Annotated in this window: 49 protein-coding genes (1 of these 49 only partly in view); 21 read left to right on the top strand and 28 right to left on the bottom strand. The window is 42.6% G+C overall.

All coding sequences use genetic code 11. The annotated features are described in order from the left end of the window. The 7 genes from AACS98_RS11650 to AACS98_RS11680 all read right to left on the bottom strand — a co-directional run. Positions 1-244 carry the 5' portion of a phosphate-starvation-inducible PsiE family protein gene (locus AACS98_RS11650; protein WP_066379917.1) on the bottom strand. It extends 212 nt beyond the left edge of the window, so the window shows 244 of its 456 coding nt (coding positions 1-244); its start codon is at positions 242-244; its stop codon lies beyond the left edge, outside the window. 200 nt (positions 245-444) lie between these two features. Continuing rightward, complete coding sequence (locus AACS98_RS11655; protein WP_066379918.1) at positions 445-2,634, bottom strand: molybdopterin oxidoreductase family protein; 2,190 nt, start codon at positions 2,632-2,634, stop codon at positions 445-447. 111 nt (positions 2,635-2,745) lie between these two features. Further along, on the bottom strand, positions 2,746-3,582 hold the full coding sequence (locus tag AACS98_RS11660; RefSeq protein WP_066379923.1) for a nitrate ABC transporter ATP-binding protein: 837 nt from the start codon (positions 3,580-3,582) through the stop codon (positions 2,746-2,748). Positions 3,583-3,802: 220 nt separating this feature from the next. Continuing rightward, a complete protein-coding gene (locus AACS98_RS11665) occupies positions 3,803-5,779 on the bottom strand; it encodes an ABC transporter ATP-binding/substrate-binding protein (RefSeq protein WP_066379927.1) in 1,977 nt (658 codons plus the stop codon). 104 nt (positions 5,780-5,883) lie between these two features. Then, complete coding sequence (gene ntrB, locus AACS98_RS11670; protein WP_066379928.1) at positions 5,884-6,723, bottom strand: nitrate ABC transporter permease; 840 nt, start codon at positions 6,721-6,723, stop codon at positions 5,884-5,886. A gap of 77 nt (positions 6,724-6,800) precedes the next feature. Then, a complete protein-coding gene (locus tag AACS98_RS11675) occupies positions 6,801-8,126 on the bottom strand; it encodes a CmpA/NrtA family ABC transporter substrate-binding protein (RefSeq protein ID WP_066379932.1) in 1,326 nt (441 codons plus the stop codon). 98 nt (positions 8,127-8,224) lie between these two features. Further along, on the bottom strand, positions 8,225-9,829 hold the full coding sequence (locus AACS98_RS11680; RefSeq protein WP_066380087.1) for a ferredoxin--nitrite reductase: 1,605 nt from the start codon (positions 9,827-9,829) through the stop codon (positions 8,225-8,227). A gap of 516 nt (positions 9,830-10,345) precedes the next feature. Here AACS98_RS11680 and AACS98_RS11685 point away from each other — a divergent pair. From AACS98_RS11685 to AACS98_RS11700, 4 genes are all read left to right on the top strand, one after another. After that, complete coding sequence (locus AACS98_RS11685) at positions 10,346-10,771, top strand: QcrA and Rieske domain-containing protein (protein ID WP_066379935.1); 426 nt, start codon at positions 10,346-10,348, stop codon at positions 10,769-10,771. 104 nt (positions 10,772-10,875) lie between these two features. Continuing rightward, the gene (locus tag AACS98_RS11690; RefSeq protein ID WP_066379938.1) at positions 10,876-12,087 is read left to right on the top strand and encodes a HEAT repeat domain-containing protein; all 1,212 of its coding nucleotides are present in this window, start codon (positions 10,876-10,878) and stop codon (positions 12,085-12,087) included. 321 nt (positions 12,088-12,408) lie between these two features. Next, on the top strand, positions 12,409-12,627 hold the full coding sequence (locus AACS98_RS11695) for a hypothetical protein (protein WP_066379940.1): 219 nt from the start codon (positions 12,409-12,411) through the stop codon (positions 12,625-12,627). Between the two features lie 685 nt (positions 12,628-13,312). Further along, entirely contained in the window at positions 13,313-14,254 is a 942-nt protein-coding gene (locus tag AACS98_RS11700; protein WP_066379942.1) for a LysR family transcriptional regulator, read from the top strand. A gap of 147 nt (positions 14,255-14,401) precedes the next feature. On the opposite strand, the gene AACS98_RS11705 is transcribed toward AACS98_RS11700, so the two are convergent. Continuing rightward, positions 14,402-15,694: an RNA-guided endonuclease InsQ/TnpB family protein gene (locus AACS98_RS11705; protein ID WP_066379945.1), complete on the bottom strand. Its 1,293-nt coding sequence runs from the start codon at positions 15,692-15,694 to the stop codon at positions 14,402-14,404. Positions 15,695-15,835: 141 nt separating this feature from the next. Here AACS98_RS11705 and AACS98_RS11710 point away from each other — a divergent pair, with 141 nt between their 5' ends. Beyond that, positions 15,836-16,906, top strand: a complete 1,071-nt coding sequence (locus AACS98_RS11710) for an anthranilate phosphoribosyltransferase family protein (protein ID WP_066379948.1) — start codon at positions 15,836-15,838, stop codon at positions 16,904-16,906. A gap of 348 nt (positions 16,907-17,254) precedes the next feature. Here AACS98_RS11710 and AACS98_RS11715 read toward each other — a convergent pair whose 3' ends face one another. Further along, positions 17,255-18,190, bottom strand: coding sequence for an alpha/beta fold hydrolase (locus tag AACS98_RS11715; RefSeq protein WP_066379951.1), 936 nt, complete (start codon positions 18,188-18,190; stop codon positions 17,255-17,257). Between the two features lie 312 nt (positions 18,191-18,502). On the opposite strand from AACS98_RS11715, the gene AACS98_RS11720 reads away from it, so the two are divergent. Then, the gene (locus tag AACS98_RS11720; RefSeq protein ID WP_066379954.1) at positions 18,503-19,267 is read left to right on the top strand and encodes an armadillo-type fold-containing protein; all 765 of its coding nucleotides are present in this window, start codon (positions 18,503-18,505) and stop codon (positions 19,265-19,267) included. Between the two features lie 65 nt (positions 19,268-19,332). Here AACS98_RS11720 and ftsE read toward each other — a convergent pair whose 3' ends face one another. Together ftsE and AACS98_RS11730 are read right to left on the bottom strand one after the other, a co-directional pair. After that, complete coding sequence (gene ftsE, locus AACS98_RS11725; RefSeq protein WP_066380089.1) at positions 19,333-20,001, bottom strand: cell division ATP-binding protein FtsE; 669 nt, start codon at positions 19,999-20,001, stop codon at positions 19,333-19,335. Positions 20,002-20,328: 327 nt separating this feature from the next. Then, positions 20,329-21,081 carry a WecB/TagA/CpsF family glycosyltransferase gene (locus AACS98_RS11730; RefSeq protein ID WP_066379955.1) on the bottom strand — a complete coding sequence of 251 codons (753 nt, stop codon included), beginning with the start codon at positions 21,079-21,081 and terminating at the stop codon, positions 20,329-20,331. Positions 21,082-21,579: 498 nt separating this feature from the next. On the opposite strand from AACS98_RS11730, the gene AACS98_RS11735 reads away from it, so the two are divergent. The 4 genes from AACS98_RS11735 to AACS98_RS11750 all read left to right on the top strand — a co-directional run bounded on the left by AACS98_RS11735 (position 21,580) and on the right by AACS98_RS11750 (position 25,390). Beyond that, positions 21,580-22,302 (top strand): response regulator, encoded by a 723-nt coding sequence (locus AACS98_RS11735; RefSeq protein ID WP_066379957.1) that lies wholly within the window; start codon positions 21,580-21,582, stop codon positions 22,300-22,302. Between the two features lie 176 nt (positions 22,303-22,478). Further along, complete coding sequence (locus AACS98_RS11740; RefSeq protein WP_066379960.1) at positions 22,479-24,152, top strand: SpoIIE family protein phosphatase; 1,674 nt, start codon at positions 22,479-22,481, stop codon at positions 24,150-24,152. 3 nt (positions 24,153-24,155) lie between these two features. Further along, positions 24,156-24,593, top strand: coding sequence for an ATP-binding protein (locus AACS98_RS11745; RefSeq protein ID WP_066379961.1), 438 nt, complete (start codon positions 24,156-24,158; stop codon positions 24,591-24,593). A 359-nt stretch (positions 24,594-24,952) separates the two neighbouring features. After that, positions 24,953-25,390: a hypothetical protein gene (locus AACS98_RS11750; RefSeq protein WP_066380091.1), complete on the top strand. Its 438-nt coding sequence runs from the start codon at positions 24,953-24,955 to the stop codon at positions 25,388-25,390. A gap of 7 nt (positions 25,391-25,397) precedes the next feature. Here AACS98_RS11750 and AACS98_RS11755 read toward each other — a convergent pair whose 3' ends face one another. Together AACS98_RS11755 and AACS98_RS11760 are read right to left on the bottom strand one after the other, a co-directional pair. After that, a complete protein-coding gene (locus AACS98_RS11755) occupies positions 25,398-25,826 on the bottom strand; it encodes a nuclear transport factor 2 family protein (protein WP_066379962.1) in 429 nt (142 codons plus the stop codon). A 182-nt stretch (positions 25,827-26,008) separates the two neighbouring features. Then, positions 26,009-26,527, bottom strand: coding sequence for an orange carotenoid protein N-terminal domain-containing protein (locus tag AACS98_RS11760; RefSeq protein ID WP_066379965.1), 519 nt, complete (start codon positions 26,525-26,527; stop codon positions 26,009-26,011). A 217-nt stretch (positions 26,528-26,744) separates the two neighbouring features. Between AACS98_RS11760 and queG the strand changes: the two genes are divergently transcribed. Together queG and AACS98_RS11770 are read left to right on the top strand one after the other, a co-directional pair. Then, the gene (queG, locus tag AACS98_RS11765) at positions 26,745-27,719 is read left to right on the top strand and encodes a tRNA epoxyqueuosine(34) reductase QueG (RefSeq protein WP_066379967.1); all 975 of its coding nucleotides are present in this window, start codon (positions 26,745-26,747) and stop codon (positions 27,717-27,719) included. Continuing rightward, positions 27,694-28,329, top strand: coding sequence for an HAD-IA family hydrolase (locus AACS98_RS11770; RefSeq protein WP_066379969.1), 636 nt, complete (start codon positions 27,694-27,696; stop codon positions 28,327-28,329). Before queG ends, AACS98_RS11770 begins: the two co-directional genes overlap by 26 nt. 254 nt (positions 28,330-28,583) lie before the next feature. Here AACS98_RS11770 and AACS98_RS11775 read toward each other — a convergent pair whose 3' ends face one another. After that, positions 28,584-28,958 (bottom strand): hypothetical protein, encoded by a 375-nt coding sequence (locus tag AACS98_RS11775; RefSeq protein ID WP_066379971.1) that lies wholly within the window; start codon positions 28,956-28,958, stop codon positions 28,584-28,586. Between the two features lie 209 nt (positions 28,959-29,167). Between AACS98_RS11775 and AACS98_RS11780 the strand changes: the two genes are divergently transcribed. Next, positions 29,168-29,698 carry an orange carotenoid protein N-terminal domain-containing protein gene (locus tag AACS98_RS11780; protein WP_066379973.1) on the top strand — a complete coding sequence of 177 codons (531 nt, stop codon included), beginning with the start codon at positions 29,168-29,170 and terminating at the stop codon, positions 29,696-29,698. Between the two features lie 182 nt (positions 29,699-29,880). On the opposite strand, the gene AACS98_RS11785 is transcribed toward AACS98_RS11780, so the two are convergent. Continuing rightward, a complete protein-coding gene (locus AACS98_RS11785; RefSeq protein WP_066379974.1) occupies positions 29,881-30,642 on the bottom strand; it encodes an ABC transporter ATP-binding protein in 762 nt (253 codons plus the stop codon). Between the two features lie 201 nt (positions 30,643-30,843). Between AACS98_RS11785 and moaA the strand changes: the two genes are divergently transcribed. Then, complete coding sequence (moaA, locus tag AACS98_RS11790; protein WP_066379976.1) at positions 30,844-31,830, top strand: GTP 3',8-cyclase MoaA; 987 nt, start codon at positions 30,844-30,846, stop codon at positions 31,828-31,830. Between the two features lie 85 nt (positions 31,831-31,915). Here the strand turns inward: moaA and rpsD are convergent, their stop codons facing one another. Further along, entirely contained in the window at positions 31,916-32,524 is a 609-nt protein-coding gene (gene rpsD / locus AACS98_RS11795; RefSeq protein ID WP_066379977.1) for a 30S ribosomal protein S4, read from the bottom strand. A 525-nt stretch (positions 32,525-33,049) separates the two neighbouring features. Here rpsD and AACS98_RS11800 point away from each other — a divergent pair. The 4 genes from AACS98_RS11800 (at position 33,050) to AACS98_RS11815 (ending at position 38,457) form a co-directional block, all read left to right on the top strand. Next, positions 33,050-33,667 (top strand): hypothetical protein, encoded by a 618-nt coding sequence (locus AACS98_RS11800; protein WP_066380093.1) that lies wholly within the window; start codon positions 33,050-33,052, stop codon positions 33,665-33,667. Positions 33,668-33,784: 117 nt separating this feature from the next. Then, positions 33,785-35,428, top strand: a complete 1,644-nt coding sequence (locus AACS98_RS11805; RefSeq protein ID WP_066379979.1) for an alpha/beta hydrolase — start codon at positions 33,785-33,787, stop codon at positions 35,426-35,428. A 466-nt stretch (positions 35,429-35,894) separates the two neighbouring features. After that, the gene (locus AACS98_RS11810; protein ID WP_066379980.1) at positions 35,895-36,758 is read left to right on the top strand and encodes an SDR family NAD(P)-dependent oxidoreductase; all 864 of its coding nucleotides are present in this window, start codon (positions 35,895-35,897) and stop codon (positions 36,756-36,758) included. A 208-nt stretch (positions 36,759-36,966) separates the two neighbouring features. Beyond that, positions 36,967-38,457: a glycosyl hydrolase family 57 gene (locus tag AACS98_RS11815; RefSeq protein WP_066379981.1), complete on the top strand. Its 1,491-nt coding sequence runs from the start codon at positions 36,967-36,969 to the stop codon at positions 38,455-38,457. 107 nt (positions 38,458-38,564) lie between these two features. Here AACS98_RS11815 and AACS98_RS11820 read toward each other — a convergent pair whose 3' ends face one another. From AACS98_RS11820 to AACS98_RS11840, 5 genes are all read right to left on the bottom strand, one after another. Then, positions 38,565-40,778: a tetratricopeptide repeat protein gene (locus tag AACS98_RS11820; protein ID WP_066379982.1), complete on the bottom strand. Its 2,214-nt coding sequence runs from the start codon at positions 40,776-40,778 to the stop codon at positions 38,565-38,567. A 259-nt stretch (positions 40,779-41,037) separates the two neighbouring features. Next, positions 41,038-41,217, bottom strand: a complete 180-nt coding sequence (gene psb34 / locus AACS98_RS11825) for a photosystem II assembly protein Psb34 (protein ID WP_066379984.1) — start codon at positions 41,215-41,217, stop codon at positions 41,038-41,040. A 288-nt stretch (positions 41,218-41,505) separates the two neighbouring features. Beyond that, on the bottom strand, positions 41,506-43,488 hold the full coding sequence (thiO, locus tag AACS98_RS11830; RefSeq protein ID WP_066379986.1) for a glycine oxidase ThiO: 1,983 nt from the start codon (positions 43,486-43,488) through the stop codon (positions 41,506-41,508). Positions 43,489-43,646: 158 nt separating this feature from the next. Beyond that, positions 43,647-44,099, bottom strand: coding sequence for a hypothetical protein (locus AACS98_RS11835; protein WP_066379988.1), 453 nt, complete (start codon positions 44,097-44,099; stop codon positions 43,647-43,649). A gap of 21 nt (positions 44,100-44,120) precedes the next feature. Continuing rightward, a complete protein-coding gene (locus tag AACS98_RS11840) occupies positions 44,121-44,459 on the bottom strand; it encodes a 2Fe-2S iron-sulfur cluster-binding protein (protein ID WP_066379989.1) in 339 nt (112 codons plus the stop codon). Positions 44,460-44,534: 75 nt separating this feature from the next. Between AACS98_RS11840 and cimA the strand changes: the two genes are divergently transcribed. Then, positions 44,535-46,235, top strand: coding sequence for a citramalate synthase (gene cimA / locus AACS98_RS11845; protein ID WP_066379991.1), 1,701 nt, complete (start codon positions 44,535-44,537; stop codon positions 46,233-46,235). Positions 46,236-46,382: 147 nt separating this feature from the next. On the opposite strand, the gene AACS98_RS11850 is transcribed toward cimA, so the two are convergent. Next, complete coding sequence (locus tag AACS98_RS11850; RefSeq protein WP_066379994.1) at positions 46,383-46,616, bottom strand: hypothetical protein; 234 nt, start codon at positions 46,614-46,616, stop codon at positions 46,383-46,385. A gap of 162 nt (positions 46,617-46,778) precedes the next feature. On the opposite strand from AACS98_RS11850, the gene AACS98_RS11855 reads away from it, so the two are divergent. Then, positions 46,779-48,914: an NAD(P)/FAD-dependent oxidoreductase gene (locus AACS98_RS11855; RefSeq protein WP_066379995.1), complete on the top strand. Its 2,136-nt coding sequence runs from the start codon at positions 46,779-46,781 to the stop codon at positions 48,912-48,914. A 71-nt stretch (positions 48,915-48,985) separates the two neighbouring features. On the opposite strand, the gene AACS98_RS11860 is transcribed toward AACS98_RS11855, so the two are convergent. From AACS98_RS11860 to AACS98_RS11880, 5 genes are all read right to left on the bottom strand, one after another. Then, the gene (locus AACS98_RS11860; RefSeq protein ID WP_197480135.1) at positions 48,986-50,542 is read right to left on the bottom strand and encodes a hypothetical protein; all 1,557 of its coding nucleotides are present in this window, start codon (positions 50,540-50,542) and stop codon (positions 48,986-48,988) included. Between the two features lie 450 nt (positions 50,543-50,992). Next, positions 50,993-52,483, bottom strand: a complete 1,491-nt coding sequence (locus tag AACS98_RS11865) for an Ig-like domain-containing protein (RefSeq protein WP_066379996.1) — start codon at positions 52,481-52,483, stop codon at positions 50,993-50,995. 77 nt (positions 52,484-52,560) lie between these two features. Further along, positions 52,561-53,325: a TIGR03943 family putative permease subunit gene (locus AACS98_RS11870; RefSeq protein WP_066379997.1), complete on the bottom strand. Its 765-nt coding sequence runs from the start codon at positions 53,323-53,325 to the stop codon at positions 52,561-52,563. A gap of 130 nt (positions 53,326-53,455) precedes the next feature. Next, entirely contained in the window at positions 53,456-54,511 is a 1,056-nt protein-coding gene (locus AACS98_RS11875; RefSeq protein WP_066379998.1) for a permease, read from the bottom strand. A 424-nt stretch (positions 54,512-54,935) separates the two neighbouring features. Continuing rightward, on the bottom strand, positions 54,936-55,181 hold the full coding sequence (locus AACS98_RS11880; protein WP_156481604.1) for a hypothetical protein: 246 nt from the start codon (positions 55,179-55,181) through the stop codon (positions 54,936-54,938). Between AACS98_RS11880 and AACS98_RS11885 the strand changes: the two genes are divergently transcribed. Beyond that, positions 55,175-56,533, top strand: coding sequence for a sensor histidine kinase (locus AACS98_RS11885; protein WP_066380099.1), 1,359 nt, complete (start codon positions 55,175-55,177; stop codon positions 56,531-56,533). The two genes, AACS98_RS11880 and AACS98_RS11885, sit on opposite strands and share 7 nt — an antisense overlap. Before the next feature lie 220 nt (positions 56,534-56,753). Here AACS98_RS11885 and AACS98_RS11890 read toward each other — a convergent pair whose 3' ends face one another. After that, positions 56,754-57,632, bottom strand: coding sequence for an NAD(P)-dependent oxidoreductase (locus AACS98_RS11890; protein WP_066380004.1), 879 nt, complete (start codon positions 57,630-57,632; stop codon positions 56,754-56,756). Positions 57,633-57,671: the final 39 nt, after the last annotated feature.

The raw sequence follows: 57,671 nt of genomic DNA on the forward strand, positions 1-57,671 counted from the left end.
CTAGAGCAATTAATACATTTAAAAATAACCCAAAAACTTTAAACAGTGTTGTGTTAATTACACCGTAGGGTGGAGTTAAGATTTCTTTAACTATAAAAGTTCCTAAATCCACAATTGCCACCAAAATGACTACCACCATAAAAATAGATAGAATTTTGGAAACTATCACTTCAATATTTTCAATCGCGTGCATAAAACTTTCATCGCTAGTAAATCCAAACAATCTTCTGATTAGCTTTCTCATTAACTTTACCTAATTTCACGCAAGCTCAAAACTACAAAAAACAAAATAAAAATCCTGTAGATAACTCTAGAGGATTAAACATTGATATGTGATTGGTATATTGAAATTATCTTATCTTGCTGATCGTCAATGTTAGTACATCGAAAGTCATAATGGTAAATATTGACTAAAGTCTATGAATCAAATAACTATTGAGTAGCTTACCATTGGGAGGAAAGAAGTTGAGAATTTTTAGCTGTAGTTTCTAGACAGACGGGTGTGAGTTGTACAGCACAGGCTTTTAATTCTGGTTGTAGTGAGTCGGGACAAGCTTCGGGATGGGTGAGGGCGTTAGCTTCGGCATTGTCTGCCCAGAGTTTACCCCAGTGCATGGGGACAAAAACTGTACCGGGTGCGATCGCCTGAGTCACTTTTGCTTTAAACATAGCTTCACCACGACGCGATCGCACTTCAATCATCTGATTGTCAGTAATTCCTAACTTAGCCGCATCACGAGGGTGAATTTCCATAAATGGTTCTGGGTGCATAGAGCGAATTTTGGCAATTCTGCCTGTGCGCGTTTGGGTATGCCAATGTCCATAAAGTCGCCCAGTCGTTAACACAAAAGGATAATCTGGGTCTGGTGGTTCAGCTAAACCTTGAGAATAATAAGCGGCAAACTTGGCACGACCATCAGAAGTAGGAAAGCGCAAATCAGTATAAAGTCTTTTAGAACCGTTAGTCTGATCCCCAGTCCCCACTTGAGGATGAGGCCATTGAGTCGCGCCTTCTGTACGTAACTGTTCGTGACTGATACCAGACAGATCACAAACACGCCCCCTAGTGAGTTGGACAAACTCGGCGTAAACTTCCGCAGAATTATTAAAGGCGAACTTGTCCGCAAAACCTAACCTGCGTCCGACTTCCGCGAAAATTTCCCAGTCAGCTTTTGCTTGGTGAGGTGGTTGGCGGAATGCTGAACACAAAGTAACTCGGCGTTCAGAATTAGTCATTACGCCAGTTTTTTCACTCCACTGTGCCGCCGGTAAAAGAACATGGGCGTAAGCTGAGGTTTCCGTGGGGTAATAAGCATCTTGGTAAATCGTGAAAGGCGATCGCAATAACGCTTTCTTTGTCCGTTCCAAATCTGGCATACTAACAGCAGGGTTAGTAGCCGCAATCCACAACAAGCCTACAATCCCAGTTTCTAAACCTGTAATCATCTCCCACGCAGTCAAACCGGCATGGGGAGAAATTTGTCCTCGTTTCAGTTGCCAAAAGTCCTCTACCTCTGCACGGTGTTGGGGATTTTTCACCAAGCGATAACCGGGTAATAAATGGGCTAAACCGCCCGCTTCCCTTCCTCCCATTGCATTAGGTTGGCCTGTTAAAGAAAAAGGCCCCGCCCCTGGTTTACCGATTTGTCCGGTCATCAGGTGTAGATTAATAAGAGTTCTAACTTTGGCTGTGCCTTCAGTTGATTGATTAACACCCATCGACCACAAAGATAACACACGCCCAGATTCACCCCAATAACGGGCGGCGGTTTCTAAATCTGCAATGCTGATACCACATTGACGGGCTACCACTTCCGGCGAATAGTGACGAATTACCTCAGCATAGGCGGAAAAATTACTGGTACAGTCGTCAATAAATCCTAGATCAATTAAATTCCAACGCATCAATAAATGGGCGATGCCATTTAATAAATCAATATCTGTGCCGGGACGAATTGCTAAATGTAAATCTGCGGCTTCGGCGGTAGGTGTGCGACGAGGATCAACCACAATCATTTTTACCTGCCGGTTTTTTCTGTGGTATTTCTCCAGTCGGTTAAAAACGATAGGGTGACATTCGGCGGCATTGGTGCCAATTAAAAATGCACAGTCAGTTAATTCTAAATCTTCATAACAGCAGGGAGGGCCATCTGAGCCAAAACTTTGGATGTATCCAGCCACCGCACTGGACATACATAACCGCGAGTTAGCATCAAAATTGTTAGTTCCTAAACAACCTTTTAAAAGTTTTTGGGCGGTGTAATAGTCCTCGGTTTGGAATTGTCCAGAACCATACATACATATAGCTGCTGAACCTTGAGTTAAGCAAACAGTTTGTATGCGTTGGGTGATGATATTAAAAGCTTCATCCCAACTAACTTGCCGGAACTCTTGATCTAAAGAGTCCCGCACCATTGGGTAATGTAGTCTATTTTTATCTAAAGATTCGGCGATGGTTGCACCTTTAACGCAAACCATACCCTGACTCGATGGGTGGGACTTATCACCGCGAACTCGCCAAATAGGATTTTGGTTATCTGAATTAGTGGTTTTATGAGGTTGTGCTGGGGGGGATACTTCTAAACCACAGCCAACACCACAGTAAGGGCATAGGGTTTTGGTAGATTCGGTCATTGTAATTGGCGATCGCTAATTATCTCAAGGTTCGTAGTGAAGACTTTAGTCTTCATGGTTTTGAGGACTAAAGTCCTCACTACAAACTGTGTAAAGGAGAAAAATTATTGATTATTCGTCGTGTGCAAATCGGCGATAGAGGAAATCTAGGGCGTAGTTTCGCAGGTTGTAGTATTCTGGATCTTCCATGATGCGGCGACGGTTGCGGGGACGGGCGAAGGGAATGTCTAGGATTTCGCCGATTTGTGCGGCGGGGCCGTTTGTCATCATTACTACTCTGTCGGCGAGGAATAGGGCTTCATCGATGTCATGGGTAATCATCAGGACGGTGAGTTGATGATTGCTGCAAATTTGTAAGAGTTCTTCTTGTAATTCTTCTTTGGTGATTGCGTCTAATGCGCCGAAGGGTTCATCGAGAATTAAGACTTGGGGACGGATGGAAAGGGCGCGGGCGATCGCCACTCTTTGTTTCATGCCGCCAGATATTTGGTGAGGTTTCTTTTCTGCGGCTTCTGTCAGTCCCACCATTGCTAAATGTTCTCTGACAATGGCGCGTTTTTCGGCTGTGGGTTTGTTGGGGAAAACTGCATCTACCGCTAGATAGACATTTTCAAATACACTCAGCCACGGCAGTAAGCAATAGTTTTGAAATACCATCATCCTATCTGGGCCTGGTTCGGTGATGGGTTGGTCTTGCAGCATGACTACGCCATCGGTGGGAGTGTTAAACCCAGAAATCATGTTGAGTAAGGTTGATTTACCACAGCCAGAGTGACCAATTAAGCAAATAAATTCACCTTCACGCACTCTCAGGTCGATTCCATCTAGTACGGTGTAAGGGCCTTCGGGGGTGGGGTAGATTTTGGTGACACCTTCAATTACTAGGAAGTTATCGGCTTTGGGGGTGTAATTTTTTTTGTTTTGGGTGTTTCTGTTGATTATTTGCATGGTTTTGTGAAATGTTTAGGATTTACTCACGCAGAGGCGCAGAGGAGGACACTTGCGTGGGCGGCTTTGCCGACTTGTTCGCGTTGGCGCAGCCTCACGTAGTGAAGCGTCTCGTTCGCGTAGCGTCCCGTAGGGAAGAGAGCAAAGTGTCCGTCGCGCAGAGAGGGGGATGAGGGAGAAAGTAACTAATGACTAATGACCAATGACTAATAACTAATGACTAAATAAATACTTCTTCTACTCGGATTTGATGTTTGATTTCTAGGCTTTTGAGGTATTCTAGGGGTTCTGAGGGGTTAAAAAGTTTACCGTCAAATAGATGAATGGGGTTGTCTTCGCCGATGTCGAGTAAACCGAGGTCACGGGCAGCTGCGCCAAAGATGTCTGTACGACATACTCGTTCAATTACTTCTAGCCAGTTTTTCGGGAAAGGTGTGATACTCCAGCGTGCTAGCTGGGTAAGCATCCATAAGATTTCTGTGCGGTTGGGGTAGTTGGTTTTATTAAGATAAAACTGGTTGTAAGCTGTAAGTTCTTGGGGTGGTTGACCGTCACCACGATCATAAGGATCTATGAAACCAGGACGAATGTATGCAGGATTTACGTCTAGGTACTCAGGACGGCAGAGTAATTCTAAAATTTCTTTTCGGTGGCGGAGGTCGTCACAGTATTTGCAAGCTTCCAGAAGTGCTTTAATTAAAGCTAAATAGGTGTCTGGGTACTTTTGCGCCCATTCTTCCCGTACTCCCAAAACTTGCTTTGGCTGTCCTGACCAAATATCTAAAGCTGTAGCTGCCACAAAACCCAAGTCTTGATGGACAGCTTGATAGTTCCAAGGTTCTCCTGCACAGTAACCGTCAATATATCCGGCTTCGAGTTGGGCAACCATTTGTGTAGGTGGAATCACTTTCAGACTAATATCTCTATCGGGATCTATACCACCAGCCGCTAACCAGTAACGCAGAATTAAGTTTTGCATTGAAGCTGGATGCACTACACCCAAAGTGAGAATTTGGTCAGGAGTAGCCTTAATCGCTGCTTTTAAGTCAGTCAGACTCCGCACACCTTGGTTATATAATCTTTTACTAAAAGTGATGGCGTTAGCATTGCGAGAGAGATTGAGGGCGTTAACTACAGGAATTGACGCTTGATCACCAGCACCTAACGTCAGTAACAGGGGCATTCCTGCTAACATCTGGGCTGCATCTAATCTGCCACTGACAACATCGTTGGTGATTTCCTGCCAACTGTGAGCTTTAGTGAGGACAACATTATCTAAGCCGTACTTGGCAAAAAAACCTTTTTCTTGAGCAACAATTAAAGGCGCAGCATCAGTTAAGGGCATAAAGCCAATTTCTAGGACAGCTTTGGCTGTGCTGGCATGAGAGGTGACTAAACGCTGAGTTTGACGTTTCTTTGCTAGCTTTTGCTGATTGAGGAAATAAATAATTTCATTTCGGAGATTGTAGTAACTGGGATGCTTAACGACCTCCAAACGCTGACGGGGACGGGGAATAGGCACTTCCAGAATTTGTCCAATATGAGCTTCTGGCCCGTTAGTCAACATCACAACGCGATCGCTCAACAACAAAGCCTCATCCACATCATGAGTCACCATCACACAAGTAACCTGATGTTCATTGCAGATTCTCATCAATTGTTCCTGCAAACTTCCCCGTGTCAAAGCATCCAAAGCCCCAAAAGGTTCATCTAACAGTAACAACTTCGGACGAGTAGCCAAAGCGCGGGCGATCGCTACCCGTTGTTTCATCCCCCCAGACAAAGCCTTCGGACGCTTATTAGCCGCAGGACGCAGCCCCACCATATCAATATGTTCTTCAACAATGCCCCGACGCTCACCTTTAGGCTTACCTGAATAAACCTCATCCACAGCCAGCGCAATATTTTCTCTAACAGTCAACCAAGGAAGCAACGAATAATTTTGAAACACCACCATCCTATCAGGACTAGGATCACGAATTTCCCGTCCTTCCAAAGTCACACCGCCAATACTAGCTCTATCCAAACCCGCAATAATATTCAGCAGAGTAGACTTACCACAACCAGAATGACCAATTAAAGAAACAAACTCCCCCTTCTTAATCTTCAACTCAATATTTTTCAGAGCAATATATCTACCACCACTAGGCAAATCAAATACACGATCAACGTGATCAACCTCAACAAAAGTAGCCATTAGTCCTTAGTCCTTAGTCATTAGTCCTTAGTCATTAGTCCTTAGTCATTAGTCATTAGTCATGAGTTTTTCTCCTCCGCGCCCCTCCGCGTTTAACTCTTAACTTACTTCTGCTCAACCACAACCTTACTAGCAATAAAACCCACCAATTTATCTAACAACAAACCCACCAAACCGACATAAATCAGAGCCAAAATAATCTCACTCAAATTAGTTTCCGTACTCGTATTGTAAGCATCCCAAATAAACGAACCAATCCCCACACCACCGACTAACATTTCCGCCGCCACAATTGCCAACCAAGACAAACCAATCCCAATTCTCAAACCAGTAAAAATATAAGGAACCGTGGCAGGAAAAACAATTTTCAAGAAATACTTTACACCATTGAGTTTTAGAACTCTCGCCACATTGATATAGTCTTGAGGAATTTGTTGAACACCGACTGTAGTGTTGATAATAATCGGCCAGATTGAAGTAATAAAAATTACGAAAATGGCTGAAGGATTAGCCTGTTGAAATGCTGCTAAAGAAATAGGTAGCCATGCTAGAGGCGGAACAGTCCGCAAGACTTGAAATAGCGGGTCTACAGCGTTGTAAACTAATTGATTTGCGCCGATTAAAATCCCTAAAATAATCCCAGCGATCGCCGCTAATGAAAAGCCTAAACCAACCCTACCCAAACTACTAAGTATCTGCCAACCTAAACCCTTATCACTTTCACCATTATCAAAAAATGGATGAATAATAAATGGGTCGAAAGTTTCGGAAAAAGTTTCAATTGGCCCTGGTAACTCAAAGCTAGGATTTAAACAAAGCAATTGCCAAAGCACTAGAAAAATTCCTAATGCTACCAAGGGCGGCACAACTTTATTAAAAACAAATTTATTAAGATGATTGCGAGTTTTTTTTCTCAGCTTCCGACTTCCTAAAACAGCAGCCATACTTTCTATTTATTCCGTAATTTTTACAGTAGTTTGTCTGGAAAGGATAGGAGGGGCGGCACGCCACCCACCACTAATTACAGTTTCTTGATTTTCAAGCTTTGTAAATATGCTTCTGGGTTTTCCGGGTCAAATTTTACGCCATCAAAGAAAGTTTCAACCCCGCGAGAAATGCTAGTAGGAATTTCCGCATCAGCTACACCAATTGCCTTAGCTGCTTGTTTCCACAAATCTTCTCTATTTACTTGCTCAACCATTTCCTTGATTTTGGTATCTTTTGGCAGATAACCCCAACGAATATTTTCAGTTAAAAACCAAATATCATGGCTCTTGTAGGGATAGGAAGCATTATCAGCCCAGAACTTCATGCGATAAGCAAATTCTTTTTCGGTGCGTCCATCACCATAGTCAATATTACCTTTAGACCTTTCGACAATATCTGCGGCTGCAACGTTAAAATATTTACGATCAGCGCAAATTTTACACATTTCCTCTTTGTTTTCTTGTTTTTCGCACCATTGTTGAGCTTCTAGAACTGCCATTAACATCGCTTGTGCAGCGTTGGGATTTTGATCAACCCAATCTTTTCGCATGGCAAAGGCTTTTTCTGGGTGGTTATTCCATAACTCTCCGGTGACTAGGGCGGAATAACCTAATTTTTGGCTAACTAATTGAGCATTCCAGGGTTCTCCGACACAGAAAGCATCAACAGTACCAACTTTCATGTTGGCTACCATTTGTGGTGGTGGCACAGGTTCTAAAACTACATCTTGGTCAGGATTGATACCACCAGCCGCTAGCCAGTAACGTATCCATAAATCATGAGTTCCACCGGGAAAAGTCATACCTACTTTTAATGCTTTTTTATCGGCTTTGGCTTTATCTGCGGCTTCTTTTAGGGTTTTGCTTTGGAGATTAACTTGCAGTTCTTTAAACTTGTTAGCGACAGAAATACCCTGACCGTTTGTATTTAGTCGTGCCAAAATATACATTGGCACTTGGTCGTTAATAGTAATCAGGTAAGGCATGGGGCTGAGGATATGCGCGCCATCAATACCGCCACCGGCTGAACCAATTTTCAAGTTATCACGGGTGACAGGCCAAGATTTTTGTTTAATGACTTCAACATCCGTCATCCCATACTTAGCAAAGAAGCCTTTTTCTTTGGCAATAATCAGGGGTGCAGCATCCGTGAGGGCGATAAATCCGAGTTTGGCTTTAGTGGTTTCTACCTTTGGTGCGTTAGCTACTGTCGAAACGTTGGCGGCTGGATTTGCTGAGGGTGCTGACTCACCTGTAGTAGCTGAGTTGGAATTATTTGAGGTGCAACCATGAGCCAAAATAGAAGCTGCCGCCGCCGCGCCTGTAGTGAAAATAAATTTTCTTCTGGAAAAGTTAGTCATTTTGTTCTGTGTTAGTTGTTTATTAAGTAGGGACTGGGGATTGGGGACTGGGTAAAAGTTTTTCTTGTGCTGCTGCCTCTGCTCCCCTGCTCCCCTTTCTAGTTAGTGATCAGGGCTTCTTGCTTGGCTTTTGCGCCGAAGTGTTGAATGAGTAAGTCTCGTAATACTGGCTGTAAGTCTTCGCAGGGTATCGCTTTTTGAACGCAGTTACCTAATTTTGCGTCTTTACCGACTTTGCCACCCATATAAATGTCAACGCCTTCTACAGCTTTGCCATTTTTACGGGCTTTAGTTCCCATGAGGCCGATGTCTGCAACTTGGGGTTGTCCGCAAGAGTTGGGGCAACCTGTCCAGTGAATGCGGACTGGGTGAGTGAATGTTAATTCTGTTTCTAAGGCTTTGATGATGTTGAGGGCGCGGTTTTTGGTTTCGATGAGGGCGAAGTTGCAAAACTGTGCGCCTGTGCAGGAAACGAGCGATCGCCCTAATAAACCAGGATCAATAGAAAACCTCTCTAGTAAAGGATCGATGAATAATGTCCTCAACCGCGAGTCTGGAATATTGGGAATAATCACGTTCTGTTCTACAGTTAACCGGATTTCTCCACTGCCATAAACATCCGCTAACCGCGCCAGTTCAAACATATCTTCGGCATACAACCTACCCACAGGGATGTGCAAACCTACATAGTTTAATCCCGATTGCTTTTGTTGATAAACTCCGATGTGATCGCGTTTTTCCCAGTCGATTTCGTCTTTGGGTGCGGCGGGTAACAAGGATTTACCCAAACGCTTCTCCACCTCTAGACGAAATTTCTCTATACCCCATTCATCAATTAGCCACATCAGCCGAGATTTGAGGCGATTAGCCCTTAAGCCATTGTCTCGGTAAACTTCCAAAATCGCTTTACATACAGGTACTACTTCTTCTGGAGTCACCCAAGCATTCAGAGGAATTGCCGCCTCACAACGTTTGGCAGAAAAGAAGCCTCCAACTAGGATGTTAAAACCGAAGATTGGCGATTGAGAAAAATCTTGCCCAGTCCCCAGTCCCCAGTCCCCAGTCCCTTCCTTAAACGCTGGCACGAATGCTAAATCGTTTATTTCTGCATGAACAGAATTGTCTCGTCCACCTGCGATCGCTATATTAAATTTACGTGGCAGGTTACTAAATTCTCGGTTGCCTTGCCCTTTGTTGGTGAACATATCTTGAATTTGTTGCACCAATTCGCGGGTGTCATACAACTCATCTGCATCCAAACCCGCCACCGGATCACCTGTAATGTTGCGGATGTTGTCCATCCCTGATTGAACGCTGGTTAAACCAACAGCATGAAATTTATTGAAGATATCAGGTAAGTCTTCAATTCGGATGCCTCGCAATTGAATATTCTGTCTGGTGGTAATATCAGCGTTGCCATCATCTCCGTAACGTTGCACTACCTCGGCTAACGCACGCATCTGCTCGCTGTTGATAATACCATTCGGCATCCGCATCCGCATCATGAACTTACCGGGAGTCACTGGACGAAAAAATACACCCACCCACTTCAGTCGATGATCTCTGTCTGTTGCGTCCATTGCTTCCCACCCCAAGGCGGCAATTTTTTCGATTTCCTCCTTGATAGCTAGCCCATCTTTTTCGGCTTTGAATTTCTCAAACTTATTCAGACTGGTTTTGCTGGTAGTTGCTATATCCGTCATAAGTTGACTCTTGTTATCATTGCTCATCCACTAAGAACCTGTTCAGGTTTCTGCCCAATATCAATCGACTCGTAGTTTTACGAGGTTTAATCTGAAAAATAAATATTGATTTATACCTGAATAGTTTTCCGCAAAAGCGGTTTACAGAAATTGATTTGCAACTTAGTGATTGTCGTTGCTATCAAATTCAAAATTAAACTGTTTGTGATTTGTAATTAACTCGCAGGGTGCCGCCTGTTTTTCACTGAACGAATTTGTAATCTTTTACATTGGCTGATTTTGTCAAGTTGTTGGTGTGAATGTTTATGTAACAATTTCCATACTTATAAGGTTATGTTGGGATTTACGATAAAATCGTATAACTAGCTACAAAATTTTAGTAATAATGCTGAAAATAAATTCTATTTATGCGTTTTTTGCATAACATCCCCATTCTCAGTATAAAGAAGCAGAGGAAACAGGGGGAGAAAAGCTAATAACTAATGACTAATAACTAATGACTAATAACTAATAACTATGAAACGTCGTGATTTTATAAATTGGGTGGGTTTGGGTTGGATAGCGAGTAGCTTACCTGTGGCTATTGCCGCTTGTACTTCTAACAACACCACACCGACAACTTCAGCTACAAATGATTGGCAAACAGTCGGTACTGTGGCTGAATTAGACAAAGCGGGGCAATTACTTGTTAATGACTCACCGGCTGCTGCTGTGTTAGTCGTAGGTACATCTACAGCTAAAAATCTGATTGCTGTAAATCCCACCTGTACCCATCAAGGTTGTACGGTGGCATGGCAAGCAGCATCTCAAAAATTTGTCTGTCCTTGTCATGGTGCAGAATATGGAGTTGATGGTACAGTACAAAAAGACCCAGCTACCAAGCCACTCAAAACTTACGCCGCCAAGATTGAGGGCAGTTCAGTTGTAGTTAAGCCAATCTAGTCTCAGTCAGCAATAAGTAGTGATGATTGCGTCTGTTTCTCAATGCTTATTTACTTAGCTGGAGTCTTCAGAATTAACAAAACTCAACATTTAAGTAAGCTATTGTGAACAATATCGGGCAGATTTCGATGCAAGCACAAGCAGCTGATGATGCGGCTGATTTGTCATCGCTAATTCAAGATTTACTGGAGTTGATGTTGGCGAATGACTCTCAAGATTCCGCAACAGCTAATTCAAACAATATTTTAGAATTAGCACTGGCAATTTTGGAGATGGGAGATTTTCAACAGCGTTGGGATGTTGCCAAGGTGCTGACTCAATTAGGAAGTAAAGCCATTCCGTCATTGATTGCCATTTTAAAAGATGAAGATGCAGAGGATGAATTACGCTGGTTTGCCGCCAGAATTTTGGGTGAATTACAGCATCCAGATGCAATTCATGCTTTAGTGGAATTATTTCAAGCTAGTCAGGATGAGGAACTTCAAGCGATCGCCGCTACAGCTTTAGGACAAATGGGTACTGTGGCTATTCCCGTACTGACTCAAATGCTCTCCTGTGATCATACAAGACTTTTGGCAGTGCGATCGCTCGCCTATATTCGCACCTCAGACACTATCACACCCCTATTAACTGTAGTAGAAGATTCCCAAGCAGCAGTACGTACAGCAGCCATTGAAGCCCTCAGCAGTTTTCATGACCAACGTGTACCACCTATACTATTAACAAGCTTAGATGATGTAGCACCTGCTGTCAGGCGTGTTGCCATCCAAGGTTTAGGTTATCGCCCAGACTTATGTGCAGAACTTGATTTAGTCACGCGACTACAAGCCAAACTGTATGACTTGAATATTGAGGTGTGCTGTACAGCCGCAGTTGCCCTGGCGCGCATGGGTGGCGATGCTGCTGTGAAGCAATTGTTTACAGTTCTGGTTTCACCCCATACACCAATTCCCCTACAACTGGAAATTATCCGCGCTTTGATTTGGGTGGAAACATTATCTGGTTTGGAATGTTTACAACAGGCATTAAATCACACGACCTCAGAAACATTATGGCAGGAAATTGTCACCGTTCTGGGACGAGTCCAAAAGCCAGAATTAACCACCGCAGCTACAGCCATTCTGTTAAATCTCCTGTCATCTCCACATCCAGCGACAAAAATTAACAGTGTTAAAAGTGCGATCGCTTTATCTTTAGGACATCTGGGTTGTCTGCAAGCTACTCCACTTTTAACCCAAATGCTGGATGATACCGATGAATTTGTCCGACTCCATGCGATCGCTGCACTGACAAAACTTGATGTTATTTATCAGTAATTTGTCCAGCAGTTAACAATACTTCTTTGCCGCATCAGTGGGATCAATTATAGAACTTACACAACTGGCATATTTAGTAGGGTGTGTCAGACATCAAAAATATGTTTATTAACAGTATTTAAACAGTCTGTCGCACCTACAAGACATTTGTAATGTGACACTTGCATAAGTCCTAATCTAATTTTTTGAGATTTAAAAGTTATCTTTTAGCAATCAAATGCTTAAGAACCATTTTTTTACGTAACATTATCGTAAAAAACGGAACTATTAGTTTTAATTTGATACAATCTAATTTACTTTTATGGTGTATCAAAGATAATTATGTCCAATGAATTAATTATTATCTTGTACAGTATATTACTTTTATTGTGGTCAGAGGGATCAGATAATGTTGATCAAAACGATGATAAAAGTAAGGCTGAATCAGCAAAAAGTCCCCAAGCACAGGTTTATGAACCTCCAAAATTAGAAGAAATTGGCAGAATAGACAACTTAGTGCCTCCAAATCAACCCGGTGCTGGATTTCCTACCTTTAGTTAATAATATGCCAAACTAAAGGGCTACTATTTGATTGTGGAAAAATCCCATCTTCCTCAACCCTTGTTCTGTGTCTTCTGTTAATCACTGAATTAAACCGGACTTCTAGATGAGTTAAACATGAGAATTTCGGTTTAAATAGAATTTATAAATATAACTATGTTAAGTGATGTAAACTTATAGAAATCGATTTCGTGGTAAGGACTAAAGTCCTGATTTTAGGACTAAAGTCCTGACTACAAACCTTTAATTATTGACGCTGTTCTACTTATTAACAAAGGTTTTAGTTTTGCAGCGCATTGATTGAGCATCATCAGTACACAAGCAGCCAATTGGATAAATAGTAATAAATTGTACAAAAAATTAATATACTTTTTCTGATGGCGAATGCAGCCTAGTTCACCTAGACATCCACTAAAGTTTGGTGTAGCTAACTCGGCTTCACTTGTGCTGTAATATCATGTCCGGCTAATTACTTATGATAAGTTTTCGATGCTGATCTTTTCCCTTTTCTCTTTTCTTGTTCCCTGTTAAGAGTTCCCTACCCCATCAGATATGATAACTATTCAAACGGACATGATATAAGATATAAATGGACAAGAAAAGCTGTATCAAAGTTGACTAAATTTTTGATAAAAATCCGTTAACTTAAATAAAAGCCATAAATGTAATTCAGGCTACACATACCATGCGACTAGAACAGTTGCAAGCGTTTCTGGCGATCGCAGAAACAGGCAGCTTCCAAAAAGCAGCACAAAAATGTGGTGTCACCCAATCGACGATTAGCCGCCAAATCCAATCATTGGAGGCTGATTTGGGTGTGGAATTGTTTCATAGAAGCAATCACGCCAAGCTGACTTTAGGGGGTGAACGCTTGTTACCTCGCGCCCGGAAAATTTGTCAAGAATGGGAGACTGCCACCCAAGAGTTAACAGATTTAGTGGCGGGAAAGCAGCCAGAATTATGTGTTGCGGCTATTCATTCCCTATGTGGTTCTTACTTACCACCGATATTACAAAAATTTTGTCGTGACTATCCCGATGTGCAGTTGCGGGTAACATCTTTGGGAAGCGATCGCGCCTTGAAAGTCCTGAAAGATGGTTTAGTAGATTTAGCAATAGTCATGAATAACCGCTTTCTCACCACTGGTAGGGAGATGGTGGTAGAAGTGCTTTATGATGAACCAATCGAAGTCTTGATTGCAGCTAACCATCCCCTAGCCCAGCATGAATTTGTGCCTTGGTCGGAGTTAGTGCGTTATCCCCAAGTAGTATTTAAAGATGGGTATGGGATGCAACGGCTGATTCAAGAGAAATTTGAACGCTTAGAAGCTACCCTACAAGCAGCCTTAGAAGTCAATACCCTAGATGCGTTTCGGGGAGTAGTGCGCCAAGGTGAATTAATCGCTTTACTACCGAATTCGGCATTAGTCGAAGCACGCCTTGATCCTACTTTAGCAGTTCGCCCTTTGGCGGGTAGTGGTTCAACCTCTGATGGTTCTAACTTAACTCGTCGGGTAGTGATGGTAACTACTCAAGACAGATTACAAATTCCGCCAATTAAACATTTTTGGCAACTGGTACGAGAAAATATCCCTCCCCAATTTCACCAACAGCGATCGGCCTCATAAAGTTATCATTAGTCAAATGTCCACAGTTAAAAGTCCCCAGTTTCAAACTTGACTGTTGACTCTTGACCATTGACTATTGACTTATTTGACCCTCCCCTGGCTATTAAAAACTCGCTTTGCTCGTTTTTAATGTCAAGCCAGGGGATTCTAAGAAGTTGTTCCGAATGGGACTAAAGCCACCATTCTCCACTTCTCTAATTTAAGAAGATTAAACCTTCTTGGGGCAGTCAAAGACCCTCTAGACACTCTGGTAAAACCTTTGTGCTTACTTTTAATTCCAATGTTAAGCGAACCATTCAAGTCGCTGTTAACTAAATGTCCATTCTTTGTCCTATACAATCCCCGTTTAATTCGTTTACCAGAAAACTGGTATTCTTTGGGATTGTCAGCATTGTAAACAGGTATTTCATCACCATCGACGGCACTAGCCTTGCTGGTGTACGATTCTTCCTGTTCAATGTATTTCAAGCCATACCTTTCACACATTGCTTTCAATTTGAAACGCAAGCTGTGAAAAGGTATCTGGACAAAGTTTTGGTTATTGCGTCCACCAATATTGATTTCCTGCTTGATGCCAGGGTTATACCCAACAATCAAGTTAGCAATCTGATTATGGATGCAGTGATTGATAATAAATCGTGCTGTTTTGTTCAGGTAATCTCTAACTTGGTTATTACGTTTTGCCAAAAGTTTCACCTGTTGATTGGTGATATTTTTAATTCCTTGCCTATCTTTAACAGATTGCAATTGGGCATTACGCTTGTTGAACCACTGGTTAATAGCTTTAATTGGTTTACCATCCACAAGAAAGGATGCCCCATTGGTATCAACACAAGCTGCGAGATTATCGACTCCCAAATCAATACTGAGAGCATCGTCGGATTTGATTTCTATGGGTTCTGGTTCAATTTCGCTGATAAATTCAACCTCAAAATATCTAGCATTGTATTTTGGATGAATCCTGACTTCCTTAATTTGATTGATGTTAAGTCTTTTTGGGAACGGAATCCAGATTTCTCCAAATTGCTTTCTAAAAGCATTGGACATGGGAACTCTAAATTTCCCATCCTTAACAACAATTCTGGGAATTATCAGCAAGAAATAACCATCTTTAGGCAGGTAATTAGGAAGCTTCACTTTTTGTTGATAACTTCCGCTTTTGACTGCACTAATCAATCCGTAGAAGCTTTTAAAGGTTCTGTCTACCACTTTCAATGTTTGCTGTGCAATGTCTGTATTGAGAAACTTGTAATTCTCATTCATTTTGCACAGATGGTAGGCAGATTCATAACGTAAGTGTTTATGTTCCTGAAAGAAGTATTGCCGCACTGTGTACAAACCTACGTTATAGAGATTTTTACTCAGTCGGCACAACTGCAAGAGAGCAACAAATTCAGACTTATTCAGTTCTCTGATTTGGTTCTTTTGCGTCAGATACATAAAACAATTTTCGCTACATCTAGAAGATTACAGCGAAATTGTTGTCTATTCAACAAGAAAAACTGTGGGATAAATCCCACCGTGTCGTTTTTCCTCCACTGGCTTCTAGCCAGTGGTTTCCAAACTCCCGTGAGGTTTCTGATGAGTATTTTATTCAGGGAATTGCTGAAAAAGGTAGGCAGTGGCAACCATACAGGTGAGAGTTTAACTCGTGCGGAAGCAGCCACCGCCACTAAAATGATGTTATTAGGTGAAGCTACACCAGCCCAAATTGGTGCGTTTTTAATTGCCCACCGCATCAAACGCCCCACAGGAGAAGAATTAGCGGGAATGTTGGATGCTTACGAGGAACTGGGGCCAAAACTGCAACCAATCACCTCTACACATCCAGTCATAGTTTTTGGTCAACCTTATGATGGTAGAACCCGTACAGCACCAATTAGCCCGATAATCGCCCTGATGCTGGCTGCCGTCGGACAACCAGTAGTGATGCACGGAGGCGATCGCCTCCCGACAAAATACGGTTTACCATTAGTAGATATTTGGCAAGGGTTAGGCATTGATTGGACTAACCTATTATTGGCACACACCCAAGAAGTCTTCGAGGAAACAGGCATCGGCTTTGTTTATCCGCCTCAGCATTTTCCCTTAACTCAAAGTCTTTGGGAATACCGGGAGCAATTAGGCAAACGTCCCCCCTTAGCGACAATGGAATTAATTTGGTGTCCTTATGCTGGGGATGCTCATATAGTAGCGGGGTTTGTGCATCCGCCCACAGAAGCAATGTTTCAAGTAGCCTTGAGACTGCGGGGAGTCAGCAAATTTACCTTAGTCAAGGGATTAGAAGGTAGTAGTGATTTACCGCGCGATCGCACAGCCATCATTGCCCTATCTCAAGCATCCCCAGAAATCCAAAGATTACTTCTCTCACCCCATGATTACGGGTTTACTACTAAAAACGTCCCCCTGACAACTACCGAAGAATTACTAGCTCAAATTCAGGGCGTGTTAGCTGGTAAACCTAGCGAACTACTGCAAACAGCCTTATGGAATGGCGGATTTTATCTTTGGCGGAGTGGGATTTGTGATGATATGCAATCAGGTATAGCCAAAGCGGAAGAATTATTATCTAGTGGAATAGTCGCCCACAAACTCGAACAACTCACTCAGGTAATTAACACAGTTTCAGGAAAAACCTTTCAGCTTTTTTAAAAGGGAACAGGGAACGGACAACAGGCAACACTCCCATCCCCATACTTAACACTTCTAGGGCGAGGTGGTCAAAATAATTTTAATTTTTGTAAAATTTAGCTTAAGTCATATCTTGCACCATTCTCAATAAGCGTAAGGCGATGCACTGCCAACAACCTAAAATTAAGGGTTTGAACAACTTGCAAGCAATGCCCACCCTACAAAAATTATCATTAAGGAACAGGTGCAAGATGTGTGTTAACAATCAAGAGGCGGGAATTTTCCCGCCTTTATTTTTATTCCCTATTCCCTATTCCCTGTTCCCTGTTCCCTGTTCCCTGTTCCCTGTTCCCTGTTCCCTGTTCCCTTTTATCCGTGAATCGTCACAACTGTCTGCTGAATTCTGGTGTCAGTCAGCAAAGGCAAAAATCGGTGAATTAGTCCGATTGTCACGGCGGGGAGTTCCAACTGCGGTGTCAGTCCTACATCTTCCAGAGGTTGGAAAATACGGATAGCTTGAGGATTCTTCTCTGCTAGACGGCGGCCAATGTCTGGCCCCGTAAATTGGGACTTCTGCCCCCAAATAATTGCCGTTGGTGTGGTTAACTGTTGGATGTAGAGGGATAAATCAAAGCACAAGTCACCCCGAACAAAAGACAGGGCTGCATATTCAGCATTAGGCTGTTGGGCAGATTCTAGATAAGCTGCCACAATTTCCTCATAGATACGGTTAGATTGGGCAAATTGCCGTTGTTCTAAGAAACTACGGATACCGCCGCTAGTAGCAACACCAGTGCTATATAAGAAACGGTCGAGAACAGGAACACTAATAATCTGAGCAAACCAACTGCGGGAGTAGTCCTCACCAAAGTCAGACAGTCCGGCTGGTGTGACGAGAATTAAAGACTTGAATAGATGGGGATGGGTGATAGCTACTCGAATTGTAAACGCTGCTGTCAGAGAAGAAGCGATCGCTGTCACTGGCCCTGTACAAGTTTGCTCAACAAACTCTCGAATTACCGTCAAATAATCCTCAATCTTGTAATTCCTCGCTGGATGTTCCGACTGACCCCATCCAATTAAATCTGGGGCGAGAATGCGATAATTAGCCGCAAAAGCCGGATAAACCTTAGACCACTCATAAGATGAAGACCCACCACCAAAACCATGAAGAAATACCAAAGTTTCTTGGTTTGATTGTGCGCTTCTGTTGTCCTGCCAAAGTGAACCAGTGGCAGTATAATACACCATCTTACCTAGGGAGGTAATGATAGAACGTTGTTCAAATCCCTGTGGCTGAAACATAAGCCTATGTTATCGATGATTATGGTTTCTCAGCGCAGGTGACAGTTGTTCGACTTCAAAATCATCAATAAATACAAACAAAAGCATCTTGACTTTTGAAGCACAACTAAGTCTTATTTATATTTCCCACAATTGCTATTATCCACTAACTGATAATTTTGACACCTCTGGCCAGCGTCAGATTAAGGCTCAATCAAGTTACCGAATAATCACCTAGTTACGCACCAAAAAATAAAGTAGCTTAATTATAAGACTTGCGTAGTCCTATCAGTAATACAATATAGACAATTTGGAAATAGGTAGGTAGACACTGTGGCAAAGGCTTTATCTTCTTGGCAGCAATTGATTAACCAGACGCTTAACTTGCTGCTTCCAGAGTTTAAAACCAAAGCCACCAAGCAACGATTTTGGCGGCGTTTCTCAGAGCCAGGAGCTATTCTTGGCTGCTTGACAATCGTCGTTGCTATGCTGTTGTGGAACTGGAAATTACTCTTGGCTTTGCTAGTTGGGATTGGGGTGATGTTACTGGTCTACTCAATGCAAAAATGGAATTGGCAACTGCATTGGGTAGAAATTAAAAAGTTTCTCCATAGCCCAAACCGTCAATTAGTCTTAGCCGTCAGCAGTGGGGGAATTGCCACTCTCAGCACTTACATGGCGGCGGCAATTTGGACAGACTCCCACAGCCATTGGATAGCGACTGGTGCTATTGTCCAAGGTCTGGGGACATTATTTACTTTAATTTTGTTAGTCTGGCAAATTGTCAACTTTTACAGCCAGCGTGAGGAAAACAGCTTTGAGCAGTTGTTACTGCATCTGACAGAACCAGACCCCATTAAGCGGTTGATTGCTGTACGTAGATTGACTAAAATCATCACTCGTCAGTCAATCGATGCTGCACACCAGCAAGATGTGGCGCAATGTTTGCACCTCCTCCTCAGTCGCGAAGCAGAAACAGCAATTCGAGACGCTGCTTTGGAAAGTTTACAAATATTGCAACGGGAGGAGTTACCATCTACCCCCTTGCCAACTCTCAAGCCGCTAGCAACTAAAGTTAAAGTCCGCGTTACTTCTTAGTGGAGAGCTTTCGCAGCTTTCAAAGCAGGTGAGAAGAACTTTTACCAGTCAACAGTCAAACATCCTCATTTAACTACTGATTGTCGATACAGTCTGCCATTACGGACTTGCACTACTGGCTTGTTACAACGACGGACTAATTGCTCATCATGGGTGGTGACAATTACCGTCGCCCCAAAAGAATTTAATTTTTGGAGAATTTGCATTACTTGCCAGGAATTATCAGGATCAAGGTTGCCTGTGGGTTCATCAGCTAAAATTAACGGTGGTGTTGCCACAATCGCCCGCGCAATACTGACTCGCTGTTGTTCTCCCCCTGAAAGTTGATCAGGAAAACAATCAGCTTTAGCCAGCAAACCCACCAGTTTTAAGGTAGGTTCTAAGCGTCTTTGAATTTCTTTGCGGGTGTAGCCTTGAGCTTCTAAGACAAAAGTGACATTTTCCGCGACTGTGCGCTGGTAAATTAACTTATAGTCTTGAAAGATAATACCAATACGTCGCCGAAATAAAGACAAGCGATCGCCCCGCAAACTTGATACATTACATTCATTGACAATCACTTCACCCTGTGTAGGTAACTCCCCACCATACAGCAGTTTTAACAGTGTAGACTTACCAGAACCACTAGGCCCCGTAACAAACAAGAATTCTTTTTGTTTCACCTCTAGATTCACATCCAACAAAGCATGGCAGCCATTACCATAGGTTTTTGTCACAGAGCGTAATTGCACCATGTTACTAGGACTACAATTTGGCGGCTGAGTGGCACTATCATTTTGAGCAGCAGTAGTTACTGGATTTGTTAATCTGTTGACTGTTGACTGGGTAAAAGTTTTCTCCCCCTGCTCCCCTGCTCCCCTGCTCCCTCTGCTCCCCTGTTCCCTCATTTCCCTCATCCCCATTTCCCCAGGATTCTGAAATTTTGTAGGCGTAAGCCTTGCCGTTCGCGTGAGCGTCTCCGATAGGAGAAGGCTATTTTGAATTTTGTACGCCTTTGGCGTTCCCGCAGGGTATTTTGAATTGATTTGTACCCCCTACTCCCCATTCCCGATTCCCTGAATTTAAGTTGCACTTCTGGCTGTGAATCGATAAACAAAGGCTTTGATAGCAAACTTGGGTAAAGCTAACATCCGCCGCCAACGCCAAGGTTCTTTATACAACCGATATAGCCATTCCAAATTATTATTACCCAACCATGCCGGGGCGCGAGATTTTGTCCCTGACCAAATATCAAAACTGCCACCGACACCAATCCAAATTGCTTGGGGACACAAATGACGGTTTTGGGCAATCCATAATTCTTGACGTGGTACTCCCAAACCCACCAAAATTACTTGGGGTTGCAATTGCGCCAGAGTTTGCTGCAATTGTTGTTCTTCTTCAGCCGAATGGTAGCCGGAGTGAGTACCCGCTATGTGCAGACTCGGAATTTGCTGTTGCCAAAAGGCTGCGGCTTGTGCAGCGACTCCCGGCGCACCGCCATAGAAAAACACTTGTTTGTCTATCTGCTGTTGTCCCATAGCGTGTAACAGCTTTTCTGCTAGTTCAATACCGGGACAACGTTGAACTTTTTGCCAAAGTAGCCACTGCAAATACAGCACTACCCCCGCACCATCTGGAATCACCAACTCGGCATTTTCAATGACATTAGCTAAGGAAGGATTTTGCTGCGCTTGCATCGTCATTTCTGCATTCAGGGTGATGACATGACTGCCTCGACTGTGTTGCAAGCAATCCAGCAACCAGCCTGCATAGTCATTCATCACATGCACTGGTATTCCTAACACCGAAAACACTTTAGGCATTTGAAACATAGCCCTACTTTTAATTAGCCTCACACCAGATGATCTCGAACGATAGTTTATCAAATTTTTTAATAGGGTGTGTGTGAGTCTTGGGTGAGAGTAAAACTTGGTAAACTACCGTGCTGAGGCAAAAGCAACGATACTGTAGGAACTGGATATTGATTATTTTCAGTAATAACAACAGCTTATAATTGATCAGCAGCTTTTATCATCGATTTCTGACAAATGCCGCGTAAATTAACTTTTTTAGACTATCAATACGCTACTATCATAGGTCAAGTATCGGCACAAACCTGGAAATTCCCTACTAAGAATGCTCTGCAACGATTGACAATAGGTAATTTTTGGGGCTTGAGTCGGGAATTGACCGAGACTTGACCTAATATTAAACAATCATATCATTTGTCTGAGCCTCATAAGTAAAAACTCTATATTTGTCTGTGAACATAATTATTTACACTGCATCTATTAAGTCATTTCAGTGAGGGTAACGGGTAGAAGCGGACTATGAGTAAAATTCGGATTGCGCTGATTGAAGATCATGACCTTACCCGCGTGGGTATTCGCACAGCTTTACAACAAAGGGAAGAAATTGAAGTAGTAGGTGAAGCTGCTAATGCTACGGAAGGAATGAAGTTGTTAAAAAAAATACAGCCAGATATAGCGATTGTCGATATTGGTCTACCAGATAAAGACGGTATTGAACTCACAAGGGAGTTAAAATCTACTAATAACGGCGATGAGCTAGAAACTAAAGTATTAATTCTTACACTTCAGGATAATAAAGAATCTGTGTTGGCGGCGTTTGCGGCTGGGGCTGACTCCTACTGCATGAAAGACATTAAGTTTGATAATTTGGTGGAAGCGGTGAAAGTAACTTACAATGGTCATGCTTGGATAGATCCAGCGATCGCACGCATTGTATTACAACAAGCGAAACAAAATCCCACCAAAACGGATACTGCTGCCGCCGCCGAGCCAAAAAATGCTGCCCCCAGCCTGGATGTCACAGAAAACCAGGATATCTTTGATCCCTGCGCTCTCACCGACAGAGAATTAGAAGTGCTACAGTTAATTGTCGAAGGTTGTAGCAACGCCGTAATTGCCGAACGCCTTTACATCACAGTCGGGACAGTAAAAACCCATGTCCGTAATATCTTGAACAAGCTATCCGCCGATGACCGCACTCAAGCAGCTGTCCGTGCTTTACGTTCTGGATTAGTGGGTTAATCTGCAATTTTTCCTCACCTAGAGTTAAATTGAGTTACAAAATTTAAGAGTAAAGTTATACTGATAAATATAAAACTATTGCTGAAAATCATCACGTTTTCAGCGAATTTTCGTGATTTGCTGCGATAGGGATTGTACTATCTCGCTGATAAATTATCCGTAAATGAAAATCAAATATGACGGAACCCAAGGTAGAAAAACTCAAGCTCATGGTCGTTGATGATGAGCCAGATAACTTAGATTTACTCTACCGTACTTTTAGGCGCAATTTCCAGGTATACAAAGCCAATCATCCCCATAACGCCTTGGCAATTCTAGAGCAAGAAGGCGAAATGGCGGTAATTATCTCAGACCAAAGAATGCCAGGAATGAATGGGACTGAATTTCTCAGTCATACAGTTGAAAGCTTTCCTGACACGATTCGGATTTTACTGACTGGTTTTACCGATGTGGAAGATTTGGTAGACGCGATTAACTCAGGTCAAGTATTCAAGTACATTACCAAACCTTGGAGTCCTGAACAGCTAAAAATTATAGTCGAACAAGCTACTGACACCTATCGCTTAGTTAAAAAGCGCACCCAAGAATTAGGTCGGGCTTTGCGGCGAGAATCTTTATTTAATGCGGTAACAACGGCAATTCGAGAATCATTGGATTATGAAAGTATGCTGCAAAAAATTGCCGCTACTATCGGAGAAACCTTTGATGCTACTTATTGCCTACTCCAACCCGTAGCAGGTGACAGCCTGACAACAAACCAATTTTTCTATCAAAATCCAGTAATTCCTGTTACAGATAATACTTTTAACCCCAGTATTTTAATTGAGAAAGTCCTAGAAACTGGTGAATATCAAATTGCTCAAGATACAGATGCAGGTAAAACTTGTAACTACTTAGTTGTCCCCCTGAGTTACCAACAACACCTGCTGGCTGTGCTAGCTTTATGTCAGTGGGGAGAAGATTATCCTTGGCATGAGGAAGAAATTCAACTGATTGCTGGTGTGGCTGAACAAGCTGCTTTAGCCCTTTCCCAAGCCAAACTTTACCAGCGTCTTCAGGAAAAGCAAGAGCAAATCAAAGCTGAGTTAGAGGTTGCCCGGCAAATTCAACACAACCTGCTACGCCAAACTTTACCAGATATTCCAGGCGCAAAGATCCAAGCTTGCTGCTACCCAGCGCGAGAAGTGGGAGGTGATTTTTTTGAGGTGTTCGTGCATCCCAAAGGGAATTTATGGTTAGCCGTTGGTGACGTTTCCGGTAAGGGTGTACCGGCTGCTTTATTCATGGCTAGTGCCATTTCCGTATTGCGTCGGGAATTATCTCAGGAAACACCGGCAGATCCGAATGTAGTTATACATAATCTTAACAATGCTTTATGTCATGACTTAATGGGCAACAATTGCTTCATTACTTTAGTCTTGGCTTGTTATCACCCTACTACCAGAGAACTGAGATATGCCAACGCTGGACATATCTATCCCCTGGTTTGGTCACGCCAAGCCACGAAAGTAGAACCACCGAACTATCTGAAAGTCCGGGGTATTCCTATAGGAATATTACCTAAGTGGCAAGCCCAATCAGGTCATTTAGTTCTCGCGCCTGGAGACACATTACTGCTAGCCAGTGATGGCATCACAGAAGCAATGGTATCAAATAACTTTTTAGAATCCGCAAAGTCCGAGGGTGGCGTTTCACCAGTCAGCCGTTTTATGCTGAAACAAGATGGTCTGTGGCAAATATTACAAACACAAGCACAACCACTGTCTCTCAATGATTTATTGGCTCGCATCCAGGCAGATAACCCCGTTCAAGAAGATGACCAAACTATACTCTCACTGGAGGTTTTTTAACAGATGAAAAGTGAACTTCATGTTCCAAGTGACTTGAATTATTTAAACATCGTCGAAAACTGGTTGCTGGGATGCTTGAAAGTCCAGCTAGGAGATTCTGTTGATTGGTCTAGACAGTCGAGCCGTTTTCGCCTAGCGTTAGTAGAAGCATACTCCAACGTAGTCCGCCATGCTCACCAGCAGAAGTCTAGTATCCCCATTTTGCTGCGTTTGGAACTCAAAGAGCGAGATTTGGCTTTAGAAGTTTGGGACTATGGTACTGGTTTTGATGTGTCTGATTATTTTCCACCTAATCCTGTAGACAAACAAGAAGGTGGTTATGGATGGCTAATTATGAGTCGGTTGATGGATAAGGTGGAATACCAGTTACACGTTAATGGTGCTAACTGTCTCAAGTTAGAAGCTAGGATACCAGAACTAGCGCAAGAACTGGCAGTTTAGTTTGATTTTCATAAAGAATTTTGCACCTCATCAAATACTTGGAGACGAAACCAGGTATTTATCAGGTGATGTGGAGTATTTTTTTATTCAGAATAATTACCTGAGAACCCTTTTCCAATTGTAGGCAAGGGTCTTTTTATTTGGGGAAATCTGTATATATACTGAAATATACTCCCATATCAACACAATACCACTAATTGATAAAACTTAACACTATTGCTAACTTTTGCTAATTTTATTTGATCTATTACAGATAATTATTCAATACTTAAATAGTAAGCTGGCATTCACGTTGTCGGATTGCTACGTGAAGCAGTGGGAAATGTCCCTAAATCCAAGTCGAATTCATGATTGCACCTATGAAAGACTTATTTTGCTTATCACCACGCTATCGTCTTGATGATTCCCACTGGTTGGAGGGAATTGATCCCAGTCGTCATTACTGGCTAGCAGTGAATGGAGATCAAAAGTCAATCATAGGTCTGCCTGGTTTGATGGTTTCTTCCATGAGTGAACTGAAGCAGTTTATGCGTGAGTTCCGCAATCTCCAACCAGGAGAAAAAATGACTGTGGCTAGGGTAGCCAGTGTTGTGACAATTCACTGTGTTGGTTCTAACTGCTATGCCTTAGAAGCGGAAATCAATGGTGCTTTGGTTTGGCATTTGTTTGACCAAGAAACTTTAGATAGTTTGTTGATGACAGCACACCCAGATTGGCAATGTGCGCCATCAGACGTTGAGTTGGGTAGAAAATTATTAATGCGCTCTTTGCAAGCCGCAATGGTGACTCCTCAATAGGAAATAGTTATGATTCACGGCGCAAAGCTAATAATTCTTGGGGAGAAGCTAAAAGTTTGATTTTAGCCTCGGTAATTTGCTTGTGTTCGTTGAGGATAAATATCCATAGGACGTTAACACCACACCAAGAAGTCTGTGCTTTGCCCGTAACTTGGACTTGGATGTGATGATTTTCCCAGGGTTCAGTGATTCCTTGCTGGGGATCAGCTTTGATGTCTTGAGCTTCTTGTTGTAAATAAGTAGCGATCGCATCTACCCCGACAATACCAGATTCAAAGGGTGGATACATCACACCTTCTGTTGCAAACAAAGCCGCAGTTGCTAGAAAATCTCCGGCGTTTAAGGTGGCGAAATACTCCAGGATGGTAGGTTCTGTGATTCCTGGGATGGCATTCACACTGTTGGACGCACTGGATAAAGATTCAGCTGCTCTCATCAAATTACCTCATTACGCTAGCTGAACATCAATTAAAATCGAAGCTTAGATATAAAAAAAGCTGCTATTGGGATGTATACCCATAACAGACAGTCTTACTTAGGGAAGAATTTGTTCCCAGACTGATCATCTGGGAACTAAAACAGGTGTGACATTGAGGTTGGAAAGATATTGATAGCCCATTAATCAGCTAAGGGATCAACACCCATATCAGACACTACTCGACGCAAAACTGTGATTTGTTGCCCAAAGTCTAGTTGCTTGAGTGCTTCTAGTACCTGAGAACCATCACGAGAGATTTTATAGCCTGTGGGGACAGGGATAACAAAACCTTTGACCATTAATTCTGATAATTCGTACCAGAAAGCTAGCTTTGTATTCGCGCTGAAAATACCGTAGGAGCGAGTAAATTGGGTATTTCTCTTAGCAGCTAAGTCACGCATGACTTCTAGTTGCTCTGCGTGAGACATTTGCTTAATTTGATTTAACAAACCTTCTGCTAACTGTAAACGAGCAGCACCTGTAGCAGCAGGTGTAATTGAACGACCCATTTCTGTGTAAGCGTACCATAACACTGCTAATTGGTCATCTACGCTGAGGCTTTGAAATACAGCAGTGGTGGCAGCAACAGCATCACCAGTCTGGATACCGTTAACAGCTTGAGACAGGCGAATTGAAGAGGAATCAGAAGTGAATGTCATGATTGCACCACAGTCTATGTGTATAAGTGGGCTGTGTTTTCGTTAGGAGGTTGCATCACTTTGAGCTTGCTTGACCTCTTGTCTCTATGTTGCATCATTTATTTACAAATGGCAAATAAAATTTACAAATGATAGGGGTAGTAAATATTGAACTTCATTCTTGAATACCTTATGTATAATAGGAGTGCCGCCATTTTGGCAAAATTGTGTGATACAAATGCAGCCCGGTTCCATAGTTAACAGCAGTGTGGTAAAAGAAAAGGCCAAAGAGTTGGGTTTTCATCAAGTTGGGATTGCTGCTGTAGATCAAGGTAAGAATACAGAAGCCGAGAGGCTGCAAGCATGGATAAGGCTGGGTTATCATGCGGATATGGCGTGGATGGCGAACCCGAAGCGTCAGGATGTTAGTTTGGTGATGTCAGAGGCGCGATCGCTTGTGTGTGTGGCGATGAATTACTACACCCCACACCAACGCCCGGAAGGCGAAGAATACGCTAAAATCTCCCGTTATGGCTGGGGGAGAGATTATCATAAGGTGATGCACAAGCGACTCAAAGCACTAACTAGCTGGTTAGAATCACTAGATTCAAGTATTCAAGCTCGATACTATGCAGATACAGGCCCGATTCAAGATAAAGTCTGGGCGCAACGAGCCGGGATTGGATGGATTGCGAAAAATGGTAATGTAATTACTAGAGAGTATGGCTCTTGGGTATTTTTGGGTGAGGTGTTGACAAATCTGGAACTAGAGAGCGATCGCCCCCATACCGAACACTGCGGTAGCTGTACTCGTTGCATAGAAGCTTGTCCTACAGGTGCAATTACCCAACCCTTTGTAGTTGATGCTAATCGTTGCATAGCTTATCATACGATAGAGAATCGGGCAGAAACATTACCAGCAGAAATTACACCCCATCTGCAAGGCTGGGTAGCTGGTTGCGATATTTGCCAAGATGTTTGTCCTTGGAATCAACGTTTTGCTCAAACAACAGACGTGGCAGATTTTCAACCTTATCCTGAAAATATTGCCCCAAAACTGGTAGAATTAGCGCAAATCTCTAATGAGGAGTGGGATAGAAGATTTCCGGCTTCAGCATTACGACGGATAAAGCCGGAAATGTTAAGACGAAATGCCCGTGCTAATCTTGACGCATCCCAACAAAGTAATGACCCAGAAAGTGATTATCTTTGATTTTGATGGCACGATTGCGGATACTGTAGATGCGCTTGTAAGTATTGCCAATCGTTTAGCCGTAGATTTTGGTTATGTCCAAATTACGCCAGAAGAGTTGAAACTCCTGAGAAATTTATCATCTAGAGAAATCATTAAATATTCAGGAATTTCTGTCTTCAAAATCCCTTTTCTAGTCAAAAAAGTTAAGACAGAATTAAAAAATAAAATCCAGGAATTGAAACCCATTCCTGGAATGAAAGAGGCACTAGAAGAGTTACAAATTCATGGCTATAAGTTGGGAATTATTACATCTAATTCCCAGGATAATGTCACAGCGTTTCTGAAAAGCCATCAATTAGATAGTTATTTTGAGTTTATCTATTCAGGAGTAACTATTTTTGGCAAAACTACCATCATTAATAATGTACTCAAGCAAAAACAAATCAAAACTCAGTTTGTGATTTATGTAGGCGACGAAACCAGAGATATAGAAGCCTCAAAAAAAGCTAAAATCAAAGTAATTGCTGTAACTTGGGGCTTTAATTCTCCTGAAATATTAGCCAAACAAAATCCAGACTTTTTAATTCATCAACCTAGTGAGTTATTACCAGTAATTAAAAAGTGCTAATAACAAATTCAGGACTTACGCAACTGGCATAATAGTAGGGTGCGTCAGATATCAACAATCTGTTTATTGACAGCATTTAAGCCGTCTGACGCACCCGACAAGACATATTGAGTGTGACAGTTGCGTAAGTCCTAAAATTGTAGGGTGCGTTAAAGCAACGCACCGCATGATGGGGACTGGATACTATTAGGAAGCAGGGGAGTGGAGGAAGCGGAGGAAGCGGAGGAGAGAGACTAATGACTAATGACTAATGACTATTTTTTAGGTTTACCTTTTTTCAAAGCTTTTTGTACTAAATCATCATTGACGCTAGTGACAGCTTCATCCTTGGAAGCTCCAACTTCCTTAGCTAACTCTAAATAATCATCAGGATTACCCGTTGCTTGTGCTGGAGTAGTGGTTTCTTCTGGCTGAGGAATTTCATATTTAGATTGAGTCGCCGCTTTTGCAGCATTTGCACCTTCGCCTGTGCGATCAATTTCACTAACACTCAATTCTTGTGCTGCTGCATAGTCAGCTTCATAATCAACCATTGGTGTTTTTTCTGCACCACTAGCTATCCTTTCAGCCGCTAATTTTGCGTCATGGGTAGGAGCTTCAACGGAATTAGGCTTCACTTCATCAGGCATAGTTCACACCTTGAGTAATTTTTCAATTGCTGTGGTGAGCATAACAAGGTGATTGTCTATTTTTTAGCCCCCAGAAGAGAGATTTTCACTCTATTCAAAGATAGAGAAATTAGCAAGATTTAATTATTTTAATTATTTCTCTGGTCAGTAGATGCTAATAGTTGAAATTTGATAATCGTAAGTATATTATAATTGATTGGGAAAAAATTATGACTGCTAGTTACGAGCAGAAAACACCGCAAGCTCTCAGCCCAGAAACTCAAAAGTTAGTAGAAGTTTTTAACACTTTAGATACTGATGGCAAATTAGCTTGGCTATATTTTGTTTATGAAAAAATGGGGGATTCGGTAACTCCAGCCGATCCCACTGCCGCCGAACCAGAGTTAGCACCGCTTTTATTCGATGACTTTTTTCGACTATCAGATGAACAACAATTAGCGATTATGCGCGAAATTGTTAACTGTGAAGATACAGAATATTCTCGTGCTTATGGTGCTTTAAAAGAAAATAATCAGCTATTCGTCTGGTATGCTTGGGCTGTAGGTATGGGCGATACAGTGGTAGGAATGCCAGATAGCTACCAGCGTAGTGCAAAAATTAACAATTTATTAACTCGAATTGAAGAATTAGATTTTGAAGGGCAAATTTCGGTGTTGCGATCGCTCGCCTCAGAAATGGGTTACACTGATGTCAAGCCGATTGCCACGCAAGCGGAAACTGGCAAAACATCTAGTCTTTAAATAGACCTAACCCCCTAACCCCCTTCCCGACGCGGGAAGGGGGAACAGTTTATCAGGACTTACGTAACTGGCATATTAGTAGAGTGCGTCAGATAGCAAAAATAGATTTATTGACATCATTTAATCAGTCTGACGCACCCTACAAGACTAACCTCCTTCCCGACGCGGGAGGGGGGAATAGTTTATGTAGCTACGTGGTTTAAGTCTTCTGGTGTGAGGTGGGAATGCACTACTTTACCATCACGGAACCAGACTATACGATGGGTTTGACGAGCAACTTCTGGCTCGTGCGTTACCATAACTACAGTAATCCCACTGGAATTTAATTCTGTAAAAATATCTAAAACTTCTTGAGTGGTGCGTGAATCAAGCGCGCCAGTCGGTTCATCAGCTAAAAGGACAACGGGACGGTTGACAATAGCACGGGCGATCGCTACCCTTTGTTGTTGTCCGCCAGATAGTTGAGTGGGTTTGTTGTTGATGCGATTTGCTAAACCGACTTTTGTCAGTGCTTCGGCGGCGCGATCGCGTCTTTCGTTAGGGTTGACACCAGCATACACCATTGGCAACATCACATTTTCTAAAGCACTCAGTTGGGGTAAAAGGTGGAATTGCTGGAAGACAAACCCCAATTTTTTATTCCGAATGTTTGCCAAATCTGCATCTTGCATTTCTGCCACATCGACATTATCTAAAAAATAATGTCCTGTACTTGGGCGATCTAAACAGCCGATGATATTCATGGCTGTAGATTTACCTGAACCAGAAGGCCCCATGATAGAACAATATTCACCCTCGTTAATCCCTAAATTCACATCATTCAGGGCTTTGACTTCAGTTTCACCACTGCCATAAACTTTAAAAATATTTTCTAGTCGAATAATTGCTGATGTCGGCGCAGGATTGGGAACCAGAGAATCTGTAATTGAAATAGTGTTTGGCATAAGTTATTAGTTATTGGGGATTGGGGATTAGACATATATTATTGGGCGTATATGTAGAGACGTTGCATGCAACGTCTCTACAAGTCAATAGCTTCCTCTGCTCCCTTGTCTCAAGAGCCTCCCCACCTACTAGGATAGTATTTACTTGGACTAATCAGTGGCAAACAACAACGATCGCACACGATAAACATAAAATTTACAATGAATCAGGTAGACTACCTCCGCATCAGCTTAATAGATCGCTGTAATTTTCGCTGTCAGTATTGTATGCCAGAGGGGGCAGAGCTAGATTATATCCTCAAGCAACAGTTACTCACTGATCAGGAATTGCTGACTTTAATTCGTGAGGTATTTATTCCTGTGGGTTTTCGTCGCTTCCGGTTGACGGGGGGAGAACCGTTACTGCGTCCCCGTGTGGTGGATTTGGTAAGCGCGATCGCATCTTTACCCCAAACTCAAGACTTGGCTATGACTACCAATGGCTTTTTACTCGCACCTTTAGCGCAGAGTCTCTATGATGCTGGTTTGAGACGGATTAATATTAGCCTAGATTCCCTTGATCCTGATATTTTTGACAAAATTATTGGTAGTGGCGGACGTTCTCGTTGGCGACAAGTTTGGGATGGTATTCAAGCCGCTTATGGTGTGGGATTTGACCCTTTAAAGTTAAATGTGGTGGTAATTCCAGGGGTTAACGACCATGAAATTTTAGATTTAGCGGCTTTAACTATTGATAAACAATGGCACGTGAGATTTATTGAGTTTATGCCCATTGGTAATGGGGATTTATTTAGCGATCGCGGTTGGATATCTTCAGCCGAATTACGTCAACAAATTCGCGAGCGTTGGGGCTTGACAGAATCCCAAGTTTGTGGTGCTGGCCCTGCGGATGTCTTCCAAATTCCCGGCGCGAAGGGGACACTAGGATTTATCAGTCAAATGTCAGAATGTTTTTGCGATCGCTGTAACCGGATGCGTCTGAGTGCGGATGGCTGGCTCAGACCTTGTTTATTAAATGAAACTGGTCAAATAGACTTAAAAACGGCTTTGCGCTCTGGTGTAAGCATCCACCAGTTACAAGAGCAGGTCAGAAATTTATTGACAATCAAGCCAGAAATTAACTTTAAACAGCGCGACTCTGGTACTACAGGAGCTTACAGCCGTACCATGTCGCAAATTGGGGGTTAGTCATTAGTCATTAGTCAATAGTCATTAGTCAACTATTAATTATCATCTGACTATGAACTATTGACTGTGGACTATTGACCAAGAACTAGGCTTGTCGTGAGTAGTATTCCACGACCAGCAGTTCGTTAACTTGTAGTGCCACCCATTCGCGTTCAATGACACTGTTTACCTTACCTTCCAGTTTGTTTTTATCAAACTCTAAATGATTGGGAAGGTTAGCTAGACCGGGATATTGTAAATTATTCTCCACCAACTTCCGGGATTGCGCTCTGTCTCTGACCGCAATTACTTCACCGGGACGAGTTTGATAGCTGGCGATATTCACTACACGACCGTTAACTGTAACGTGACCATGATTCACCAACTGTCTAGCAGCTGGGATAGTGGGAGCCATACCCAAGCGGAAAACGGTATTATCCAAGCGCATCTCTAGCAATTGCAACAGCACTTGTCCGGTAGAACCAGTTACCCGTCTAGCCTTACGCACATAGCGTAACAGCTGCTTTTCGGTCAAACCGTAGTTACAACGTAGCTTTTGCTTTTCTTCTAGACGGACAGCGTATTCAGAACGCTTTTTGCGGTTCTGACCGTGCTGACCTGGTGGATAAGCGCGTCTTGCGCTCTTACGAGTTAATCCAGGCAATTCGCCCAAACGACGTACAATTCTAAGCCGTGGCCCTCTATATCGGGACATGAGTTTCCTTAATCTAATCCTGTTTAAACTTTACCCAGAAATACTATTGTGACATTCCTCGGCGTAAACGCAAGAGGATTCTTGGGCTGAACATTGCCTTGACTAAGCAAACCTAGTCTTGGTCTTACAAGTTCATGTCTAGTCCGACTACACTTTTTCAAGCCAGCCGCTTAACGGACTACTCCCACAAGCGTAAATTCCCCTGTGTCCCAGGGTATTTAATTTCTTTTAGCTCTTTTCCGTATGGGCTGATTTTGAGATACCAGTGACGGATCGGAATTGTGAGATTACACAGTAGGAAATCAAACTTATTTCCTAACTGTTCTGACGGTCAGCAAATTTAAGAATTCTGACAAATCATTATTTTAACAAAAAATTGTTGATTGTTGATTGTTGACTGTTGATTGGGTAAAAGTTCTTCTTCCCCTACTCCCCCCACTCCCCCTTTTCTCTGGTTTTGCCTGATTTGCCTTCGATTGGCTGCACATTTGAGTTAGCATAACCTTGGGTGTTTGGAGAATGGCAATGAGTAAAACAGTGGTTAGTGGCTGGGAAACCCAACCAGGAAAATTTAAAAATTCTCTGATGCGGTTGACAGCACCAATTTTGGCTGTGGTTGGTTGTGTAGGAATCAGCGTCCCCAGTATGGCTGTTAGTGGTTCTTATGACAATAACTATCGCGCCTGTGCAGGGAGACTCTTAGGTGTGGGTATAAGCGGACAAGCAGCAGCACAAGCTTGTGCGGCGGCGTTACGTCCGACAGATTTATCTTCCTGTGTGGTTTTTATTAAAAATCGTACAGAGATTAGTGCTACTGATGCGCTTTCTGTGTGTGGACAAGCAAGACGACCCAAGGAATTAGCTACTTGTGTGGTTTCCGTTAGTCGCAATACTCAACAAGCAGTTAACCCAGCAGTGTTAAACTATTGTAGTCGCACTCTCTTACCAGAGCGTTTTGCTCGGTGTGTAGTAGGTTTACGTAGTCAGATAGACATTGCCCCGATTCAGGCTCTTGATACTTGTATTGATGGTAGCGATCGCATTGGTGGTATACCTTCCTTGACTCCACCCAATCAACCACCCACAACATTCAGTCCTACCTTTGATTCTCAACCAATTCCTGGCAGTCCCGGTAATAGATAAAGTTTTATCAAATTTTGGGGTGAGTTAATCGCTCACCTATTCCCGCAAGGAGGCTGACACACCCAACCAAAGGGTAAGTTTATGCGGAATTGCGGGGTAAAAAAGCCGGCTATTCTTATGAAAAAGATACTCAAATATCTGAGTTTAGGTTTAATATCTACATTTTTAACGGCTACTCCCGGCTTTAGCGCAGAAAGCATCAGTTTTTTTTACCCTCCCTTTGGGGAATTTACCCTACCTGTGGATTCGTTAGAAACTTTTGCTAAAGAAGGGAAGATAGATGATGACTTGAGATTTTACGCCCAACGCGCCACACCTGAACAACTGGCTCAACTACGGGAATTACTGCAAATTCGTTTCAATGTCACGCCTACGTTAGTATCTCAAGTGACTTACTCGCCAGTTGGTGAACAGGTATTACAAAGACTAGGAGAATTACTGTTAACTGATTCTCGCCGCAATGGTTTCTATGCTTTACGTGCTGCGTTAATTTTGTCGGCTGCTTCCCCAGAGGGTTTGTCACTGATTAATGTACTGCGGCAGTTTCCCAGCGATCGCCTGCGACTAAATTTTACGGAAGCAGTCGAAATAATTGACGATTTGTCCCAATTACTCAAAACTAGGGATAAAGTTGTGGCTGATTTGCAACAACAAGCATTGAGGCAAACTCTTCAATCTCAGTCGGATTTATCCCTATTACCAAAACTACCAGATTTGCGATCGCCTGGAAAGTTCCCTTGGCAAAAAATTAGTTTAACATTAACTGATCTGTCACGCGATCGCCGTCTCCCTGTGGATGTCTACCTACCCACCACCACCACCGAGACTGATAAAAAACCACCTTTCCCCTTAGTTGTCATTTCTCATGGTATCGCCTCAGACCGCTACACTTTTGCTTATTTAGCCGAACATCTCGCATCCTACGGCTACGCTGTAGCTGCATTAGAACATCCTGGTAGTAATGCTCAACGCTTTCAGCAATACTTTGCTGGTTTAGCACAACCACCCGAACCACAGGAATTTATTGATCGACCTTTAGATATCAAGTTTCTACTCGATGAACTGCAACGGAGAGAAACTTTCGATCCCCAGCTTCAGGGTAAACTCAATTTCCAGCAAGTAGCCGCAATTGGTCAATCTCTGGGAGGCTATACTGTCTTAGCCTTAGCAGGTGCAAAGTTTAATTTTGAAGCACTCCGCCAAGAGTGTCAACCCAATAACTCATATTTGAATTTATCGTTAATTTTGCAGTGTCAAGCAACTCAGTTAGCTTTCAACAACTATGGGTTAAAGGATGAACGCATCAAAGCCATCATTGCGGTTAACCCCGTCAATAGCGCAATTTTTGGTGAAACTGGGATCAGTCAAATTTCCCTCCCTGTGATGTTAGTAGCAGGTAGTCAAGATATTTTCGCCCCACCAGTACCCGAACAAATTCGTCCCTTTACTTGGCTGACTAACCCTAATAAATACTTAGCCTTAGTTGAAAACGGCTCTCATTTTACTTTTATAGGTGAATCTGATCCTGAGAGTAAAGTATTACCTGTACCCGATGCTTTACTTGGCCCTGATCCTACTGCTGCTTATTCCTATCTCAAAGCCTTAAGTGTAGCTTTTTTAGAAACTAATCTGATCAATCGCACTGAATACCGCGTTTATTTACAACCATCCTACGCCCAATATATTAGTAAATCTCCCCTCAATCTCAGTCTCATAGATTACTTGAGTACAGAACAGTTAAATCAAGCTATCAGGAAGTAGGGGGGCAGGGGGGCAGGGGGAGAAAAACTAATGACTAATGACTAATGACTAATGACTAATTGTCAGGAGATCGCCATATTGAGGGCGTAGTATTTATAAAAACTTATTGCAGATTACGAAGCTTATATATATTCTTATAAACAAGTATTAAGAAATACTTATTAAAAAAGATTGCAACTGCTTGATTTAATTGCTAGTGTGTGTATTGACAATGATGCTGAAAAACGCTCTGGTTCAGGAGGGGTAAAACATAAGAGCTAATCTATTCAGCCAAGAGTGTACAGCATTGATTTGCAATCTGGAAACTGTGAGCAATGCAAATTAGTCGAACAAAAAGATTTGATCGCTGAGAACTAATTACTGTTGAGATTTTGAGCAAAACCGATGATTTGTCTTAGCCTGTGCAGGATGTGGTGCTGATAGTTGATGCACTGGGGTAAGACTTAGACTCTGGAGGTGAACAAGTATGAATCTTCAAGGGAAAGTTGCCCTGATAACAGGGGCTTCTCGTGGCATTGGGCGAGCGATCGCCTTAGAATTAGGACAACAAGGTGTAAAACGGCTGATCTTAGTAGCGCGCGATCGCCGAAAATTAAGAGAAGTAGCCCAAGAAATCGAAGCAATGGGCGTTGAAGCAACCACCTTAGCGATTGATTTAACGCAAGTAACAGAAGTTAACATCGCCATTGCTCAAATTTGGCGCAGTTATGGCCCTATTCACCTGTTAATCAACTGTGCAGGTGTAGCATACCAAAACTCATTTCTGCGTTCCAAAATCCCGCAACTGCAAGAAGAACTGTCTGTAAACTTATTGGGAATGTACACCCTCACCAGTCTGATAGCCAAACGCATGGCTAGCCAAAGACAGGGAACAATTATCAATGTTTCCAGCTTAATGGGGAAAGTAGCCGCCCCGACAATGGCGACATATTCAGCAACAAAGTTTGCCATCTTAGGATTTACCCAAGCTTTGCGTCAAGAACTCGCAGAGTACAACATCCAAGTCAAAGCCTTGTTGCCTACTCTCACCGACACAGACATGGTGCGCGACTTAAAACTATTTCGCTGGGTAATACCCATGACTCCCCAACAAGTAGCCAAAGCCCTTGTTATAGGATTAAAAAAAGATTCACCAGAAATTTTAGTAGGTTGGCAAAGTCATTTAGCGGTGTGGTGTCAACGTTTAGCACCTGGGTTGCTGGAATTGATTTTAAAAATCGCAGCACCCACAGGAGCAGCAAAACCGAGTTTTTTGACCAAATTCCAGCGTTTTGCTGATTTATTCTGGACAGAACCACGCTTTCCCTTTGTATTTGCTCGCAAGCCGTAAAATTGTCTTTTGAGTTCGTAGTAAGGACTTTAGTCCTTATTTCCTGGGTTAAGGTGCGTCAGATGTGGAAAATCTGTTGATATTTACCAAATCATCGCAGATGACGCACCCTACAAGAGATGATTTTGTTGGGATAGCTTGTTTAAGAGAGGATTAAAGTCCTCACTACAAACTATAATCAGGTATTCTTGTTTGCAGAGTCAACAAAATGCTATCCTCACAAAATTCCACCCTGCCAGAAATTATTGATGGTTTACCGAATATATCTGGATGGGAAGCTGAGGTGATTTCTGTAGTTAATCATGATGCGCCTGTGTTCTTACCTTCAACCAATATCAGGTTAGAGGATGTCAATGCAACATTTGCGATCGCCTTACATTTCCACCAACCTACTATACCAGCTGGTAGCGGTGGCCAACTAATCAGCAATCTGCAATATATGTTTGAACATCCCCATGAAGGCGACAACCACAACGCTGCACCTTTTGCTGATTGTTACAGTCGCATGGGTGATTTCATTCCCGAACTTGTCAATCAAGGTTGCAATCCCCGCGTCATGTTAGATTACTCTGGTAATCTGTTGTGGGGACTCCGACAAATGGGACGCAACGATATACTAGATAATCTCAAGCGGATTACTTGCAACCCTACCTATCAACCCTATGTAGAATGGTTAGGGACAATGTGGGGTCATGCTGTTGTACCATCTACCCCCATACCAGATATTAAATTACATATCCTCGCATGGCAACAACATTTTGCCGCAATTTTTGGCTGGGAAGCACTAGCGCGAGTTAAAGGATTTTCGCCGCCAGAAATGCACCTACCAAATCACCCCGATACATTATTCGCATTTGTCAAAGCTTTAAAAGAATGTGGCTATCGCTGGTTACTTGTACAAGAACATTCAGTAGAAACAATTGATGGTCAATCTTTAACTCATAAACATTTACCACATCGGCTGATGGCTCGCAATTCCCAAGGCGAAACTATTAGTATTACTGCTTTAATTAAAACCCAAGGTTCAGATACTAAGTTAGTTGGGCAAATGCAGCCATATTATGAAGCTAAAACTTTATCAAAACAACAGTTAGGAACAAACTTGATTCCACCAATAGTCAGTCAAATTGGTGACGGTGAAAATGGCGGCGTGATGATGAATGAATTTCCTAACGCCTTCAAACAAGCTTGGTGGGATATGCTCAACAACGGTGGTGGAAAATCCCATGTTGTTGGGGTGTGTGGTACTGAATATTTAGAATTAATTGAGGCGACTGGTTGTCAATCAGAAGATTTTCCCCAGTGTCAACCTGTAGGGCAACATCAAATCTGGCAACGAGTCAACCTAGATAATTATCAACCTGAAGCTGTGGAAAATGCTATTCAAGAATTAAAGCAAATTAACCCAAACTTTCATGTAGATGGAGCCTCTTGGACTAATCATATCAGTTGGGTAAAAGGTTATGATAATGTTTTATCTCCCATGTATGAATTAAGTAGTTTATTTCATCAAAAGTTTGATAACTTATTAATTAACTCCGCAAATAAATCTATTACCAAAAAATCAGAATATCGTCAAGCATTGCTAAATAATTTGTTACTGCAAACAAGCTGTTTTCGCTATTGGGGACAAGGTAATTGGACAGACTATGCAGGTGAAATTTATCGGCGTGGACACGATTTACTGAGTATGAATTAGATATTGGCAATGGTAATTAAGTTTGTATTAAGCGGCTATAGCCCATTTCTCAGGACTAAAGTCCTGACTACAAACTTTTTACTAAGTATGATTAAATTGTCACAAAACTATAATTTTGGTAAAATTTCCGGTAACAAATGACCAGGAACTTTAGATAAAGCTAAATTTTGTCCTTGGATACCTAACTCATTGTGAAACGCCCGAATAGTTCTGACTATATAAGTGAAAGTGGTTTGATAAGCCTCTGGTTGTTTACTCAAACCATTTAAAGCTTGCAGATGATTGTTTAATGCTGCTTCTAAGTGATGCGATCGCCTAGTTTGTTCGCCATCAAAGCTATTGTCTGTGACTAACTGATAATGAGCTAGCCCTAAGTTATTATGAGTAGCGAACAAATCAAAGCTTAAGGCTGTATTGCTGAGTGAATCAGCCAAAGCGATCGCTTCTTCGTAAGCATCAATACACAATTGTAATAACTTGCGTCGCTCCTCCTTCTGAGTTTGGCTACAATTAGCTAAATGCCAATAAGCAGTACCCAAATTATTCTCTGTCGCCGCGCAAGCACTGGGAACATTTGCCGGAGTGCGATATTTTAAAGCTTCCCGGTAAACTTCAATAGCTAACTGGAGATGTTCTACAGGCTGTTCATACTGTGCCAAATTCCAATAAGCAGTACCGATATTGTTTTGAATCATCCCATATTTTAGCGGTTCATCCTGGGGATGATAGTAAGCTAGAGCTTGTTTGTAGGCAGCGATCGCTTGCTTTAAATGTACAATCGGCTGATGATATTGTGCTAAATGCCAGTAAGCAGTACCTAAATTGTTCTGACAAGCTGCATACTTGAGCGCATCTAATTCTACCCTGCGGTAGCGCAACGCCTCAATATAAGCTGAAACCGCTTTCTGCCAATTTTCCGCCGGATGAGCAAAGCCAGCTAAATCACCGTAGGCTGTACCCAAATTATTTTGCACCCGCGCATAAGTTTCTGTTTGGGTTTCTGGGGAAATTATTTTTAAAGCCAACTGATAAAATTCAATTGCTTGTTCTATATAAGTTTGTCCGGCTTCAGAACTGGATGGTGTGCGATACAGCATCCAATACAGTGTACCGAGATCATTGAGAATATTCGGCAGTTCTGGAGATTTATCATCATAAGTAATTGCCTCCTGATAGGCAATAATCGCTACCATCAGGTTTTCTAAAGTTGAGTTTCCCTGTTCAATATAAAGACGATATAAGTTACCCAACTGAAGATAAGCAGTTGCCAGCATCTCGCCGGAAGCTTTTTGTGAGTGTAATTTCTCAATTTCTAACAATAATTCCTGGGGTTGCCAGTTATCCTCACCTGCTGGCACAACATTCTTGTTACTTGTCGCTGACACTAACTCTGTTAATTCTTGACTGACATGAGACAAAGACAACAGGGATGGAGTTTTAACTTGACTATTTGTAGTAGAGAGTCCCTGTGGTTTTGGCTTACTGGTTAATAACTCTGAAATTGATCCTGAAACTTCATCTTTAACTTGTGGTGTGTTGCCAGACATATCTGTTGGTAAGTCGATCTGATCGCTTAATTCTAGTTCTGTCGTATCCCTAGCTCTAACTTCTGTTTCCAGACTGAAATCATCTAGTATAGATTGTTCAAAATTCCCGAAGTTAAAACTTTGGTAACTAGAAAAACGCTCAGGATAACCTTGATTTTGTGTTGCTGGTGTCGGTTCTCCAGCAAAAACAAACACACCAGTACGCCAACGCCAAAACTCTGGTACTGACTGCTGAATCGCGGATAACCAAGGACGCGATAACCACAATAACACGCTAGATTCCAAAAATCTGCTAGACTTTTGACCAGAAAAATACTGTTCGCACAAGCGTAGATAATGTAAAAATAAACGCTGACCTGATACCGATTCTTTTGTCAGTTGCTCCACACCCACAATCTGAAATGTTGGTATTGGTAAAGGCTTTCCTGGATTGTCTTGGGATGCACCCACAACTGGCGGCGGATAATTAGTCAACCACTGATTAATTTGTTCTATGGGATTTGGCTCACTGACATTTAAGCGCAAAGTCACTAATCGCGGGTAAGCAGGGGTGCTAATACCTTGACCATCTGCTGGCTGATATAGCACCTGTCCCACCGGATAGGCTAAAGTAGAATGCAAGCGGGCAGCTACTTGATTTCTTAAGTGTAAATCATCACTTACAGCTAAAAATAGTTGTCGCCGTAAACCAAGACTAACGGCAAGTTTTAAACGGTGATATACTTGCCTGTTCCAAACAGAATTCTCGGAATTTACAGTATCATTCACGCTCATCACGGCTGAATAGCCAAATTATAGTTAAAATCAAAATTAATCTTACGGTCTAATCTATGGCTCTAATTAAGTAGACGTGACCACATTAAGTTTTAATCTATACTTAAGATTGTTTTTTGGAAATTTCGTAAGCAACATAAGTAGTTAATTATACTTTTAACACCTAATGCTATTTTAGCAAAAAAGAAAAAATAAGGTTCCTTTCAAACTGGAACCCGAAAGACAAAAAAAAGTTAAATTTTATTAAAAGTTATGTTTTTTAACTGAGGTTTGAAACAGAGAAGGCGACAAAAATTAAACCGCCAACCAAAATTGTACCAACGACTCCGATGATGATGTAATTACGCTTTTGTGCATTTGTAGGAGGTTCTGCTTGATAAATCTTGGGTTCTTGGGCAAAATTGTTTAAACGTCCGCCTTCTTCACTGGTATAGGGCATGAATAAATTCCTTGCTCTGAATTTGTTCTTTAATCTTATAAAGACATAGAGATACTGCTCACAGCATCAGATACAAATCGTTACGAAAGGTCAGACTTGTAGGGTGCGTCAGACTGTTTAAATGCTGTTATTGATCAACCTATTTGTGATATCTGACGCACCCTACTAATATGCCAGCAATGACTGGTAGGGTGCGTCAGACTGTTTAAATGCTGTTATTGATTAACCTATTTGTGATATCTGACGCACCCTACTAATATGCCAGTTGCGTAAGACCAGTATTATAGACTAACTACTAATTGTCCCGGTTAGCGGTGAACTAGCACTAGCGTAGGATTTGATAGGCATTCGCCCGGCGAGGTATGCTAAACGTCCGGCGACAGTTGCCAAATTCATGGCGGCAGCCATAGCGGCGGGATTTTGAGCCAGGGCGATCGCACTATTAATTAATAAAGCATCTGCGCCTAATTCCATCGCTTGAGACGCTTCTGAAGGTGCGCCAATCCCCGCATCTACAACTACCGGCACATTGGCATTCTCAATAATGATTTGAATATTCGCAAGTGTTTTTAAACCCTGCCCTGAACCAATAGGAGCAGCTAAAGGCATAACTGTAGCACAGCCTACTTCTTCTAACCGCTTGGCTAGCATCGGATCAGCATTGATGTAGGGTAGCACCGCAAAACCTTCTTTTACCAATTGTTCGGCGGCTTGCAACGTACCTATGGGATCAGGTAGTAAATATTTCTGATCTGGTATGACTTCTAACTTAACAAAATTATTATCTTCTTGTCCCAATAACTTCGCCATTTCTCTTCCCAAACGCGCCACCCGAATCGCCTCTTCTGCGGTTTGACAGCCGGCGGTATTGGGCAACATCCAGATTTTAGACCAATCCAAGGCCTCTGCTAAACTTTCATGACCAGGGGCTTTAGTTTGTACCCGTCTAACTGCTACTGTCACTATTTGGCAACCGCTAGCCTCAACACTTTGCTGCATTTCGTCAATGCTGCGGTATTTACCTGTACCAGTCATTAACCGCGAGTGGAAGCTTTTACCCGCGATAGTGAGTGGTGAGTCGGGAATCGGGAGTGGGGAGTGAGAAGTCAGAACTGGGGTGAGTTGGGAATGTCCGTTGGAAAAGTTGGCGGAATGGGTAAACATGGGGCTGGTAGATGGCTGTTGTTGACAGCGTGAATAGTGGAAGTGAGACAGTAGGGGATCTGATTTTTGTTCCCAGATAAAATCAGCAATCAGTGCGGCGGTGATAGGTGCTAGCAATATACCATTACGATAATGTCCAGTAGCCAAGGTCAGATTTGAGCAATGGCTAGCCCCTAAGATGGGTAATTCGTCAGGCGTGGCGGGACGATATCCCCACCAAAATTGTTCGATAGGATAATGCTGTAGTTGGGGATAGAGGCGGATAGCTCCTTGCAGTAAGGTTTGAATGCCCGCCGGGGTGTTGTGGGGAGTAAAACCAACATCTTCGCTGGTTGCACCAATAATAATAGACCGGTTGCGCCTGGGTACAATGTAAATATTATCACCAAATAAAACTCTTTTTAAGGGTAATTCGGTAACAGATTCGGGGACTCTGACGCTCAACATTTGCCCCTTGCGTGGCTGCACAGGTAGAGGTAATAAGTCATTTGCCCAAGCACCTGTAGCTAAAACATAATGTTCAGCCCGAATGACACCTGTGTTAGTTTGGACACCTACAACTTGTCCCTGTCGCTGTAAAAGTGCTTCGACTGTAATGCCGTCTTTGAGTTCCACACCCAGGGACTCAGCCGCACTCCACAGGACGCGTACTAAAGCGCGATTATCAACTTGGGCATCTTCTGGATACCACCAACCACCAACTACTTCTGCACCCAATCCTGGTTGATATTGATGGATAGCTGTTTGATCTAACCAGTATGCAGGTGAGTCTTCTTTATTCCCCTGCGCCTCTGCTTCCCTACTTCCCGACTGTTGATCAACTGGGGCGAGGATACCACAAGCCCAGTAACCAGTATTTAAACCTGTTAACTCTTCGAGTTTGGCTGTCCAGTCTGGATATAATGAACGCGATCGCCAGCACAGCGATTTCATGGCTGTATCGGTGATTTTTTCGGCATCAGGAGCCAACATCCCGGCGGCGGCGTGGGAAGCAGCCGCTTGGAAATCACGACAAAGCACGGTGACTTTAGCACCGCGCAATTTGAGTTCAACGGCGATCGCCAAGCCCATCACGCCGCCACCAATAATTAAAATGTCTCTAGTCATTAGTCAATAGTCATTTATTGTTAACTATTTATCATTAGTACAACTAATAACTCATAACTTGTAACCAATGACTATGACAAGCTGGGAGTGGGGGACTTTTAAATCAGAGGGAGTAGGGGAGAAGAACTATTACCCAGTCAAGAGTCCCCTCCTAACTCCTACCACAAAGCTCGAATTGGTTGTTTATTTTGATTCGACACAGTACCACTGGATGAGGTATCTGTAGATTGCTCGTCTGAGACGTTCTCTACAGAACTGTCCATTGATGAATCGTTGGGAGCGTTATTTTGAGCTACCCTAGTTCTGCTTGTAGAAGTGCGTTCTTCTTGGCTAACGCTGCCTGAGTTTTCAATGCTGTTAAAATCCTCTTGAGCCACATTACTTCTGCTTGCAGAGGTATTGTTTTCCGAAGCATTCGCATTACTCCTATTCCGACCGGCAGAGGAGCTATTAACATTAATGTTAGCGGGGAGTACCCTTGAGGTTTTGCCGTTGGGAGCATTATTAGAGGCGGTTTGTTGCTCACCTATAGGAAAATTAATACCGAGCATTGTACCCATTAAAATGGCCAAGCCTCCAGCCATGAGAATTAGCGGTGTCCATCTACCCATCTTGATTTTCTCCTGATTAACCTAACCTTCTGGTTGCCATACTACTTGAGAACCTTGACCCCAAAATCCGTCAAATTTACTGACTCGTACATCTCCTAAGACTTGAGTCTGACAAGCTAAACGCAGGTCTTTTGTAGGAGAATGGGGAGGAAGCGATCGCCGCGTTTTGTCGCGCCAATTCACCACCGACACCTCACCTTCTACTTTAACTGCACAAGTTCCACAACTACCAATACCGCGACAGTTGATGACCTGAGAACCGCCATTATAGAGGTCAATACCGTTTTTTAACAAAATCTTGCGTAAATTGGCTCCTCTATCGCACTCTATCGTTTTACCCTGAGCTATTACTTTAGGCATATTTTAATTACCACATAGTCTTTTTCTTGTATCTTGGCACATTGCATTTAAACTTTTATCCCAAGTTTTAGTCTTATGACCACAAATCCCTTACCCCACATCTGGCTTTATGACACCACACTACGGGATGGCACGCAGAGAGAAGGATTATCAGTTTCTATTGAAGACAAACTACGCATAGCCCACAGACTCGATGATTTAGGGATTCCTTTCATTGAGGGTGGCTGGCCGGGAGCCAACCCAAAGGATGTTCAGTTTTTCTGGCAACTACAAGAAAATCCGCTCAAACAAGCAGAAATTGTTGCATTTTGTTCAACTCGTCGTCCTCATACCAATGCTGCCGATGAAACAATGTTGCAAGCAATTTTGACGGCTGGTAGTCGTTGGGTAACGATTTTTGGCAAATCGTGGGATTTACATGTCACATCTGGTCTAAAGACCACTTTAGAGGAAAATTTGGCCATGATCCGCGATACCGTCGAGTTTTTTCGCTCTCAAGGGCGGCGCGTAATTTACGATGCTGAACACTGGTTCGATGGCTACAAACACAATCGTGATTATGCTCTCCAGACGTTAGAGGTAGCAATGGCAGCCGGTGCTGAATGGCTAGTCCTCTGTGACACTAACGGCGGTACTTTACCTGACGAGGTCAGTCAAATAGTTAAAGATGTTGTTCAGGCGACTCTTGAGTGGGGACTCTTGACTCTGAAGAAGCAGGGGGGCAGGGGAGCAGAGGAGAAAAATTCAATGCCCAATGCTCAATCCCCCATTCCCCAAATCGGTATCCATACTCATAATGATTCAGATACGGCGGTAGCAAATGCCCTAGCAGCAGTTATGGCAGGGGCAACAATGGTACAAGGTACAATCAACGGTTACGGTGAACGCTGCGGTAATGCTAACCTATGTTCACTTATTCCTAATTTACAACTAAAACTTGGTTATAGCTGTATTGCAGAACACCAGCTTAGTCAGTTGGCAGAAGCTAGTCGTTTTGTCAGTGAAGTGGTAAACTTAGCCCCTGATGAACATGCGCCTTTTGTGGGACGTTCGGCTTTTGCCCATAAGGGTGGTATTCATGTCTCGGCGGTGGAACGTAATCCCCTCACTTATGAACACATTCAACCCGAACAAGTAGGGAATCGTCGCCGCATTGTGATTTCTGAACAATCGGGCATGAGTAATATTTTAGCTAAAGCCCGTACTTTCGGCATTGAACTCGATAAGCAAGACCCCAGGGCTAGGCAAATTCTCCAGCGTCTCAAACAATTGGAAAGTGAAGGGTATCAATTTGAGGCGGCTGAGGCGAGTTTTGCCTTATTGATGTATGAAGCTTTGGGGGAACGACGACAGTTTTTTGACATCAAAGGTTTTCAAGTCCATTGTGACTTGGTGGAAGGCAAAGAATCTAGTAATGCCTTAGCCACTGTGAAAGTAGCTGTTAATGGTGAAAATCAACTAGAAGCTGCTGAAGGTAATGGCCCTGTGGCAGCGTTGGATGCTGCTTTACGCAAGGCTTTACTGAATTTTTATCCCCAATTGGCTAATTTTGAGTTAACTGACTACAAAGTGCGGATTCTCAATGGGCATCAAGGCACAGCATCAACAACTCGTGTACTGGTGGAATCAGGTAATGGTTCTCAACGCTGGGCGACGGTAGGCGTGTCTACAAATATCTTGGCTGCTTCCTATCAGGCGGTTGTTGAGGGTTTGGAGTATGGGTTATTGTTGCATTTTCTAGAAGCTAGAATTCAGGGGTTAGAGGTTAGAGGCTAGGGGCTATCTTTTTAACTTTTGGCTGATTGAGCGATCGCACAGCAATTATGATTTTGATTCCCACACCACAAATCAGCGCGATCGCTCAGTCCTACCTCAACACTCGATAGACGCATTCATCGCGTCTCTACAAGAAAAATCGCCGCTTTAACTAAATTTCTCCCAAGCTTGACTGACTAATTTACTCAGCCAGCGTCGTTGCTGCTGATCTAATAATGGGTCATCAGCTAGCAGTTGCGCGGTTAAATCTTCTAAAGAGCGTCCCTGAGAACGCATGATTTTAATGACTCCGGCGATCGCTGATGCTACTAATTCTTCATCCACTGGTTTTTGTTTTAAAGCAAAAATTTCTTGGGGACTGTTTGGAATGGGATAATTCATGGCGTGGGTTTATAAAATTACAAAATGAATCAAAAAATTTGACAATTTTTTAAAAAATCTTTACCGAATCATTATGGAAACCAATAGGGCGGAGTCTAGCGTACTTGATGCCTTTCCCATATCTGCCTGAATAAGTAGATTTCGCGGAGATATTAGAAAAACATGAAAGAAATCCTCTATCTTGAAGTTCCGATTCCAGATACAACAACTGTACGCAGTTGGCTGCAAATAGAATTTAACCCCGGAAGTTGGGACAAAGTGCTGACTCCAGATGGATTCCGCCTGAAATTATCTAGTAAATATACAACAGGTGGGGCTAATTTTTCCGAACAATTACCGAAAGAAATTTCTGTATTTGTTTGGTCTGTCCAAAGAACCACTTATCTTAAGGTGTTTCGTTGGGCAGACAAGCCACTGCCCCAAGAGCAAGAATTCCTACAACGCTTAACTACGGAAATTAGAAGCCGGTTTCCCAATCAATACCCAGAACCACCAGCGATTGATTTATCCCAGCAATCAATTTTTGAGGCTTTAGCACCTGACTATCCCCTGACGGTAAAATATTTCCAAAAAATGCCCAATGGAGAATATGATCTCCAGCGCGCTTATTGGTGGGAACAAAGATGGCGCGAAGGGGTAAGAAATCCACAGCAACCCCGTCAGGTAGTGTTTTCACACACAGATGACAGACAAATTAATTCAAAAGTCAAGAATTCTGGGGAAAAAATCTCCCCTGCCTCCCCTACCTACGATTTAATTTACATCGGTGGCGCATTAGGGGCGATTCATGCGGCGGTGATGGCGAAACTGGGGTACAAAGTGCTACTGGTGGAACGTCTACCTTTTGGGCGGATGAATCGGGAATGGAATATTGCCCGTGATGAAATTCAAAGTTTGGTTAACTTGGGTTTGGTGACACCAGCCGAGTTAGAAAAGATTATTGCTAGGGAGTATAAGGACGGATTCAATAAGTTTTTTGATGGTAATAATCCCGCCAAATTGCGATCGCCTGTTTTACACACCCCCACAGTGCTAAATTTAGCTTTAAACTCAGATACATGGCTGCAAATGTGCGGCGAAAAGCTAAAAGCCGCAGGTGGGGAAATTTGGGATGAGACAGAATTTTTACGTGCAGATATTGATGACTCTCAAGTTGTAGTCACTCTCCAGCATTTACCCACTCAAGCAGAAAAACAAGTGAGTGGGCGACTGTTAGTCGATGCAATGGGAACAGCTTCCCCCATCGCTTGGCAATTAAACGGTGGACGGGCTTTTGATAGTGTTTGTCCTACAGTGGGGGCTGTGATTGACGGCGGTTTAGCACCGGAAGTATGGGATTCTGACTATGGAGACGTACTTTATAGCCACGGTGATATTTCACGGGGTAGACAGTTGATTTGGGAATTATTTCCCGGTGCGGGTGCAGAATTGACGATTTATCTGTTTCATTATCATCAAGTCAATCCCAAAAATCCCGGTTCTTTGCTGGAGATGTATGAAGATTTCTTTACTATCTTGCCAGAGTATCGCCGTTGTGATATGGAGAAGTTAGTTTGGAAAAAACCGACATTTGGCTACATACCGGGACATTTTAGTGTGAGTGATAGCGATCGCCAAGTGGCATTTAATCGATTAATCGCCATTGGTGATGCAGCTTCTCTACAATCTCCTCTTGTTTTTACGGGCTTTGGTTCCCTAGTTCGCAACTTAGAACGGTTAACCACCCTGTTAGATATTGCCCTCAAACATGATTTATTAACTTTCCGCCACTTAAACCGCATTCGTGCTTATCAAAGCAATGTGTCTGTAACTTGGCTGTTTTCTAAAGGGATGATGGTTCCTACCGGGAAATTTTTACCACCCCAGCGCATTAACTCCATGTTAAATACCTTCTTTGGGCTATTAGCAGATGAACCCCCAGAAGTAGCCGACAATTTCATCAAAGATAAATGTGATTGGTTCACCTTTAACCGTTTAGCACTGAAAGCAGCCCGCAAAAATCCGGCTTTGCTGTGGTGGATTTGGGAAATGGCCGGGGCTAAAGATTTACTACGATGGTTAGGGAGCTATATTAATTTTGCTCGTTACGCCCTAGTTAGCGTCTTGCTGTTTGCATGGTTTCCGGGCTTTTTAGCGTGGAGTAAACCTTGGCTAGAAAATAAGTATCCCGCCTTGTGGTTGCGACTATTAGCTATTAATTACGCTATCACCACAGGCAGACCGCGATCGCCCCATGAATTCGTCAATTCCAACTCAACAAAAGTCATGCAAACACCAAAAACCGGAATGATGAATTAATCCCAAGTCAATAGTCAATAGTCAGTTGACTGTTGACTGTTGATTGTTGACTAATGATTAATAACTAATAACTACTGACCATTTGGCTTATTAAAATTTGGTAGTTCTACTGAAGCTAAAGATTGACGCTTCTTGCGTTGGTGCTGGGGATAAATCACTGGTGAAGGTGATGTACTATCCTCAGCATATTTATCTTGATCTAATGAATTCGGCGGTAAATCAGTCAATGGTGCCACCTCTTCCACAGGATTATTTGGTGCTGCAACAGTTTGCTGACTGGGGAAGACATTAAATGACAAAGTTGATGGTGTGGCAGGATTTACTTCTGGCGATGGTTCTAATGGTTGTTCTGATGGGGTGTTTGGTATCTCATCGACTTCCCCATCGCTAGCCCAAGAGTTGAATAAGGGCTGAACCACGGGATTTTGGTTTAAATTGGGCTGGGGTGTAGACGCTTGTGATGCTACAGACTCTGACTGAGAAGCAAAAAACATTTGAATCAAACTATCTATTTGCTGATCTAAGTCTGAGGATGAACTGACAGCAGAAACTTCTTCGGGCGTAGTTTGAGCATCATCATCTATGGTTGCCTGTGACTCAGGTGGTTGTGCTGGGGTGGGTGCTTCTTCCTGGGCTGGCCAATTCCACAGAGAATCAGAGGGGGGATTAGGGGTAGAGTAATGACTACTAAATGGTGTTGGTGCTGGTGGTTCACTCCACACAGGAGGATTCTCAGGAGGTGGTTCTGGCTGTGGGGATTCTGGTTCTGCTGACCAAGGTTTAATAGGCTGGGCGTTGGGGAATAAAGAGCGAGCTTTTTTAGTAAATCGGCTTTTGAAGTTGGCTGTATTTTCGGTACTATGAGCAGATTTGGCTTTTGAATCGTCGCTGGGGATAGATGTATCTAAACATTTTTCCAGGGCTGCTTTGAATTGTAAGGTTTGGCGTTGTTGTCGCATCAACCTAGTACGTAACTCTCGACAAACATTTTCCGACTGTACGATTTGTTGAGATTGTTCGTTATAGTTAGTTTGTAGTAAGGCACATTCGCGTTCTAACTGAGCAATGCGCTGTTGGCTAATTTGTAGTTGTGCTTTATAACTTTCAATCAGAATTTCTTGACGCTGTACGGTGGTGGTAGCCGTTTCTAACTGTTGGAATAGAGATTGGATTTGTTCTTGGGCGGCGGATAGTTCTTGGGTTTGCTGATTGAGCATCGACTCAGTGACGCTATAACGTTTTTTGTGCCACTGTAAAGATTTGTCTGTTTCAGCTAAATCATCTTTAAGATGTTCCACTTGCTGATATAATTCATTATTCGCGGTTCGCAATTCTTCATTTAGTGCCAGCAGCTTTTGAAATTCATCATTCACTTGTGTTTGTGTTTCGCTCTCAAGCTCTACCACCCAATCTTTTTGAGTGGTTTTATCCTGCTTAAAATCAGCAACTTGTGTATGCTCCTGTTCATTTGCGGCTGGCTTGAGGAGTGGCACATTTGCAACTGTGGTATTTGCAGCAGGCACAACTGTATAAAAGGGACAAATCGTCTGTTGTGGTTGTAGAGAATTATCAGCAGAATTAAAAGATTCCATCACAGCCCTGTAGTTTGAGGTGTCAGCTTCATTCATCACTCTTGAACCACCCACTGAACAACATTCGGCATTACTATCGTTGAACAGTGCATATCAACTGCCTAGGGGTTGATTGTTAAGCCAAGTTAGGCTTGCCCCTAGTATGAGTGTTCGCGCTCATTCATTAATTAGTGTTTCCCATGTTGTCTAACTAACTGATGCCGTTATAACATTAAGAACTTACCCCTCGTCAACCTGAGATATGGCGGGGGTTTCGAGTTTAAATGCTACAAATATATAAACCGCAGTACAGATACTTAATATCAGGTAGGTACTGGCTTGGCTGGGATAAACAGTTATGTGGTAGTTGCTCGCTGGTACAAATTCAAACGCTGGAGAAACACTAGCTCTGTATCTAATTTAGCAAATAGTTATTCGAGAAAAACAAGAAAAAAAGGCAAAAATTTAAAATTCTTTTGCCTTTCACTTTTGAATTTTTAACTTTTTTTATGGTAGCCACCGGGGATGAAATCCCACTAAAGGTAGTTTTTCTGGCTGAATACTGCTGATGGCATTGTCAGAAATGGGTAGTAGGGGCATTAACCACAGACTACTGGTAGCGATCGCCTCGCCGTCATCGGTTTTTAAGTTGTTGGGCGATGTTGGTATAGGATTCTCTTGAGGAATTATTTGGTCAAATAGCAAAGCCAAACCATCAGGGGCTAAAGTCATTTGTACGTTTCTTTGTCCGACAGGTAACACCAATAATGGTTTCTGCTGTTGCGTTTTCAGGTCAATTGCCACTAAGTAAGGCTGTTCTATATACTCTGTTTGAGAGATAAGTTGTGTTAACAAGCAGTAGAGAGTCGGTGAACCTGGATCAAACTGGCAGCTGAGAATCGAGCCGGTAGTTTTTAACAAAGACTTCTGTGTGCCTTGGTTTGTCACTAAGAATAAATCTCTTGTGAAATCTGTATTAAACTTGACCATTGCTGCTTGAGAGCCATCTTTGGAGAATGCCTGTACTAGCCCAAACTGGGGTAGAAAATCTAGGGGTTTACTGGCATCGGGTTGTAGCGGTAGGATGGCTGCACCTTGTCCTTGGGCTACGGCTACGGCTTTGCTATCGGGAGTAATTAAAAAGTCTCCTCCTGGCTGACTTTGCAACCTTTGAGGTTGAGGTTGTTCACCGGGTTTGTTGTTGGCTGGCATAAACCACAGTCCAAAGTCACTGGGATTATTTCTATTTCCCCGTTGTACAACTATGGTTTCGCCATCAGGCGACAAGTCAAATTTGAGGTTTTGATAGTCTTTATTATTTAAAACTAGGTCAACTTTACCGGCTGCGGCTGTTGGTTTGTCAGTTTTAGCTGGAATTCCGGTTGTGACGGTGTACAGTTGCGCTGACAGTAAATCTTGGTTATTGCTAGCACGAGCCGAAAAGAGAATTTTTTCCCCATCTGGAAATGGTTTAAAGTCCATTACTACCAAATCTTTTGGGGTAAGTAATTTTTTTTGTTCTTTGGTCAAGTTATACAGGACTAAGCGTCCTTTGTCTTGTGCGTCGGCTCCTATGTACATCAGAACGCGATCGCGTGTGCGAAATTGACCCGTAAATGGCTCAATTATCCGATTTGAGGCTTCTGTTTGGGAGAACTTATCTTTAGCTCCCTGTAACTGTACTTTATAATTTGCACCATAAGGTGCTGGTGTCAACAGAGTATAAACCATCCGTCGCCCAGCCCAACTAAATTTACCCGCTAAAGGTGGGTCAATTTTTAAGTTTTCCTCAACGCTTTTGACATCCATCGGACGGCTAAAGGTAAAGGTAAAAGAAATATCATCTGCACCAATTTGTTGATTTTGCCAACTAAAATCTCGCACACGCGGCACAACAACATCGCCTTGCAAAATCAGGAAGCCAATCAGTAGACTCAGCAGCAACATCAAGGCGATCGCTACCCGATCTAATGGTTGGAAAAATGCTTTGGTAGTCATTAGTCATTAGTTATTAGTCATTAGTCATTAGTCATTAATTGCTCTCCTCCGCTCCTCCTCTCTCTCATCTCCCTCAATTAATAACTATAGGGATTCTGCGGTTGGGGAATCTTTGTCAAGGATTTGGCGGCAATAGTGAGTTGACGTTTACCATTGATAGTTTCTGTGATCATTTGCCCTTCTATTTCTAGCCAAGTGTCGGGAGAATATCTTTCTTGATTATTGCTGAGTTTCACGGGTAAACCGATAGGATAAGCATCTGCGGCACAACAAGTCAGCACAAATCTGGCGATGAATATATACTCTTTGCCTATGTCTGGTGGGTGGATGACAAATCCTTGCACCTTGGCTTTTTGACCTGTGTATGCGTCTGGTTCTGGATAGACGCTGAGTGTACGCACCCAGTCTACAAGCGATCGCTCTTCTGGACGAATAGCAGCACGAAATGATTGGGGTTGAACACGAGATGTTGTTAATAAGTCGGTAACACCCTTTTGGAGTGCTTTATCACTGGCAAATACTTGTGGTGTAATGGTTAAGCCTAGAATTGCTGAGATTAACAACAAGCTACTACCCAAACCAGGGGCAAAAAAATTAACGTGTTGGGCGTTGGGCGTAACTTCCCGTTTGCGCTTTCGTTGTCGCCAAAGTTCTTGGGCTTTCAATAAACCAACGATGAGCAAAGCTATACCACCGGCTACCACTAACCCAAAGAAATTGGGGTGAATCAACAAGTACAGCTTGCCAGTTAGCCAATATCTCAACATCAACACACCCCAAGCTATGATTGCCAACACATCCAGCCAGGGAATTAACCGATTTGGAGCCTGAGATTTAGTCATGAGTGATTAGTTATTAGTCATTAGTTATTAGTCATTAGTCATTAGTTTTTCTCCTCCGCTTCCTGCCCCCTGCCTCCCCTGTTTCCCTATCCTCCTGCTGCTTAAGAGTTTCCATTCCCTATTTCTCATGTCAAAATACGTGCAAGTTAACAAACAGGGTGAACAAAAATGTCAGTTGTCCGGCTAAGGCAAATAAGTAGAAGATAGTTTTGGGTTTGAACATGGATAACATCAAGCCGACACTTTTGATGTCAATCATGGGGCCAAAAACCAAAAATGCTAATAGCGAACCAGTGCTAAACGCTGAGGCGAAAGACAGGGCAAAAAAGGAATCGACTGTGGAACAAATTGAGACAACGGCGGCTAATACTAGCATGACTAGAATTGAGGTAATCGGGCCAGCACCGAGACTGAGAATCAAATCGCGGGGGGCTAAAACTTGAATTGCTGCCGCGATCGCACTACCTAAAACCATCACTCCCCCTAATTCCCGTAACTCTTGGATAGCATTATCTAGGGCTAGGCGGAGTTTGTCTGCTGCTGGTTTACTGGTGGTGATAGCAGCCTCATTGCTGGGGGCGAGATTAGCATCTAATTTTGTGGTGATCCCGGCTCTACCGCCTAAAATATAAGTGCCAGAACGTAACATATTTGGTGTGTTGGCGGTTTGTTGTCTGGGCTGATTTCTGCCCCGGCGTTTTGCTTCCGGTTTAGGTGGGGGGTTAAATTTTAAATAACGGGCGATCGCCGGTTGAACTATAGGCTGCAAGTCTGTTTGAAAACTGAAAACACAACCAATAATCGTGGCAATTAACAAGGAAAATACTACTCGTAACACTACCATTTCTGGCTGATCACGAAATGCTGTCCAGGTAGCCCAAATCACAATCGGGTTAATTGTGGGTGCTGCTAGTAGGAAACCAACTGCTACTGGTGTGGGTACTCCTTGCATCAGCAATCGCCTGGCTACCGGCACATTGCCACATTCACACACCGGAAACAAAAAGCCCACCATACTGCCGACTAAAGCTCCCATGAAGGGGTTTCTGGGCATTATTTCTACTAATTTGCGCTCATCTACAAAAAACAGCAGCAAACTAGAGAATAAAACCCCTAGCAGCAAAAAAGGCATCGCCTCGACTAGCAGACTCAAAAATATAGTGAAACCATTGTTCAGTTGATTCATGGGTGTCGCAGTCAAAAGCGGTTTGGATTTTTTAGGATATGCTTAGTCATTCTATCGGAATCGGGATCAAACACATTTAGCTGTCATGAAACATATTTAAACTGAGATTAATGTTTATCTTCGGCTCTGTGTTATCCTCAAGCACTATTTGCACTCTCTAGTGGTAAACAACGATTTTTATGGGAGTGGATGCGATGATCATGACCATTGCTAAGATTGTTGAATCTCCAGAATAGTTCCGAATGTGCTGATCAGCCATCTCACGACATCAAGTTTTATTAACTAATATTTATACTTACGGCAAATTGGGTCTTGAGTGTGTTAACTTCTGAGCATTTTCATCAAGAATTCATAGTTTTTCAAAATTTGGGGATCACTGTGAGTTGTTAATATCAATGATTTTGCTGAGTTCTGGGAGAAGCGATCATTTTGGGCGGATAGGTTGAATTTCTACTATAAAAACACTCAGCTTGCAAGTCCTATCTGGAAAAATTTGCCATTTATGTGAAAAAATTGTGGCGAAAACTATCAGGTTTCTAGTGATGGGTGATGTCCCTGACTCTACTGCTGTAGCAGGTTTACCGCCTTGATTCTCAGCAGTAACTATAGCCGCTAAAAAATTAGCTGATTTTTTGCCAGTCTTGAGCAATGTATAAGTATACCGTGTCACAAGAGTTTTTTTCTCGAATATCACCTCCCGTGTTATCTGTGGGTAGCGATCGCGATTTGCGTCTAGATTCCACGCTGCAAGAACTACCAATGTACACTTTTACAGTCGAAATTAGCTGTATCGGTGCAGAGGTAGGAAAATATTTTGACAAATATCCCTTACTACCAGGGGCTATTATGGTGGAACAGGGGCAGTTCTTCGGGATGATTTCCCGACGGCGACTATTAGAGTTTTTGCTGCGTCCCTATGGACAAGATTTATTTACCACAGAATCCCTTGAGGCTCTGTATAGTTACGCTCGGACAGCGATTTTGTTGTTACCGGAGACAACGCCCATTTTAACAGCAATGCAGCATAATCTCAGGCGATCGCCGGAATTTTTGGCTGAACCTATTGTCATCCAAACAGCCGAAAATACCTACAAATTATTAGATACCCATGAATTGAATATTGCTGCTTGGCAAATTCGCGGCATAGAAACTCAGGTACGGTATGAACGCAGCCAAGCCCAAATGATTCAAAATGATAAAATGGCTAGTTTGGGCAGGTTAGTAGATGGGGTAGCCCACGAAATTTTAGACCCCTTAAATTTTATCTGGGGTAACTTAACTCATATTTCTAATTACAGCCAAGATTTACTCAAACTCATAGCTGCTTACGAAGATAATTTCCCTCAAGGTTCTGAGACGATAAATGCTTTAAAAGAAGAAATAGAATTTGATTATTTAGAACAAGATTTATCTAAAGCCATCAACAGCACTCGTACTGGAGCAGAAAGATTAAAAAAACTTGTCACTAGCTTACAAAATTTTTGTCATATTGATACAGTTTACCCTAAACCAGTAGACTTACACGCTTGTATTGATAGTATTGTAATTTTAATTAAAAGCCATTTAAAAGAAGAAATTACCATCATTAAAAACTACGGTCAACTCCCACCAGTGTCTTGTTTTATGGGGCAGTTGTACCAAGTTTTAATGAACATTTTTACGCAAGCTGTAGATAATTTATTAGATGAGGCAGTCCGGCAACAATTACAACCAGAAACCAACCAAAATCCTAAAAAAGCCACAATTGAAATTACTACAGAAGTGATTTCTCAAACTAATAATTTACCATCTGGTAAAGGCTCTCGCTGGGTATCAATTTGTATTGCTGATAATGGCCCTGGAATGTCCGAAGAGTTACAAAAACAGATGCTCGACAATTTAACTGTAGAAAAAAGAGCCGATAAAGAAACCAGTTTCGCAGTTAGTTATCGAATTATTACCGCAAGACATGGAGGCCAACTAAATTTTAGTTCACAACCAGGTAAAGGTACAAAATTTCAAATCTTGTTACCTTTGGTTTAGTCATTAGTCATTAGTCATTAGTCATTAGTCATTAGTCATTAGTCATTAGTCATTAGTCATTAGTCATTAGTCATGAGTTTTTCTGCCCTCACTCCCACCCTGCGGGTGAATCCTACGGATACGCTGCGCGAGCGCGTAGAGTCTCTGTTCGCGGAGCGTCCCGTAGGGAAAGAGAAGCAAGCTACATCTCCCCCCACTCCCTCATCTCCCCTGCTTCTTCCTAGCCTCCACTCATTTCTCCCCAATCTTTAATTACAGAAAACAGGGCAGAGTAATCGTCATTGGCGAATGACACTTTCATTGCTGTTTGCAAAATTTTCTGTACAGTTTCGATAGTGCTAAGATCCAAACCTAGAGATTGAGCTTCAGAAATAAACAAATCTGTATCTTTAAGTAAATGCTTGGTGGGAAAATTCGGATTGCTGTAGTCGCCGGATAACATCCTTGATAGCTTTTTGTCAAAAGTAGGGGCGTAAAGCGCACTGTCGCGTAATACTTGCATAAACAAGTCTACATCAACACCTTGATGCTGCACAAAAGCCAAGCTGAGAGCAAAGCTAGTAGTTAAGGAGGCAATTAATTGATTTAAAGCTAATTTCAAAGCTGCCGCAGTTCCCACAGGCCCGATTAACACCGGTTCTGGATCAAAATTTTTCAGTAAATCCAAGTAACGTTGATACTGTTCAGGTTTAGCACCTACCATCACCTTCAGCTTACCTGCTTTAGCTTCGGGGATGCTACCCAATACGGGTGCTTCCATATATTCACCACCACCACCAATTACAGAATCTCGAATTTCTTGGCTTTGTGAGGGGGTGATAGTTCCCATCTGGATGATTGTGCGCCCTTCTAGGGTGCGCCAAGAAGTATCCGAAAGCAATACATGATAGATTGCTGCGGCGTTAGTCAGCATGAGAATCACACACTCAGCATCCCGAATCGCATAACGGGGGTGTGTTACTACTTCCGCACCAGCTGCTTGCAGGGGTGCTAGTTTTTCTGGGGTGCGGTTATAGGCAACTACCTGTATATTTGCTTCTATCAATCTTTGGGCCATTGGTAGTCCCATGAGTCCAGTTCCCAGAAATGCCACCTTCATTGTTGATGTTCCTTTAGTACAGCGTAGGTGTAGCCAGTT

It is taken from the genome of Anabaena sp. CA = ATCC 33047 (assembly GCF_963870205.1).
Lineage (GTDB): Bacteria > Cyanobacteriota > Cyanobacteriia > Cyanobacteriales > Nostocaceae > Trichormus.

Coding starts and splice junctions, on each gene's coding strand:
- AACS98_RS11680 (WP_066380087.1), bottom strand. CDS start 9,829: ATGACGGATATAGCAACTACCAGCAAAACCAGTCTGAATAAGTTTGAG.
- AACS98_RS11850 (WP_066379994.1), bottom strand. CDS start 46,616: ATGAATTATCCCATTCCAAACAGTCCCCAAGAAATTTTTGCTTTAAAA.
- psb34 (WP_066379984.1), bottom strand. CDS start 41,217: ATGCCCTATACCAGTGAAGAAGGCGGACGTTTAAACAATTTTGCCCAA.
- AACS98_RS11730 (WP_066379955.1), bottom strand. CDS start 21,081: ATGTTTCAAATGCCTAAAGTGTTTTCGGTGTTAGGAATACCAGTGCAT.
- AACS98_RS11735 (WP_066379957.1), top strand. CDS start 21,580: ATGAGTAAAATTCGGATTGCGCTGATTGAAGATCATGACCTTACCCGC.
- AACS98_RS11695 (WP_066379940.1), top strand. CDS start 12,409: ATGTCCAATGAATTAATTATTATCTTGTACAGTATATTACTTTTATTG.
- AACS98_RS11875 (WP_066379998.1), bottom strand. CDS start 54,511: ATGAATCAACTGAACAATGGTTTCACTATATTTTTGAGTCTGCTAGTC.
- AACS98_RS11740 (WP_066379960.1), top strand. CDS start 22,479: ATGACGGAACCCAAGGTAGAAAAACTCAAGCTCATGGTCGTTGATGAT.
- AACS98_RS11750 (WP_066380091.1), top strand. CDS start 24,953: ATGAAAGACTTATTTTGCTTATCACCACGCTATCGTCTTGATGATTCC.
- AACS98_RS11855 (WP_066379995.1), top strand. CDS start 46,779: ATGAAAGAAATCCTCTATCTTGAAGTTCCGATTCCAGATACAACAACT.
- AACS98_RS11820 (WP_066379982.1), bottom strand. CDS start 40,778: ATGAGCGTGAATGATACTGTAAATTCCGAGAATTCTGTTTGGAACAGG.
- AACS98_RS11655 (WP_066379918.1), bottom strand. CDS start 2,634: ATGACCGAATCTACCAAAACCCTATGCCCTTACTGTGGTGTTGGCTGT.
- AACS98_RS11755 (WP_066379962.1), bottom strand. CDS start 25,826: ATGAGAGCAGCTGAATCTTTATCCAGTGCGTCCAACAGTGTGAATGCC.
- AACS98_RS11660 (WP_066379923.1), bottom strand. CDS start 3,582: ATGCAAATAATCAACAGAAACACCCAAAACAAAAAAAATTACACCCCC.
- AACS98_RS11770 (WP_066379969.1), top strand. CDS start 27,694: ATGACCCAGAAAGTGATTATCTTTGATTTTGATGGCACGATTGCGGAT.
- AACS98_RS11805 (WP_066379979.1), top strand. CDS start 33,785: ATGAAAAAGATACTCAAATATCTGAGTTTAGGTTTAATATCTACATTT.
- cimA (WP_066379991.1), top strand. CDS start 44,535: ATGACCACAAATCCCTTACCCCACATCTGGCTTTATGACACCACACTA.
- AACS98_RS11800 (WP_066380093.1), top strand. CDS start 33,050: ATGAGTAAAACAGTGGTTAGTGGCTGGGAAACCCAACCAGGAAAATTT.
- AACS98_RS11865 (WP_066379996.1), bottom strand. CDS start 52,483: ATGACTACCAAAGCATTTTTCCAACCATTAGATCGGGTAGCGATCGCC.
- thiO (WP_066379986.1), bottom strand. CDS start 43,488: ATGACTAGAGACATTTTAATTATTGGTGGCGGCGTGATGGGCTTGGCG.
- AACS98_RS11775 (WP_066379971.1), bottom strand. CDS start 28,958: ATGCCTGATGAAGTGAAGCCTAATTCCGTTGAAGCTCCTACCCATGAC.
- rpsD (WP_066379977.1), bottom strand. CDS start 32,524: ATGTCCCGATATAGAGGGCCACGGCTTAGAATTGTACGTCGTTTGGGC.
- AACS98_RS11785 (WP_066379974.1), bottom strand. CDS start 30,642: ATGCCAAACACTATTTCAATTACAGATTCTCTGGTTCCCAATCCTGCG.
- AACS98_RS11860 (WP_197480135.1), bottom strand. CDS start 50,542: ATGAATGAAGCTGACACCTCAAACTACAGGGCTGTGATGGAATCTTTT.
- AACS98_RS11715 (WP_066379951.1), bottom strand. CDS start 18,190: ATGTTTCAGCCACAGGGATTTGAACAACGTTCTATCATTACCTCCCTA.
- AACS98_RS11780 (WP_066379973.1), top strand. CDS start 29,168: ATGACTGCTAGTTACGAGCAGAAAACACCGCAAGCTCTCAGCCCAGAA.
- AACS98_RS11815 (WP_066379981.1), top strand. CDS start 36,967: ATGCTATCCTCACAAAATTCCACCCTGCCAGAAATTATTGATGGTTTA.
- AACS98_RS11705 (WP_066379945.1), bottom strand. CDS start 15,694: ATGTATCTGACGCAAAAGAACCAAATCAGAGAACTGAATAAGTCTGAA.
- AACS98_RS11665 (WP_066379927.1), bottom strand. CDS start 5,779: ATGGCTACTTTTGTTGAGGTTGATCACGTTGATCGTGTATTTGATTTG.
- AACS98_RS11760 (WP_066379965.1), bottom strand. CDS start 26,527: ATGACATTCACTTCTGATTCCTCTTCAATTCGCCTGTCTCAAGCTGTT.
- AACS98_RS11840 (WP_066379989.1), bottom strand. CDS start 44,459: ATGCCTAAAGTAATAGCTCAGGGTAAAACGATAGAGTGCGATAGAGGA.
- AACS98_RS11685 (WP_066379935.1), top strand. CDS start 10,346: ATGAAACGTCGTGATTTTATAAATTGGGTGGGTTTGGGTTGGATAGCG.
- AACS98_RS11835 (WP_066379988.1), bottom strand. CDS start 44,099: ATGGGTAGATGGACACCGCTAATTCTCATGGCTGGAGGCTTGGCCATT.
- ntrB (WP_066379928.1), bottom strand. CDS start 6,723: ATGGCTGCTGTTTTAGGAAGTCGGAAGCTGAGAAAAAAAACTCGCAAT.
- AACS98_RS11710 (WP_066379948.1), top strand. CDS start 15,836: ATGAGTATTTTATTCAGGGAATTGCTGAAAAAGGTAGGCAGTGGCAAC.
- moaA (WP_066379976.1), top strand. CDS start 30,844: ATGAATCAGGTAGACTACCTCCGCATCAGCTTAATAGATCGCTGTAAT.
- AACS98_RS11870 (WP_066379997.1), bottom strand. CDS start 53,325: ATGACTAAATCTCAGGCTCCAAATCGGTTAATTCCCTGGCTGGATGTG.
- AACS98_RS11745 (WP_066379961.1), top strand. CDS start 24,156: ATGAAAAGTGAACTTCATGTTCCAAGTGACTTGAATTATTTAAACATC.
- queG (WP_066379967.1), top strand. CDS start 26,745: ATGCAGCCCGGTTCCATAGTTAACAGCAGTGTGGTAAAAGAAAAGGCC.
- AACS98_RS11810 (WP_066379980.1), top strand. CDS start 35,895: ATGAATCTTCAAGGGAAAGTTGCCCTGATAACAGGGGCTTCTCGTGGC.
- AACS98_RS11700 (WP_066379942.1), top strand. CDS start 13,313: ATGCGACTAGAACAGTTGCAAGCGTTTCTGGCGATCGCAGAAACAGGC.
- AACS98_RS11675 (WP_066379932.1), bottom strand. CDS start 8,126: ATGACTAACTTTTCCAGAAGAAAATTTATTTTCACTACAGGCGCGGCG.
- ftsE (WP_066380089.1), bottom strand. CDS start 20,001: ATGGTGCAATTACGCTCTGTGACAAAAACCTATGGTAATGGCTGCCAT.
- AACS98_RS11890 (WP_066380004.1), bottom strand. CDS start 57,632: ATGAAGGTGGCATTTCTGGGAACTGGACTCATGGGACTACCAATGGCC.